This is a genomic window from Citrobacter sp. Cpo040, from assembly GCF_030332915.1.
Taxonomy (GTDB): domain Bacteria; phylum Pseudomonadota; class Gammaproteobacteria; order Enterobacterales; family Enterobacteriaceae; genus Citrobacter; species Citrobacter portucalensis.
Map to the genome: position 1 here is coordinate 4504 of NZ_JAOWGX010000037.1, position 57671 is coordinate 62174.

The 57671-nt window shown below is 52.2% G+C and carries 40 protein-coding genes, 1 rRNA gene, 1 other RNA gene, 1 pseudogene and 1 other annotated feature (2 of these 44 only partly in view); of the genes and pseudogenes, 21 read left to right on the forward strand and 22 right to left on the reverse strand.

Annotated elements, in window-relative coordinates; translation table 11 throughout:
* From OGX86_RS18680 to rluD, 4 genes are all read right to left on the reverse strand, one after another.
* Positions 1–79 (reverse strand): 16S ribosomal RNA (locus OGX86_RS18680) (it extends 1500 nt beyond the left edge of the window).
* Positions 80–522: 443 nt separating this feature from the next.
* A complete protein-coding gene (gene clpB, locus OGX86_RS18685; RefSeq protein ID WP_020996274.1) occupies positions 523–3096 on the reverse strand; it encodes an ATP-dependent chaperone ClpB in 2574 nt (857 codons plus the stop codon).
* 129 nt (positions 3097–3225) lie between these two features.
* Entirely contained in the window at positions 3226–3957 is a 732-nt protein-coding gene (yfiH, locus tag OGX86_RS18690; RefSeq protein ID WP_048225113.1) for a purine nucleoside phosphorylase YfiH, read from the reverse strand.
* Positions 3954–4934 (reverse strand): 23S rRNA pseudouridine(1911/1915/1917) synthase RluD, encoded by a 981-nt coding sequence (gene rluD / locus OGX86_RS18695; protein WP_003826464.1) that lies wholly within the window; start codon positions 4932–4934, stop codon positions 3954–3956. Before rluD ends, yfiH begins: the two co-directional genes overlap by 4 nt.
* Positions 4935–5065: 131 nt before the next feature.
* Between rluD and bamD the strand changes: the two genes are divergently transcribed.
* From bamD to pheA, 4 genes are all read left to right on the forward strand, one after another.
* A complete protein-coding gene (gene bamD / locus OGX86_RS18700) occupies positions 5066–5803 on the forward strand; it encodes an outer membrane protein assembly factor BamD (RefSeq protein ID WP_003826460.1) in 738 nt (245 codons plus the stop codon).
* Positions 5804–6072: 269 nt separating this feature from the next.
* Positions 6073–6411, forward strand: a complete 339-nt coding sequence (gene raiA / locus OGX86_RS18705; protein WP_003031244.1) for a ribosome-associated translation inhibitor RaiA — start codon at positions 6073–6075, stop codon at positions 6409–6411.
* 102 nt (positions 6412–6513) lie between these two features.
* Positions 6514–6639, forward strand: a sequence feature (Phe leader region).
* On the forward strand, positions 6515–6562 hold the full coding sequence (gene pheL / locus OGX86_RS18710; protein ID WP_100250063.1) for a pheA operon leader peptide PheL: 48 nt from the start codon (positions 6515–6517) through the stop codon (positions 6560–6562). It overlaps the preceding feature by 48 nt.
* A 22-nt stretch (positions 6640–6661) precedes the next feature.
* The gene (gene pheA, locus OGX86_RS18715) at positions 6662–7822 is read left to right on the forward strand and encodes a bifunctional chorismate mutase/prephenate dehydratase (protein ID WP_003826458.1); all 1161 of its coding nucleotides are present in this window, start codon (positions 6662–6664) and stop codon (positions 7820–7822) included.
* Positions 7823–7918: 96 nt separating this feature from the next.
* Here pheA and tyrA read toward each other — a convergent pair whose 3' ends face one another.
* Both tyrA and aroF read right to left on the reverse strand, forming a co-directional pair.
* A complete protein-coding gene (tyrA, locus tag OGX86_RS18720) occupies positions 7919–9040 on the reverse strand; it encodes a bifunctional chorismate mutase/prephenate dehydrogenase (protein ID WP_286640370.1) in 1122 nt (373 codons plus the stop codon).
* Between the two features lie 10 nt (positions 9041–9050).
* Positions 9051–10121: a 3-deoxy-7-phosphoheptulonate synthase AroF gene (gene aroF / locus OGX86_RS18725; protein WP_008785515.1), complete on the reverse strand. Its 1071-nt coding sequence runs from the start codon at positions 10119–10121 to the stop codon at positions 9051–9053.
* A gap of 215 nt (positions 10122–10336) precedes the next feature.
* Here aroF and OGX86_RS18730 point away from each other — a divergent pair, with 215 nt between their 5' ends.
* The 4 genes from OGX86_RS18730 to OGX86_RS18745 all read left to right on the forward strand — a co-directional run bounded on the left by OGX86_RS18730 (position 10337) and on the right by OGX86_RS18745 (position 13102).
* On the forward strand, positions 10337–10711 hold the full coding sequence (locus OGX86_RS18730; RefSeq protein WP_008785516.1) for a DUF2799 domain-containing protein: 375 nt from the start codon (positions 10337–10339) through the stop codon (positions 10709–10711).
* A gap of 158 nt (positions 10712–10869) precedes the next feature.
* Complete coding sequence (yfiR, locus tag OGX86_RS18735) at positions 10870–11388, forward strand: regulatory sequestration protein YfiR (RefSeq protein ID WP_003826451.1); 519 nt, start codon at positions 10870–10872, stop codon at positions 11386–11388.
* Positions 11381–12607 (forward strand): diguanylate cyclase DgcN/YfiN, encoded by a 1227-nt coding sequence (gene dgcN, locus OGX86_RS18740; RefSeq protein WP_003826449.1) that lies wholly within the window; start codon positions 11381–11383, stop codon positions 12605–12607. Before yfiR ends, dgcN begins: the two co-directional genes overlap by 8 nt.
* 12 nt (positions 12608–12619) lie before the next feature.
* On the forward strand, positions 12620–13102 hold the full coding sequence (locus OGX86_RS18745) for an OmpA family protein (protein ID WP_003826447.1): 483 nt from the start codon (positions 12620–12622) through the stop codon (positions 13100–13102).
* Positions 13103–13360: 258 nt separating this feature from the next.
* Here the strand turns inward: OGX86_RS18745 and OGX86_RS18750 are convergent, their stop codons facing one another.
* The 8 genes and pseudogenes from OGX86_RS18750 to ffh form a co-directional block, all read right to left on the reverse strand.
* The gene (locus tag OGX86_RS18750; protein ID WP_256134028.1) at positions 13361–14284 is read right to left on the reverse strand and encodes a hypothetical protein; all 924 of its coding nucleotides are present in this window, start codon (positions 14282–14284) and stop codon (positions 13361–13363) included.
* A pseudogene (locus tag OGX86_RS18755) lies at positions 14277–14678 on the reverse strand (tyrosine-type recombinase/integrase); the annotation flags it as partial. The gene OGX86_RS18750 and the pseudogene OGX86_RS18755, both read right to left, overlap by 8 nt.
* A gap of 29 nt (positions 14679–14707) precedes the next feature.
* The gene (locus tag OGX86_RS22870; RefSeq protein ID WP_458573879.1) at positions 14708–14884 is read right to left on the reverse strand and encodes a YdcA family protein; all 177 of its coding nucleotides are present in this window, start codon (positions 14882–14884) and stop codon (positions 14708–14710) included.
* Positions 14885–15400: 516 nt separating this feature from the next.
* Positions 15401–15748: a 50S ribosomal protein L19 gene (gene rplS, locus OGX86_RS18760; RefSeq protein ID WP_002914145.1), complete on the reverse strand. Its 348-nt coding sequence runs from the start codon at positions 15746–15748 to the stop codon at positions 15401–15403.
* Between the two features lie 39 nt (positions 15749–15787).
* Positions 15788–16555 carry a tRNA (guanosine(37)-N1)-methyltransferase TrmD gene (gene trmD / locus OGX86_RS18765; RefSeq protein WP_003031232.1) on the reverse strand — a complete coding sequence of 256 codons (768 nt, stop codon included), beginning with the start codon at positions 16553–16555 and terminating at the stop codon, positions 15788–15790.
* A gap of 44 nt (positions 16556–16599) precedes the next feature.
* Positions 16600–17148 carry a ribosome maturation factor RimM gene (rimM, locus tag OGX86_RS18770; protein ID WP_003031230.1) on the reverse strand — a complete coding sequence of 183 codons (549 nt, stop codon included), beginning with the start codon at positions 17146–17148 and terminating at the stop codon, positions 16600–16602.
* An 18-nt stretch (positions 17149–17166) separates the two neighbouring features.
* Complete coding sequence (rpsP, locus tag OGX86_RS18775) at positions 17167–17415, reverse strand: 30S ribosomal protein S16 (protein ID WP_003031228.1); 249 nt, start codon at positions 17413–17415, stop codon at positions 17167–17169.
* A gap of 249 nt (positions 17416–17664) precedes the next feature.
* Positions 17665–19026, reverse strand: a complete 1362-nt coding sequence (gene ffh / locus OGX86_RS18780; RefSeq protein WP_003031226.1) for a signal recognition particle protein — start codon at positions 19024–19026, stop codon at positions 17665–17667.
* A gap of 166 nt (positions 19027–19192) precedes the next feature.
* Here ffh and OGX86_RS18785 point away from each other — a divergent pair, with 166 nt between their 5' ends.
* On the forward strand, positions 19193–19984 hold the full coding sequence (locus OGX86_RS18785; RefSeq protein WP_003031224.1) for a cytochrome C assembly family protein: 792 nt from the start codon (positions 19193–19195) through the stop codon (positions 19982–19984).
* 18 nt (positions 19985–20002) lie between these two features.
* On the forward strand, positions 20003–21292 hold the full coding sequence (locus tag OGX86_RS18790; protein WP_008785520.1) for an HlyC/CorC family transporter: 1290 nt from the start codon (positions 20003–20005) through the stop codon (positions 21290–21292).
* A 49-nt stretch (positions 21293–21341) separates the two neighbouring features.
* Here the strand turns inward: OGX86_RS18790 and grpE are convergent, their stop codons facing one another.
* Positions 21342–21935, reverse strand: a complete 594-nt coding sequence (gene grpE, locus OGX86_RS18795; RefSeq protein ID WP_008785521.1) for a nucleotide exchange factor GrpE — start codon at positions 21933–21935, stop codon at positions 21342–21344.
* Positions 21936–22057: 122 nt separating this feature from the next.
* On the opposite strand from grpE, the gene nadK reads away from it, so the two are divergent.
* From nadK to bamE, 3 genes are all read left to right on the forward strand, one after another.
* Positions 22058–22936 (forward strand): NAD(+) kinase, encoded by an 879-nt coding sequence (gene nadK / locus OGX86_RS18800; RefSeq protein WP_032944608.1) that lies wholly within the window; start codon positions 22058–22060, stop codon positions 22934–22936.
* 85 nt (positions 22937–23021) lie between these two features.
* Positions 23022–24683, forward strand: coding sequence for a DNA repair protein RecN (gene recN / locus OGX86_RS18805; protein ID WP_286640371.1), 1662 nt, complete (start codon positions 23022–23024; stop codon positions 24681–24683).
* 149 nt (positions 24684–24832) lie between these two features.
* Positions 24833–25177 (forward strand): outer membrane protein assembly factor BamE, encoded by a 345-nt coding sequence (gene bamE / locus OGX86_RS18810; RefSeq protein ID WP_008785524.1) that lies wholly within the window; start codon positions 24833–24835, stop codon positions 25175–25177.
* A gap of 50 nt (positions 25178–25227) precedes the next feature.
* Here the strand turns inward: bamE and OGX86_RS18815 are convergent, their stop codons facing one another.
* On the reverse strand, positions 25228–25524 hold the full coding sequence (locus OGX86_RS18815; RefSeq protein ID WP_008785525.1) for an RnfH family protein: 297 nt from the start codon (positions 25522–25524) through the stop codon (positions 25228–25230).
* On the reverse strand, positions 25508–25951 hold the full coding sequence (gene ratA / locus OGX86_RS18820) for a type II toxin-antitoxin system toxin RatA (RefSeq protein ID WP_003826396.1): 444 nt from the start codon (positions 25949–25951) through the stop codon (positions 25508–25510). The genes OGX86_RS18815 and ratA overlap by 17 nt, the downstream gene beginning before the upstream one ends.
* A gap of 154 nt (positions 25952–26105) precedes the next feature.
* Here ratA and smpB point away from each other — a divergent pair, with 154 nt between their 5' ends.
* The 8 genes from smpB to OGX86_RS18860 all read left to right on the forward strand — a co-directional run bounded on the left by smpB (position 26106) and on the right by OGX86_RS18860 (position 52421).
* The gene (gene smpB, locus OGX86_RS18825; protein WP_003031211.1) at positions 26106–26588 is read left to right on the forward strand and encodes an SsrA-binding protein SmpB; all 483 of its coding nucleotides are present in this window, start codon (positions 26106–26108) and stop codon (positions 26586–26588) included.
* Between the two features lie 583 nt (positions 26589–27171).
* Positions 27172–38376: a BapA/Bap/LapF family large adhesin gene (locus tag OGX86_RS18830; RefSeq protein ID WP_286640372.1), complete on the forward strand. Its 11205-nt coding sequence runs from the start codon at positions 27172–27174 to the stop codon at positions 38374–38376.
* A gap of 100 nt (positions 38377–38476) precedes the next feature.
* Positions 38477–39886, forward strand: coding sequence for a TolC family outer membrane protein (locus OGX86_RS18835; RefSeq protein WP_048225125.1), 1410 nt, complete (start codon positions 38477–38479; stop codon positions 39884–39886).
* Positions 39883–42069, forward strand: a complete 2187-nt coding sequence (locus OGX86_RS18840) for a type I secretion system permease/ATPase (protein WP_286640373.1) — start codon at positions 39883–39885, stop codon at positions 42067–42069. The genes OGX86_RS18835 and OGX86_RS18840 overlap by 4 nt, the downstream gene beginning before the upstream one ends.
* Positions 42070–42076: 7 nt before the next feature.
* Positions 42077–43240 (forward strand): beta-barrel domain-containing protein, encoded by a 1164-nt coding sequence (locus OGX86_RS18845; protein ID WP_286640719.1) that lies wholly within the window; start codon positions 42077–42079, stop codon positions 43238–43240.
* A 72-nt stretch (positions 43241–43312) separates the two neighbouring features.
* Positions 43313–43676, forward strand: a transfer-messenger RNA (tmRNA) gene (gene ssrA / locus OGX86_RS18850).
* Positions 43677–44089: 413 nt separating this feature from the next.
* The gene (locus OGX86_RS18855) at positions 44090–47632 is read left to right on the forward strand and encodes an inverse autotransporter beta domain-containing protein (RefSeq protein ID WP_286640374.1); all 3543 of its coding nucleotides are present in this window, start codon (positions 44090–44092) and stop codon (positions 47630–47632) included.
* Positions 47633–48065: 433 nt separating this feature from the next.
* On the forward strand, positions 48066–52421 hold the full coding sequence (locus OGX86_RS18860; RefSeq protein ID WP_286640376.1) for an autotransporter outer membrane beta-barrel domain-containing protein: 4356 nt from the start codon (positions 48066–48068) through the stop codon (positions 52419–52421).
* Between the two features lie 216 nt (positions 52422–52637).
* Here OGX86_RS18860 and iolB read toward each other — a convergent pair whose 3' ends face one another.
* The 5 genes in view from iolB to OGX86_RS18885 are tightly spaced (at most 14 nt apart) and all read right to left on the reverse strand, a layout consistent with a single transcriptional unit that may run on beyond the window.
* On the reverse strand, positions 52638–53456 hold the full coding sequence (iolB, locus tag OGX86_RS18865; protein ID WP_008785555.1) for a 5-deoxy-glucuronate isomerase: 819 nt from the start codon (positions 53454–53456) through the stop codon (positions 52638–52640).
* A gap of 9 nt (positions 53457–53465) precedes the next feature.
* Entirely contained in the window at positions 53466–54356 is an 891-nt protein-coding gene (gene iolE, locus OGX86_RS18870) for a myo-inosose-2 dehydratase (RefSeq protein ID WP_286640721.1), read from the reverse strand.
* A gap of 14 nt (positions 54357–54370) precedes the next feature.
* Positions 54371–56275, reverse strand: a complete 1905-nt coding sequence (locus tag OGX86_RS18875) for a bifunctional 5-dehydro-2-deoxygluconokinase/5-dehydro-2-deoxyphosphogluconate aldolase (RefSeq protein ID WP_286640378.1) — start codon at positions 56273–56275, stop codon at positions 54371–54373.
* A 12-nt stretch (positions 56276–56287) separates the two neighbouring features.
* Positions 56288–57421, reverse strand: a complete 1134-nt coding sequence (locus tag OGX86_RS18880; protein ID WP_286640724.1) for a Gfo/Idh/MocA family protein — start codon at positions 57419–57421, stop codon at positions 56288–56290.
* 8 nt (positions 57422–57429) lie between these two features.
* A protein-coding gene (locus OGX86_RS18885) for an ABC transporter permease (protein WP_003826102.1) crosses the window boundary here: on the reverse strand, positions 57430–57671 show its end. It continues 787 nt past the right edge of the window; the window shows 242 of its 1029 coding nt (coding positions 788–1029); its start codon lies beyond the right edge, outside the window; the stop codon is at positions 57430–57432.

Genomic DNA, 57671 nt, shown 5'->3' on the forward strand with positions numbered 1-57671 from the left:
CTCTGTGCTACCGTTCGACTTGCATGTGTTAGGCCTGCCGCCAGCGTTCAATCTGAGCCATGATCAAACTCTTCAATTTAAAAGTTTGATGCTCAATGAATTAAACTTCGTAATGAATTACGTGTTCACTCGTTGAGACTTGGTATTCATTTTTCGTCTTGCGACGTTAAGAATCCGTATCTTCGAGTGCCCACACAGATTGTCTGATAAATTGTTAAAGAGCAGTGCCGCTTCGCTTTTTCTCAGCGGCGCGGGGTGTGCATATTACGCCATCCCGCTACGAAGTCAAGCATTTAATTTCGCTTTCTTCGCCGGAGTTCTCAGTGGAACCCCGCTGACCCGGCGGCTTGTAATCCGTTGTTCCGTGTCAGTGGAGGCGCATTATAGGGAGTTATTTCAGGCTGACAAGTTAAAAATATAAAAAACTTATCAAGCGATTACTTTTCAATCAACACATCCATTTCTGCCTGGATTTTAAACAAAAACGAGCCCCGCAGGGCCCGTTTATTGTTGTTTTGTGACTTACTGCACTGCCACTATGCGATCGTCATTCACTTCCAGACGAATCGTTTTGCCTGGAATCAGTTCACCAGACAGAATTTGCTGCGCCAGCGGGTTTTCGATCTGCTGCTGGATAGCACGTTTCAATGGACGCGCGCCATACACCGGATCGTAACCATTCGCGCTCAGCAGTTTAAGCGCCTCGTCAGAAATATGGATTTCATAGCCACGCTCTTCCAGACGTTTGTACAGACGCTGCAACTGGATCTGAGCAATAGAAGCAATGTGCTGCTCACCCAGCGGATGGAATACGACAACCTCATCTATACGGTTGATGAATTCCGGGCGGAAGTTATGGCTCACGACGCCCAGCACCATATCTTTCATGTGACCGTAATCCAACTCACCGAAGCGTTCCTGGATCAGATCGGACCCCAGGTTCGAGGTCATGATGACAACCGTATTACGGAAGTCGACCGTTCTCCCCTGTCCGTCAGTCAGACGACCATCATCAAGCACCTGCAGCAGAATGTTGAACACATCCGGATGCGCTTTCTCCACTTCATCCAACAAGATGACGGAGTAAGGACGACGACGTACTGCTTCCGTCAGATACCCACCCTCTTCATAACCGACATATCCCGGAGGCGCCCCGACCAAACGAGACACGGAGTGTTTCTCCATAAACTCGGACATATCGATACGCACCATTGCATCGTCACTGTCGAACATAAAGTTTGCCAGCGCTTTGCACAGTTCGGTTTTACCGACACCGGTTGGACCAAGGAACAGGAATGAACCAATCGGACGATTCGGATCGGACAAGCCCGCGCGGCTACGACGAATGGCATTAGAAACGGCTTCCACCGCTTCGTTCTGACCAATCACGCGGCTGTGCAGCTCCTGCTCCATACGCAACAGTTTTTCACGTTCGCCTTCCAGCATGCGAGCAACAGGGATCCCCGTCCAGCGCGCCAGTACCTCAGCAATTTCCGCATCCGTAACTTTATTACGCAGCAGACGCATGGTTTTGCCTTCAGACTGGGTGGCTGCTTCCAGCTGTTTTTCCAGTTCAGGAATTTTGCCGTACTGCAGTTCAGACATCCGCGCCAGGTCGCCAACGCGGCGCGCCTGTTCGATGGCGATTTTTGCCTGCTCCAGCTCAGCCTTGATAGTTTGCGTTCCCGAGAGGGAAGCTTTTTCAGCTTTCCACTCTTCCTCTAACTCAGAATACTGGCGTTCTTTGTCGTCCAGCTCTTCGTTGAGCATATCGAGACGTTTTTTACTTGCCTCATCAGACTCTTTCATTAATGCCTGCTGTTCCAGTTTGAGCTGGATAATACGGCGGTCGAGTCTGTCGAGTTCCTCCGGCTTGGAGTCAATCTGCATACGAATGCTGGATGCCGCTTCGTCAATAAGGTCGATAGCTTTATCCGGCAACTGACGATCGGCAATATAGCGATGAGACAGCGTAGCAGCCGCAACAATCGCCGGGTCAGTAATCTGCACATGATGGTGCAGTTCATAACGTTCTTTCAGGCCACGCAAGATTGCGATGGTGTCTTCCACTGAAGGTTCAGCCACAAACACTTTCTGGAAACGACGTTCCAGCGCCGCATCTTTTTCGATGTACTGGCGATATTCATCAAGCGTTGTTGCGCCTACGCAGTGCAGTTCCCCGCGAGCCAGTGCTGGTTTCAGCATGTTCCCGGCGTCCATTGCGCCATCGGCTTTACCCGCCCCAACCATGGTATGCAATTCGTCGATAAACAGAATGACGTTGCCTTCCTGTTTCGAGAGATCGTTCAGCACACCTTTTAAACGTTCTTCGAACTCACCACGATATTTGGCCCCAGCCACCAGCGCGCCCATATCCAGCGCCAGTACACGACGGCCTTTTAAGCCTTCCGGCACTTCACCATTGATGATGCGTTGGGCCAGCCCTTCAACGATGGCGGTTTTACCGACACCGGGTTCACCGATTAACACCGGGTTATTTTTAGTACGACGTTGCAGCACCTGAATGGTACGGCGAATTTCTTCATCACGGCCGATGACCGGATCGAGTTTGCCCTGTTCGGCACGTTCGGTCAGATCGACGGTATATTTTTTCAAGGCCTGACGTTGGTCTTCAGCCCCCTGGTCATTCACGCTTTCACCTCCACGCATTTGTTCAATTGCCTGAGTGATATTGGCGGTCGTCGCGCCTGCTGATTTTAATAAGTCGGTCAGCGTACCGCGTGACTCAAGCGCCGCCAGAACGAACAGTTCTGACGAAATAAAGTTGTCCCCACGTTTTTGCGCCAGCTTGTCGCAAAGATTCAGTACACGCACCAGTTCCTGAGAAGGCTGCACATCGCCACCGGTACCTTCTACCTGTGGCAAACGGCTCAACGCCTGGTCAATGGCTGTACGTAACTGGCCAGCATTAATGCCAGCAGACGTTAATAAAGGACGTACCGATCCCCCTTCCTGATTCAGCAAGGCGCTCATTAGATGAAGTGGTTCGATGAATTGATTGTCGTGCCCCAATGCGAGTGACTGGGCATCGGCAAGAGCAAGCTGGAATTTATTAGTAAGACGATCCAGACGCATAACTCCTCCCATAACAGGTCAAAATTGCTACTGGAGATTAAATGAGGTCATCCCTCAATTATTCAAGGTGAATGACCTGAATTATGTGAAAAGAAAATTACACGTACCGGATCGTCTTGATTCTTTAGGTTATATCAGCCAAATAAAACTTGCCATACGACCCGTGGTATTGTCGCGACGATAAGAGAAGAACGTCTCACTTTCGCTGAAGGTGCAACGGTCGCCGCCGTGGATGTTCTCTAACCCGACACTGGACAGACGCTGGCGCGCAAGCTGGTAGATATCCGCCAGATACTTATCGCCGCGCGGTACAAATGCAAGGTCCGCTTGCGGATCTTTCGTCATGAACGCCTCGCGGACTTCTGGTCCAACTTCAAACGCGTTTGGACCTATCGCCGGGCCTAGCCAGGCAATAATGTTTTCAGGTTTGTCGGCAAAACACGCCACCGTCTCTTCCAGCACGCCGGCGCATAATCCGCGCCAACCCGCATGGGCCGCAGCAACTTCCGTTCCGGCACGATTGCAAAACAACACCGGCAAACAATCAGCGGTCATCACCGCACACACGGTGCCCGGCGTGTTGCTGTACGACGCATCTGCGCGTTTGCAGGCGTAAGGCTCGCCGGTAAGTTTCAGGACATCCTTACCGTGGACCTGCTCCAACCAGACTGGCTTTGACGGCAGATTGCCCGCAGCAAACAGTCGTTTGCGGTTCTCTTCAACATGCTCCGGGTTATCGCCGCAATGGGCGCCCAGATTCAGCGAATCGTAAGGCGGCATACTGACTCCGCCAATACGGGTAGAACTACACGCCGCGACACCTTGCGGTATCGGCCACTGCGGGACAATTAGCTTACTCATAGCCAGGCAATATCATCCTTATGTTCTTCGAAATCAGCGCGCATCACTTCAATCAACTGCACCATATCTTGTGGGATCGGCGCATGCCATTCCATTTCGATACCGGAAATCGGGTGATACAAACGCAGCATGGTCGCGTGCAGCGCTTGACGGTCGAACTTACGCAGTACGGAGATAAATTCGTCAGAAGCGCCTTTCGGTGGACGTGGACGACCGCCGTAAACCTGATCGCCCACCAGCGGATGAGTGATATGTGCCATGTGCACGCGGATCTGGTGCGTACGTCCGGTTTCCAGACGCAACCGCAGACGCGTGTGCACACGGAAGTGTTCCATAATGCGATAGTGCGTTACCGCCGGTTTCCCCATTGGGTGTACCGCCATGTGCGTACGCTTGGTCGGGTGACGGCTAATCGGTTCCTCAACGGTTCCGCCAGCAGTCATGTGACCAATTGCCACGGCTTCGTACTCACGGGTAATTTCGCGCAGCTGCAACGACTCCACCAAACGTGTTTGCGCCGGAACCGTTTTTGCCACCACCATTAATCCGGTCGTGTCTTTATCCAGACGGTGCACGATACCTGCACGAGGAACATCCGCGATTGGCGGGTAGTAATGCAGTAACGCATTCAATACCGTACCATCGGGATTCCCGGCGCCCGGATGCACTACAAGGTCACGGGGTTTGTTGATGACAAGAATGTCGTCATCTTCATAAACGATATCCAGTGGGATATCCTGAGGTTCAAAACGAACCTCTTCATCAATTTCTGCATTGATGGAGACACGCTCTCCACCCAACACTTTTTCTTTCGGTTTATCGCAAAGTTGGTCATTTACCAGTACGCGCTGGTCGAGGATCCATTCTTTTATGCGCGATCGCGAATAATCAGGGAACAATTCGGCCAAAGCCTGATCTAAGCGTTGACCGAGCTGATTTTCGGAGACTGTTGCGGTGAGTTCTACTCGTTGTGCCATAAACTGCTTCTTCGTTTAACGTTGGGTTTTACGGCTTTGCCGTTTAATATAGTGTGCTATTGTAGCTGGTCTTAACCGGGAGCAGGAACAGAGAATCTCCCGTATTACATTTTGAGGAAAGTCAAAACGTCATGACGCGCATGAAATATCTGGTGGCAGCAGCCACGTTGAGCCTGTTTTTGGCGGGTTGCTCTGGTTCAAAGGAAGAGGTGCCCGATAATCCGCCAAATGAAATCTACGCGACTGCTCAGCAAAAGCTGCAGGACGGTAACTGGAAACAGGCAATAACGCAATTGGAAGCGTTGGATAACCGTTATCCATTTGGACCGTATTCTCAGCAGGTGCAATTAGATCTCATCTACGCCTACTACAAAAACGCCGATCTGCCACTTGCTCAGGCTGCCATCGATCGTTTTATCCGTCTTAACCCGACACACCCTAACATTGATTATGTCATGTATATGCGTGGCCTGACCAATATGGCGTTGGATGATAGCGCACTGCAAGGATTCTTTGGTGTTGATCGTAGCGATCGCGATCCGCAACATGCCCGAGCTGCGTTTAATGACTTTTCCAAACTGGTGCGTGGGTATCCGAATAGCCAGTACACCACTGACGCCACCAAACGTCTGGTGTTCCTGAAAGACCGCCTGGCGAAGTATGAATACTCCGTTGCGGAATACTACACTGCCCGCGGCGCATGGGTTGCCGTGGTAAACCGTGTGGAAGGCATGCTGCGCGACTACCCGGATACCCAGGCAACACGTAATGCCCTGCCGTTGATGGAAAACGCTTATCGCCAGATGCAGATGAATGCGCAGGCTGAAAAAGTCGCGAAAATCATTGCCGCCAACAGCAGCAATACCTGATTTGCCTCAGAATGCAAAACGGCAGCCCAAGGGCTGCCGTTTTTTTATCCGTTAACGCCACAACTGAAGCGGTTTAGCTCCGACTCATCCCATCAAATATGGCCTGCTTTCAGGTATTCCTCAAGTAAAAAATCGCCTGTTCCTGCGGTGCCTCACAAAAAGGTTTTCTTGACAAAAAGCGACAAAATAATGTGATTTAGATCACACATTTTGACATTAGGAACGGTATGCTGGAATCACCAAGACGGGAAAGACAAGAGGTAAAATTTATGACAATGAACATTACCAGTAAACAAATGGAAATTACTCCGGCAATTCGCCAGCATGTCGCAGACCGTCTCGCCAAACTAGAAAAATGGCAAACTCATCTGATTAATCCACATATCATTCTGTCTAAGGAGCCACAGGGTTTCATTGCTGATGCCACCATCAATACACCGAACGGACATCTGGTCGCCAGCGCAAAACACGAGGATATGTACACAGCAATTAACGATTTGATCAACAAGCTGGAACGGCAGCTCAATAAAGTGCAGCACAAAGGCGAAGCCCGTCGTGCAACAACTTCAGTCAAAGACGCCAACTTCGTCGAAGCAGAAGAAGAGTAGTCCCTTACATTGAGTGTATCGCCAACGCGCCTTCGGGCGCGTTTTTTGTTGACAGGGTGAAAACAGTACGGGTACTTTACTGACGTAGCCAAAGGAAAATTACATGAAACTTGTCCCGTTCTTCTTCGCATTCTTTTTTACCTTCCCCTGAATGGGAGGCGTTTCGTCGTGTGATAAAGAATGCGAAGACGAACAATAAGGCCTCCCACAACGGGAGGCCTTTTTTATTGATAACAAGAAAGGCAACACTATGACATCGGAAAACCCATTGCTGGCGCTGCGCGATAAGATCAGCACGCTGGATGAAAAATTACTGGCCCTGCTGGCTGAGCGACGTGGACTGGCCGTAGAAGTTGGTAAAGCCAAACTGCTTTCGCATCGTCCGGTTCGTGATATCGACCGTGAACGTGACCTTTTGGACCGACTCATTCAGCTTGGCAAAGCACATCATCTTGATGCTCACTACATTACTCGCCTGTTCCAGCTCATAATCGAAGACTCCGTCCTGACTCAACAGGCACTGCTCCAGCAGCACCTGAACAAAATTAACCCACACTCCGCGCGCGTGGCCTTCCTTGGGCCAAAAGGGTCATATTCTCACCTCGCAGCACGTCAGTACGCCGCTCGCCATTTTGAACAATTTATTGAAAGCGGCTGCGCAAAATTTGCCGATATCTTTAATCAGGTCGAAACCGGACAGGCTGACTATGCTGTGGTACCGATTGAAAACACCAGCTCCGGTGGGATTAACGATGTTTACGACCTGCTGCAGCACACCAGCCTGTCTATCGTTGGCGAGATGACCATTACGATAGACCACTGTGTACTGGTGTCTGGCACGACGGATCTTGAGACCATTGAAACGGTATATAGCCATCCGCAGCCGTTCCAGCAGTGCAGCAAGTTCCTGAATCGCTACCCGCACTGGAAGATTGAGTACACTGAAAGTACCTCTGCGGCGATGGAAAAAGTTGCGCAGGCTAACTCACCGCGCGTGGCGGCTCTGGGGAGCGAAGCCGGAGGCGTACTGTATGGATTGCAGGTTCTCGAGCATATTGAGGCTAACCAGTCGCAAAACATCACCCGCTTCGTGGTGCTGGCACGCAAAGCCATCAATGTTTCCGATCAGGTTCCGGCAAAAACAACCCTGTTGATGGCAACAGGACAACAGGCCGGTGCGCTGGTTGAGGCGCTGCTGGTACTGCGTAACCATAATCTGATTATGACTAAACTGGAGTCACGCCCGATTCACGGCAATCCGTGGGAAGAGATGTTTTATCTTGATATCCAGGCCAACCTGGAATCGCCCCAGATGCAAAAAGCATTGAAAGAGCTGGGTGAGATTACGCGTTCGATGAAAGTACTGGGATGCTATCCAAGTGAGAACGTGGTGCCAGTCGATCCGAGCTAACGTTTGACAATGCCGGATGGCGCTACGCTTATCCGGCCTACGATTCATACGATTTTTGAAGGCCGGATAAGGCGAAGCCGCCATCCGGCATCTTAATTAAGGACGGCTATCATTCGCCTGGCGTAACAAAGTACGGCTTTCACTCTGGAAGCGTTTCGCATAATCGCCAAACCAATGCTCCACCTTACGGAAACTGTCGATAAACGCTTGCTTATCGCCCTGCTCCAGTAAACCGATCGCCTCGCCAAAACGTTGGTAGTAGCGTTTAATCAGCGCAAGGTTGCTCTCAGACGACATAATAATATCGGCATAGAGCTGCGGATCCTGGGCAAACAGACGGCCAACCATCGCCAGCTCAAGCCGGTAAATCGGCGAAGAGAGCGCCAGCAGCTGCTCCAGTTGAACGTTCTCTTCCGCTAAATGCAGACCGTAAGCAAAGGTCGCAAAGTGACGCAGTGCCTGAATAAACGCCATGTTCTGGTCATGTTCAACGGCGCTGATCCGATGCAGTCGCGCACCCCATACCTGAATCTGTTCCAGAAACCACTGATAAGCTTCCGGCTGACGTCCGTCACACCAAACGACGACCTGCTTGGCCAGACTGCCGCTGTCCGGACCAAACATTGGGTGTAACCCCACCACCGGGCCATCATGTGCAGCCAGCATCGCCTGCAAAGGACCATTTTTCACCGAAGCCAGATCCACCAGAATGCAGTCAGACGGCAGACGCGGTAGTTTGGCGATCACCTGCTCGGTGACGTGGATCGGCACGCTGACGATCACCATGCCAGCATCAGAGACGATCTCCGGCGCGCGATCCCAGTCCTGCTGTTCCAGGATCCGCACCAGGTAACCTGACAGGGTGAGCATTTTTTCGAACAGACGCCCCATCTGACCGCCGCCGCCGACAATCACCACCGGCCGCAGAGAAGGACAAAGCGTTTTAAACCCTTTGTCGTTCTCACTGGAGTAGGACTCACGCATAACGCGGCGTAGCACATCTTCAATCAGGTCCGGCGGCACGCCAAGGGCTTCCGCTTCCGCCCGGCGAGAGGCCAGCATAGAGGCTTCCCGTTCCGGCACGTAGATCGGCAGCCCAAAGCGGCTTTTTACTTCACCTACTTCGGCAACCAGCTCCAGGCGGCGTGCCAGTAAATCCAGCAACGCCTTGTCGACTTCATCAATTTGATCGCGTAATGCGGTCAATTCAGCAACCATAACCAACCTCTTATGCTACACGCGCCGACAGCTGGCCGTTTAAATCCTGGCTAATTTCACGCAGTAGCGCATCCGTCATTTCCCAGCTAATGCAGGCGTCAGTTACGGATACGCCGTATTTCATTTCGCTGCGCGGCTGTTCGGAAGACTGGTTGCCTTCGTGAATATTACTTTCAATCATCAAGCCAATGATCGAGCGATTGCCATCTTTGATTTGTGCAATCACGGATTCAGCCACGGCAGGCTGACGGCGGTAATCTTTATTGGAATTACCATGACTGCAATCTACCATCAGAGAAGGTCGTAGTCCCGCCTGCTCCATCTCTTTTTCGCACTGGGCGACATCTGCCGGGCTGTAGTTCGGCGCTTTACCCCCGCGCAAGATCACGTGACCGTCCGGATTCCCCTGTGTTTGCAGCAGTGCAACCTGCCCGGCCTGGTTAATACCGACAAAGCGGTGCGACTGCGCAGCCGCACGCATGGCGTTAATGGCGGTAGCCAGGCTACCGTCGGTACCATTCTTAAAGCCAACCGGCATCGAAAGACCGGAAGCCATTTCACGGTGGGTCTGCGATTCCGTAGTACGGGCACCGATTGCGGACCAGCTAAACAGATCGCCCAGGTATTGCGGGCTATTTGGATCCAGCGCTTCAGTTGCCAGCGGCAGTCCCATATTTACCAGTTCAAGCAGCAGCTGACGCGCAATTTTCAGACCTGCTTCAACATCAAAAGAGCCATCCATATGAGGATCGTTAATTAACCCTTTCCAGCCGACAGTGGTACGGGGTTTTTCAAAATAGACGCGCATCACCAGGTAGAGGCTATCGCTGACCTCTGCGGCAAGGGCTTTAAATCGACGAGCATACTCAATCGCCATTTCAGGATCGTGAATGGAGCATGGGCCACATACGACCAGCAGGCGCGGATCGCGACCGGAGATAATATCTGAGATGGTTTTACGCGACTGGGCGATTTGCGCCTCTTGCTCATGGCTCAGCGGAAATTCAGCTTTCAGCTGCTCCGGAGTCATCAGAACCTGTTCGTCGGTAATATGTACGTTGTTCAGCGCGTCTTTTTGCATGATGGTGATCCTGTTTAGCTCGTTTGCGATAGTTGATCCTCAGCGAGGAGGAAATAACGATATCACAATAGGTAAAGATTTCAATCCACAATCCGTAAATTTTAATTTACATGATGTTATTTCAAGGCAAAAACAGCCCTTGCAAATGTACATTTAAATTTACACTACCGAATTTTCAGATCCACTATGCTTAAAAAAACGAAGGAGCACAGGCAATGAAGCAACTCATCAGCATCTTGTTTCTATTACTTCTTAGCGGATGTCAGATAGACCCCTACACCCATGCCCCTACCTGGACTGGTACCGACTGGTACGACGCCGGGATACAAGATGCCATTTCGGGTTATGCCGTTAAAGATAATGAAACGCTTGCCGACAACTACAATGACCCCGACGTCGATCGTACGGAATACCTTAAGGGTTACGCCGAGGGACAACGTAAAACCTGCCAGCAGGATTTTGTTTATGCCAGAGGCCTGACCGGGAAAACTTTTCCGCCCAGTTGCGATACTGTCGAAAATGTTGACCAGTTACACAGCGCCTGGCAGCAAGGGGCAAACGAGGGTGCTGCCTCGATAAGGTTAAATTAAACAATGGTTTATATTTTATAAACCATTAGGATTTAACTTAAATCACCAATAGCATTATTCCAGGAATAATGACGGCTTAGGAAAATAATGTTATTTTGTTGCAAACAATCTTGAATGTATTTCGACGTTTTACAGCAAACGCTGGTAGGTAACTATTCATGAGCTATTCTTACCGACTCATACTTCTACTGGCACTGCTCCTGACCGGATTACCGCTGTATGCCCAAAGCGTTACGGAAGAAGCAAAATCGGTACGCGCTATGGTTTCCGGCATCGTCAGTTATACACGCTGGCCTGCACTTTCCGGGCCCCCAAAACTGTGTATTTTCTCTTCATCGCGTTTTTCCAGTGTCCTGAAAGATACCAGTGCAGGCGCATTACCCTATCTTCCCGTCATCATCCGTACGGAACAAGAAATATTAGTTTCGCAGTGTGACGGTTTTTATTTTGGAAAAGAATCCCCTACTTATCAGGTGGAATTAAAGAATAAATATCCGACTAAGGCATTGTTATTAATTGCTGAACAGAACCCTGAATGCGTTATTGGCAGCGCCTTTTGCCTCATAATTAAAGACGAAGATGTGAGATTTTCCGTAAATATGGATTCCCTTTCACGCAGCGGCGTAAGGGTCAGTCCAGACGTATTGATGCTTGCACGGAATAATAAGCATGGATAAGGGCCATTCTCCCATAGCACGCCCGACGTTTAAGCGAACATTACGGCGTATCAGCATAATCAGCGTTCTGGTAACCATGATGCTGATCTGGCTGCTGCTCAGCATTTCTTCCGTGCTGGCATTAAGACAGTATGCGCAAAAGAATCTGGATCTGACTGCCGCTACCATGACCCGTACGCTCGAAGCTGCATTAGTCTTTTCTGATAGTGTTGCAGCAACTGAAACGCTGGCGGCACTGGGTCAGCAGGGGCAATTTTCCGTTGCAGAAGTTCGTAATAAAAACCAGAAGGTGATCGCCACCTGGCGCTATAACGCGCAGGATACCACTGAAAAGATCAGCGGGATGATCAGCCACTGGCTGTTCCCACAACCGGTCACTCAGCCGATTTTGCATAATGGCAATGTCATCGGCGAAGTACGATTGACTGCGCGCGATAGCGTTATCAGTCATTTCATCTATTTGTCGCTGGCCGTCCTTACCGGGTGCATTCTGTTGGCATCCGGTATTGCATTAATGCTCACTCGCTATTTACACAATGGCGTTGTGGATGCACTGCAAAACATTACCGAGGTGGTACATGATGTTCGTACCAACCGTAACTTTTCACGGCGCGTATCAGAGGAACGCATTGAAGAGTTTCATCTCTTTGCCCTGGACTTTAATAGTCTGCTGGACGAGATGGAGGAGTGGCAACTTAAACTGCAGGCAAAAAACGCTCAGCTGTTGCGTACTGCACTACATGATCCTCTGACGGGTCTGGCAAATCGCGCCGCATTTCGCAGCAGCATAAATGCCCTAATGAATGATGATGCCGCCCACAGCAGCTCGGCATTGTTATTCCTTGATGGCGACAATTTTAAATTTATTAATGATACCTGGGGCCACGCAGCGGGGGATCGGGTCCTGATTGAAGTCGCAAAAAGGTTATCCGAGTTTGGGGGGAGTCGCCATTACCCATACAGACTTGGCGGCGATGAGTTCGCTATGGTGCTGTACAGCGTTCATTCTGAATATGAGGTTCAGCGGATCTGCGCGGCACTGTCACAAGAGTTTAACCGACCTTTTGACCTGCATAATGGTCATCTGGCAAGCATGACGCTCAGTATTGGGTTTGCGCTGACGTGGGAACATGCCTCTGCCGAAAAATTACAAGAACTTGCCGATCAAAATATGTATCAGGCTAAACATTTGCGTTCTGAACGCATTATTAAAAAATAAGGAATTACACACATGCTAAAACGTTTATTATCCCCGTTTCTTCTGCTTTTACTGATTCTGGCTGGCTGTCAGGCACCTCAGGGAAAATTTACCCCAGAGCAAATTGCAGCCATGAAATCATACGGATTTACTGAAGCATCAGGAGACTGGTCTCTCGGCCTGTCTGACACTATCCTGTTTGACAAAAATGACTATAAACTCCGTCCTGAAAGTGAAAAACAGATCAAGGAAATGGCATCCAAACTGGCAGCTACCGGGCTAAATCATGCTCGCCTGGATGGTCATACTGATAACTACGGTGAAGACAGCTATAACGAAGCTCTGTCACTCAAACGCGCTAATGTCGTTGCCGATGCCTGGGCGCAGGGCGCTAATATTCCCCGCACCAACCTGACTACTCAGGGACTCGGGAAGAAATATCCCATTGCCAGCAACCAGACATCAAAAGGTCGCGCTGAAAACCGCCGCGTGGCGGTCGTGATCACGACACCATAATCGTCCCCCAACTGGCTGCGCGCCGCGCAGTCCTTCTATTGCCATAAAGAACAAAAGAGTAAACGTCGGGATAAAAAAAGGGCCAGCCTTTCGGCCAGCCCTTTTCTAACAGGATGTCGCTTGCGCGAATCTTAGTTAAGACGCTTTTACCTTACGCCATTGATAAACATGCATTTTTCATTATAAACAGTTAGTTATATGTATCGCTAGTGCAACGAAATGCGGTCAAAAACATGCTGCATGGGCAGAATGTGGACACTACTTATTTCCCTGCGCAATCTTACCCGCAACTGCCTCGGTCAGTTTTACTAAGGTATCAAGTTCATTTTTGTCTAACTTTCGAGCTTCAATAATTTCAGTGGTTTGCCCTGCCTCTAGTCTTCCAACTCTCGAGCTAAAATTGATCTTATCTAGAAGATCTATTATATCAATATCTTTTTGGCTACTCATTGCAAGTTTTATAATAGCAAGGCTTTCCTCGCGGGAACGTTTTATCGCCTCGTAATAACGAAACTCATCCATTGTTACCCTATATTGCTTTAAAAAGAAAAATGCTATTAACTCCAAGAAAAATAACACACCAAAATTAGGAATAAGATACATTACCTTGGTGACTGCATCACCTTTAGTATCGATTACATGTGATTGAGAATAGAAAAAACCCAACCCTATTATTGCAAAGCAAACGCCAACCAATAAATAAAGACTACCACGGGAATAAATATTCTTCGCAAGGCCTTCAGAGCTAGTAATCAGACCTTTAAGATAAAAATCCAGCGAATCATCCTTATCCGCCCCCCCCTCTTCTTGAGCCTTTTTGAGCAATTTTATCTCATTGATGATGTCCACAACGTTAAACATTGACGATTTATTTATTGACTCACTACCAGTGATTCTCATAAGTATTCTTTGGATCGGAGATACACCATAAATAATTGTGTAAACGATCACAAATGATACAGTAAATAACGACCTAATAAACCACGGCAACTGGGTAAGGTCTGTTCTCGAATTCGGAAACAAATAATAAAAAGTTGAGTCTAATATCCCTGTGGAAAATATTATATTTGCAATTAAAAATACAGCACCTATCTCAACCAAATTATAATAACCACGAGTATATACTCTCTTAATTTTAGCCTCAGACATCTTTGGCGGTGTATCGATAGTAGGCTCACTCATCATATAATCCTGTTAAATTAGAAATAGGGTTAAGAGTTACAGCTTCTTCTAAATGATCTGGTGCAAAATGAGCATATATCATAGTTTCCCTAATATTGGCATGGCCTAAAATCCGTTGGAGTACCAAGATATTACCTCCATTCATCATAAAATGGCTTGCAAACGTATGACGTAGCACATGCGTCATCTGTCCCTCAGCTAACTCGATATCGGTCAGAGCGAGCATTTTCTTAAACTCCAGATAGCAGGGGTGAAACATTTTACCCTGCAAAGGAGCCAACTCGTCATACAGCCACCGAGGGCTCGGTACTATACGGTTCTTCTTACCTTTAGTTTTCGTTAAGATCAGCTTGTAGGGTAAAAGCTTTGAACGAATCAGACGGTTGGCTTCACCCTATCTAGTACGCCTCACGAGATGATACTTTAAGAACACTTTTTCTTAGAGCGACTAATACTACCATCATTACAGACAAATTTTCCGTCAGCGGTGCAATGCGATACTCCACCTTTAGATTTAGAACATGGGTAGTTTTTTGCAGATACAGTAGAAGATGAAATTGAGAGCAGTATTATTATTAGAAAAGAAAAACATACTTTCATTAGTATTATCCTTTAAATAGAGAACATCAAATATTACTCATGATTTTTATTGTTGCTGCCTGACATTCCTCGCACGCTTTAGCACCAGTTAGGTACTAAAATCCTTATCGAGCACTAGTCAGTTACAGGACCAAACCCAGCATAATCACCCAAACAATAATCTTGGTAAATATAGAAGCATTGGGTTTCGCAATTACAGACCACATACTATCAAAACAATGTTTACCGTTTGTGATCCGTTTCTAATATGTCGTAAAAACAAGGCGATGCAACCATATCAATATAATTATTTTTATTATAATCACCATCAACATGTAATCAACTGCACTGCATCCACCATTACAACCGTAACAACAATAAACAATGCTTTCTGAACTTCAGTTCCCGCCAAAATATCGGATAATTTATTTATTAACCACACTCCACAATATTTCGACATATTATGGGCAGCATCAATAAAAAAAGGGCCAGCCTTTCGGCCAGCCCTTTTCTAACAGGATGTCGCTTGCGCGAATCTTAGTTAAGACGCTCTTTGATACGAGCAGACTTACCAGTGCGCTCACGCAGGTAGTACAGTTTAGCTTTACGAACAGCACCACGACGTTTAACAGCAATGCTGTCAACTACCGGAGAGTGAGTCTGGAAGACACGCTCAACGCCTTCGCCGTTGGAAATTTTACGAACAGTGAATGCAGAGTGCAGACCGCGGTTACGAATAGCGATAACCACGCCCTCGAATGCCTGCAGACGTTTTTTGGAACCTTCAACAACCCATACTTTCACTTCCACGGTATCACCCGGACGGAAGGAAGGTACGTCCTGCTTCATCTGTTCTTGTTCAAGTTGCTTAATAATGTTGCTCATAATTTAATCTCTTATCCTGGGTAAACTGATATTGGGGGCTTACGCCTGCCCATCATGTTTATGTTGCTGTTGTGCGTGTTCCTTTTTGAACTCCGCCAGCAACCTTGCTTGCTCTTCAGTCAGAGCCAGGTTTTCCAGAAGTTCAGGTCTTCTAAGCCAGGTCCGGCCCAGCGACTGCTTCAAACGCCAGCGACGTATCTCAGCGTGGTTCCCCGACAGTAACACCGCCGGTACTTCCATCTGCTCTAACACTTCAGGTCGGGTATAGTGCGGGCAATCCAGCAACCCATCAGCAAACGAATCTTCGATTGCCGAAGCCTCATGACCCAGAACTCCCGGAATAAACCGGGACACGGAGTCGATCAGCGTCATTGCCGGTAACTCACCACCGCTGAGTACGTAATCGCCGATTGACCATTCTTCGTCAATTTCGGTTTGAATCACGCGCTCATCTATTCCTTCATAGCGACCACATACCAGAATCAGCTTTTGATTCGTGGCCAGTTCGCTGACGCCCGCTTGATCAAGCTTGCGTCCCTGAGGTGACAGATAAATCACCTTTGCGCCTTCACCAGCCGCAGCTTTTGCTGCATGAATGGCGTCCCGTAAAGGTTGCACCATCATTAACATCCCCGGTCCGCCGCCGTAAGGACGATCGTCCACGGTACGGTGCCGGTCATGAGTAAAGTCACGAGGACTCCAGCTCTGGATGTTCAGCAGGCCATTTTTTACTGCCCGGCCAGTTACCCCGTAATCGGTAATTGCGCGGAACATTTCTGGAAACAGGCTAACGATACCTATAAACACAAGCCAATCCCCATAACGCCGACTTTTACCGTTTATCCGGTGGTTTAAAAACCAGGATCCCAATCTACTTCGATAGTACGAGTAGCGAGATCGACTTTCTTGATAACCTGCCCATCGAGGAACGGCACAAGACGTTCCTTGATACCAAACGCATCTTTCAGGTTTGCCTTGATGACGATGACGTCATTCGAACCGGTTTCCATCATATCGACGACTTTACCGAGATCGTAGCCTTCAGTAGTCACTACCTGGCAGCCCATAAGGTCTTTCCAGTAGTAGGAACCATCTTCCAGCGCTGGCAACTGCGAGGAATCCACGACAATTTCGCAATTAGTCAGTAGATTCGCCGAATCACGATCGTCAACGCCTTTCAGCTTGATGATCAGATCCTGATTGTGGTGCTTCCAGCTTTCCAGCTGTACTTGCTGCCACTGACCCGCCTTCTGGATAAACCAGGGCTGATAGTCAAAAATGCTTTCGGCGTCTTCAGTGGAAGAAAACACTCTGAGCCAACCACGGATACCGTAAGAAGACCCCATTTTCCCCAAAACGATGGGTTCCACAGGAGCCTGTGCGGCGAGTTGCTTGCTCATCATGACCACCGTGACAGATTAAGCTGCTTTGTTTGCTGCTTTGATCAGCGTAGCTACGCGATCAGAAATAGTCGCGCCCTGGCCAACCCAGTGAGCGATGCGATCCAGATCCAGGCGAGTGCCTTCTTCTTTTTCGCTAGCGATTGGGTTAAAGAAGCCAACGCGCTCGATGAAGCGACCGTTGCGTGCATTACGGCTGTCGGTAACAACAACCTGGTAGAACGGACGCTTTTTAGCGCCGTGACGAGCTAAACGAATAGTAACCATAACATCCTCTTGTGTGAATAAAACACCCAGGCCCCATCGAGGAACGGAGCCCGGGTGTCATATTAAAAGCCCGAAAATTTTACTGATTTCTGGGGAAAATGCAATCAGCAGTTGATAACTCTGCTATAAAAGGCCGTTGGCGGTGCCGTCAGTTCGGTGCCGGCGTGCGCGCAGCCACCGGAGCGTACACGCAGTACGTGAGGATGGCGAGCACACCCCAGTGCCGAAATGGCAAACAAGCCAGGCCGATTAGCGGCCTGGGAATCCTGGGGGCATCATCCCCTTCATACCACGCATCATCTTCGCCATTCCGCCCTTCTTCATTTTCTTCATCATGCGCTGCATGTCGTCGAACTGTTTCAGAAGGCGGTTTACGTCCTGTACCTGCATACCGCAACCGGCAGCGATACGGCGTTTGCGGGAACCTTTGATAATTTCCGGCTTAGCGCGTTCTTTCATCGTCATCGAGTTGATGATGGCTTCCATACGCACCAGCACTTTATCGTCCATCTGCGATTTCACATTGTCAGGGATCTGACCCATGCCCGGCAGCTTGCCCATCAGGCTTGCCATACCGCCCATGTTTTTCATCTGGTTGAGCTGTTCAAGGAAATCGTTGAGATCGAAGCCATCGCCTTTTTTCAGCTTGCTGGCTAATTTTTCTGCCTGCGCACGGTCAACCTTGCTTTCGATATCTTCGATCAGCGACAGCACGTCACCCATGCCGAGAATGCGCGAAGCAATCCTGTCCGGATGGAACGGCTCCAGTGCTTCGGTTTTCTCGCCGACGCCGAGGAATTTAATCGGCTTACCGGTAATATGACGAATAGAGAGCGCCGCACCGCCACGGGCATCACCATCAACTTTTGTCAGCACTACGCCGGTTAACGGCAGCGCTTCGTTAAAGGCTTTTGCGGTATTTGCGGCATCCTGACCGGTCATGGCGTCGACCACAAACAGCGTTTCTACCGGCTTGATAGAAGCGTGGACCTGTTTGATTTCGTCCATCATGGCTTCGTCAACGTGCAGACGACCGGCGGTATCCACCAGCAGCACGTCGTAGAATTTGAGTTTGGCTTCTTTCAGCGCGGCGTTAACGATATCGACCGGCTTCTGGCCGACATCCGACGGGAAGAAGTCAACACCGACCTGCTCGGCCAGCGTTTCCAGCTGTTTGATCGCCGCCGGGCGATAAACGTCCGCAGAGACCACCAGCACTTTCTTCTTGTGCTTCTCGCGCAGGAATTTACCCAACTTACCGACGCTGGTCGTTTTACCCGCACCCTGCAGGCCCGCCATCAGCACCACGGCTGGCGGCTGCGCAGCCAGATTCAGGGTCTGGTTTTCTTCGCCCATTGCCGCAACCAGTTCGTTACGGACAATCTTGACGAACTCCTGACCCGGCGTCAGGCTTTTGTTAACTTCATGACCAACCGCTTTCTCTTTTACGCGATTGATAAACTCACGCACTACCGGCAGCGCTACGTCAGCCTCCAGCAGCGCCATGCGCACTTCGCGCAGCGTCTCTTTAACGTTGTCTTCAGTAAGGCGTCCACGGCCACTGATATTGCGCAGCGTGCGCGACAAACGATCGGTTAAATTATCAAACATTGTCTCTCGCCTGGGGTGGAAACGGTCGGTCGCGACAGCGACACATCATCAGAAATTTGTCGCAGTATAACATGAAGCCGCCTTTGTTGTTATGCAACGGTTGGAGCAGCGGTCACGTAACGCTATACTGCTTTTCTTTATCACTGGCCAACTGTCGACACCTAATATGCCCGTTTTTGCTCTGCTCGCCCTTGTCGCCTACTCAGTCAGCCTCGCGCTGATTATTCCCGCTCTGCTGCAAAAAAACAGCGGCTGGCGGCGTATGGCTATTCTCTCTGCGGTCGTTGCGCTGGTAAGCCATGCTATCGCCCTGGAAGCGCGTATCCTACCCGGCGGTGAAAGCGGACAAAACCTGAGTCTGTTGAACGTCGGCTCGCTGGTAAGCCTGATGATCTGTACGGTAATGACCATCGTCGCGTCCCGCAATCGTGGCTGGCTATTGCTGCCCATTGTCTACGCCTTTGCGCTGATAAACCTGGCCTTCGCCACGTTTATGCCTAACGAGTTCATCACCCATCTCGAAGCTACGCCAGGCATGATGATTCACATCGGGCTATCACTGTTCGCTTACGCCACGCTGATTATCGCCGCGCTCTACGCGCTACAGTTGGCATGGATCGATTACCAACTGAAAAACAAAAAACTGGCCTTCAGCAATGAGATGCCGCCACTGATGAGTATTGAGCGGAAGATGTTTCATATCACCCAAATTGGCGTGGTTCTGCTGACGCTCACCCTGTGCACTGGCCTGTTTTACATGCATAACCTGTTCAGTACCGAGAACATTGATAAAGCCGTTCTCTCTATCGTGGCATGGTTTGTCTATATCGTTCTGTTGTGGGGGCATTACCATGAAGGTTGGCGCGGACGTCGCGTCGTATGGTTTAACGTCGCAGGCGCTGGCATTCTGACGCTGGCCTATTTCGGCAGCCGTATCCTGCAGCAGTTCGTGAGTTAAATCTTTAAGGAACCCTACGTGGAACACATCTCCACCACCACGCTCATTATCACGCTCCTCATCATGGTGGTCATTTCCGCCTATTTTTCCGGTTCTGAAACCGGAATGATGACCCTGAATCGCTACCGCCTACGCCATCGGGCCAAACAGGGAAATCGTCAGGCAAAACGGGTTGAAAAGTTACTTCGCAAGCCGGATCGCCTGATAAGCCTGGTGCTCATCGGTAATAATCTGGTGAATATTCTGGCCTCCGCACTCGGCACCATTGTCGGTATGCGCCTGTATGGCGATGCTGGCGTCGCCATTGCCACCGGGGTACTGACGTTTGTGGTGCTGGTTTTTGCCGAAGTGCTGCCAAAGACGATTGCCGCGCTATATCCGGAAAAAGTTGCCTATCCGAGCAGCGTCCTGCTGGCTCCGCTGCAGATTCTGATGATGCCGTTAGTATGGCTACTCAACACCATCACGCGGCTTCTGATGCGCATGATGGGCATCAAAACAGATATCGTAGTGAGCGGTTCGCTGAGTAAAGATGAACTGCGAACACTGGTGAATGAATCGCGCTCGCAAATCTCACGCCGTAACCAGGATATGCTGCTGTCAGTGCTGGATCTGGAAAAAGTCAGCGTCGATGACATCATGATCCCGCGTAATGAAATCATCGGCATTGATATTAACGATGACTGGAAATCAATCGTGCGTCAGCTTTCGCACTCCCCGCACGGTCGTATTGTGCTGTATCGCGACTCGCTCGACGATGCCATCAGTATGCTGCGCGTACGTGAAGCCTGGCGATTGATGGCCGAGAAAAAAGAGTTCACCAAAGAGACAATGTTACGCGCCGCCGACGAAATTTATTACGTTCCGGAAGGCACACCACTCAGCACCCAGCTCATTAAATTTCAGCGCAATAAGAAGAAAGTGGGCCTGGTCGTTAATGAATATGGCGATATTCAAGGACTGGTTACGGTCGAGGATATTCTGGAAGAGATTGTTGGTGACTTCACGACCTCAATGTCACCGACGCTTGCCGAAGAAGTCACACCGCAGAATGACGGTTCGGTGATCATTGACGGTAGCGCCAACGTTCGTGAAATCAATAAGGCGTTTAACTGGCACCTGCCGGAAGATGACGCACGTACCGTGAACGGTATTATTCTTGAAGCGCTGGAAGAGATCCCGGTTGCCGGCACACGTGTGCGTATTGGGCAGTACGATATCGATATTCTCGACGTGCAGGACAATATGATTAAACAGGTGCAGGTGTTGCCCGTCAAACCGCTGCGGGAAAGCGTATCGGACCAGTGAGAGTAATCCAGACCGGGTAGCGCATCAGCATTACCCGGTCTGAGGCTAATTAGCCTTTGGCTTTCGCCACAGAGACCATCGCCGCACGGATGGTACGTCCGTTCAGGGTATAGCCTTTCTGCATAACCATCAGCACATTACCGGCAGCAACGTCATCAGACTCTACCATTGCAATCGCCTGGTGCACGTTCGGGTCCATCGGCACGTCGATATCTGCAACCACCTGTACGCCAAACTTCGCCACGACATCCAGCATTGACTTACGGGTCAGCTCAATACCTTCGACCATAGCCGCCATAGCGTCATTGCCTTTGTCCGCAACTTCCAGCGCACGGTCCAGGCTATCCAGCACCGGCAGCAGTTCGTTGACGAATTTTTCCAGTGCAAACTTATGCGCTTTTTCTACGTCCAGTTCGGTACGACGACGCAGGTTTTCCATTTCCGCTTTGATACGCAACACGCTGTCGCGCTCGCGCGTTTCGGCTTCAGCAAGCTGAGCTTCCAGATTCGCAATTTTTTCATCGCGCGGATCCACCTGCTCAGCAGAAGCGTCTGGTTCAACCGCCTCAACTTCTTCGTGCTGATCCATGATAATTTCTTCCGGGGCTTGCCCCTCAGGCGTTTTCTGTTCTTTACTACTCATGAATTTCTCCGCGTTTTTTTCGCATTCATCTCGCTAACTTGGCTTATTATGGGGATCAGATTCAGGGATTCAAGGGAAGTACTCACATTGTCACTAATCTTCGTTACAAGGACCTCGAGAAAATGAACAAACATTTCAAGTGTATTGGCATTGTGGGGCATCCACGTCACCCCACTGCACTGACCACACATGAAATGCTCTACCGTTGGCTGTGCGCCAAAGGTTATGAGGTTATCGTTGAGCAACAAATCGCCCACGAACTGCAGCTGAAAAATGTGAAAACCGGTACGCTCGCAGAGATTGGCCAGCAGGCAGACCTCGCCGTGGTTGTCGGCGGCGACGGCAATATGCTGGGCGCCGCACGCACCCTGGCACGTTATGATATCAAAGTTATTGGCATTAACCGCGGTAATCTTGGTTTTCTGACCGACCTTGACCCAGACAATGCTCAACAACAGTTAGCTGACGTGCTGGAAGGCCACTACATCAGCGAAAAGCGCTTTTTACTTGAAGCCCAGGTGTGCCAACAGGATTGCCAAAAGCGTATTAGCACTGCGATCAATGAAGTTGTGCTGCACCCCGGAAAAGTGGCGCACATGATTGAATTTGAAGTCTATATCGATGAAATTTTTGCCTTCTCCCAGCGTTCGGACGGCTTGATTATTTCCACACCGACCGGCTCTACCGCCTATTCGCTCTCTGCCGGAGGTCCGATCCTGACGCCTTCGCTGGATGCTATTACGCTGGTCCCGATGTTCCCGCATACACTTTCCGCACGACCGCTGGTGATCAACAGTAGCAGCACCATTCGCCTGCGCTTCTCTCATCGCCGTAACGATCTGGAAATCAGTTGCGACAGCCAGATCGCCCTGCCTATACAGGAAGGTGAAGACGTATTAATTCGCCGCTGTGATTATCATCTGAACCTGATACACCCAAAAGATTACAGCTATTTCAACACATTAAGCACTAAACTAGGCTGGTCAAAAAAATTATTTTAATTTAACGCCAACCTCTTTACTGTATAAAAAACCAGTTTATACTGTATGCAATTACAGTTATGGTTTTTCATACAGGAAAACAGCTATGTTGGCACAACTGACCATCAGCAATTTTGCTATCGTTCGTGAACTTGAGATCGATTTCCAGAACGGAATGACCGTTATTACCGGTGAAACCGGTGCGGGTAAGTCCATTGCCATTGATGCTCTCGGTTTGTGCCTGGGCGGACGCGCAGATGCCGACATGGTACGTGCAGGCGCCACGCGAGCCGACCTCTGCGCGCGATTCGCCTTAAAAGACACCCCCGCGGCTCTGCGCTGGCTGGAAGAAAACCAGCTTGAGGAAGGCCGTGAATGTTTGCTGCGTCGTGTTATCAGCAGCGACGGACGTTCACGCGGCTTCATTAACGGCACTGCCGTACCGTTGTCACAGCTGCGCGAGCTGGGCCAGTTGCTTATTCAAATCCACGGTCAGCATGCGCATCAGCTCCTGACAAAATCAGAACACCAAAAGTCTCTGCTGGATGGTTACGCCAATGAAGCGTCCCTGACTCAGGAAATGGCTGCGCGCTACCAGCTGTGGCACCAAAGCTGCCGTGACCTGGCGCATCATCAACAACAGAGTCAGGAGCGTGCAGCCCGGGCAGAACTGTTGCAATACCAGTTAAAAGAACTGAACGAATTCAACCCGCAGCCGGGTGAATTTGAGCAAATTGATGAAGAGTACAAGCGTCTGGCTAACAGCGGGCAATTGCTCACCACCAGCCAACAGGCGCTGGCTATCCTGGCGGATGGCGAAGACATCAACCTGCAAAGCCAACTGTACACTGCAAAGCAGCTGGTCACTGAACTGGCAGGCATGGACGGCAGACTTTCCGGTATCCTGGATATGCTGGAAGAGGCCACGATCCAACTCAGCGAAGCCAGCGACGAGCTGCGCCACTATTGCGATCGTCTGGATTTGGACCCTAACCGTTTGTTTGAACTTGAACAGCGTATTTCCAAACAAATCTCATTGGCCCGCAAGCATCATGTTGCCCCTGAAGCGCTGCCACAGTTCTATCAGTCATTGCTGGATGAACAACAGCAGTTAGACGATCAGGCCGACTCGCTCGAAACCTTAACCCTGGCGGTGAACAATCACCACCAGCAGGCTCTGGAAACAGCAAAAATGCTGCACAAACAGCGCCAGCATTATGCTCAGGAGCTGGGACAACTGATTACAGAGAGCATGCATATTCTCTCAATGCCGTACGGTGTCTTTTGCATTGATGTGAAATTTGAGGAACATCATTTGAGCGCAGACGGTGCCGATCGCGTAGAGTTTAAAGTGACCACTAACCCAGGCCAGCCGTTGCAGCCGATTGCGAAAGTCGCTTCCGGTGGGGAACTGTCGCGCATTGCGCTGGCTATTCAGGTTATTACCGCACGCAAAATGGAAACACCTGCGCTGATTTTCGATGAAGTGGATGTCGGTATCAGCGGCCCGACTGCTGCGGTAGTGGGAAAAATGCTGCGTCAGTTGGGCGAGTCAACTCAGGTAATGTGCGTTACTCACTTGCCGCAGGTTGCTGGCTGTGGTCATCAACACTTCTACGTCAGCAAAGAAACGGATGGCGCGATGACCGAAACACACATGCAGCCGCTTGATAAACGCGCTCGCCTGCAGGAATTAGCCCGCCTGCTTGGCGGTAGCGAAGTGACGCGCAATACCCTCGCAAATGCAAAAGAACTGCTGGCGGCATAAACTTTTTTACCTTGTTAAGGTCTGAGTTCAACATAAAATCGCCGACCGACCCGACAGCAAAAGGTTTTAAAGTGGTGAAAGGTCTATTATCATCGGCATATTACATATGAGCCGCGTACTGCTCGGGCCCGAAAAGGAATCAAATCACTATGCGCTGTAAAACGCTGACTGCTGCTGCAGCAGTACTACTGATGTTGACTGCAGGCTGTTCCACTCTGGAGCGAGTGGTTTACCGCCCTGACATCAACCAGGGAAATTATCTGACACCTACCGATGTCGCCAAAGTGCGCACGGGTATGACGCAACAGCAGGTTGCTTATGCTCTGGGTACACCAATGATGTCCGATCCTTTTGGCACTAACACCTGGTTTTATGTGTTCCGTCAGCAACCTGGTCATGAAGGCGTAACCCAGCAAACACTGACGCTGACCTTTAACAGCAGCGGCATTTTGACGAACATTGATAACAAACCTGCTTTGACCGACAACAAGTAGGATTAACAGATCAAAAAAAGGTGCTCAATGAGCACCTTTTTTATTGTCTGCTATTTTTTAGCGGATTTCTCTGCTCGCTGTCTGCGCAGCTCTTTCGGATCAGCAATCAGTGGCCGGTAAATTTCCACCCTATCACCGTCCTGGAGAACATCAGCAAGCTTTACCGGACGGCTGTAAATGCCCACTTTATTTTTGCTGAGATCGATATCGGTACGCAATTCCAGCAGCCCGGAAGCGCGGATAGCCTCTTCCACCGTAGCGCCCTGTTGCAGCGTCACACGCTGTAGATACTGTTTCTCGGGTAGCGCATACGCCACTTCAACGACAATTTTAGCTGACGCTGACACTGTAAACCTCTTTCGCGCGGACCGTGAAGGCCTGCACCATGTTCGAAGCCAGCTCTTTAAAGATACGACCAAATGCCAGCTCGATTAACTTATTGGTAAACTCAAAATCGAGATGAAATTCAATGCGGCACGCTTCATGACTCAGTGGCGTAAACTTCCATCCGCCAATGAGTTTCTTGAACGGTCCGTCGACCAGATGCATCAGGATGCTCTGGTTACTGGTCAATTGATTGCGCGTGGTGAACGTTTTGCTAATCCCTGCTTTCGAGACATCCACCGCCGCGGTCATCTGTCCCGGAGTCGACTCCAGCACACGGCTACCGGTGCATCCCGGTAAAAACTGGGGATAGGATTTAACATCATTCACTAGCTGATACATCTGTTCCGCACTGTAAGGTACTAAAGCGGTCCGGCTAATCTGAGGCATAACAATTTCCATCAATATCAATCACACAAATAATACCATTTATCCCCCGCTAAAAAAAACGCTATAGCCTAACTCGTGCTAAGATAGCGCCTTGCGCCCCGCTGGATGAAATGGGGTGTTTTTCGATTCCAGATTACCTATACTGAGCGGCATTATGACGAAGAAAAAAGCACACAAACCTGGCTCAGCCACAATCGCGCTTAACAAGCGCGCACGACACGAATACTTTATTGAAGAAGAGTTCGAAGCAGGACTCGCTCTGCAAGGTTGGGAAGTCAAATCCCTGCGCGCGGGTAAAGCTAACATCGGCGACAGCTACGTCATCCTTAAAGACGGCGAAGCATTCCTGTTTGGCGCCAACTTCACGCCAATGGCTGTTGCCTCAACGCATGTGGTATGTGATCCCACCCGTACCCGCAAGCTGTTGTTAAACCAACGTGAGCTCGACTCCCTGTATGGTCGAATGAATCGTGACGGTTATACCGTTGTTGCGCTTTCACTGTACTGGAAAAATGCCTGGTGCAAAGTGAAAATTGGCGTCGCGAAAGGTAAGAAACAGCACGACAAGCGCTCCGATGTGAAAGAACGCGAATGGCAGTTAGATAAAGCGCGTATTATGAAAAATGCTGGTCGCTAAACGCTATTCTCCTGTGACCAGTCTCTGATCCTGAGACTGGTTGTTATTTTTTAGTTATTGAAACCCACCCAATACATTCATCAGGTTTATGGTTTCTTTGTGCTGAATCGTTCAGGTATGAAATAAACTCCCCTGGCATTACCGTAGCGCCCCATAGTCTAATAAAATAAAACTTCAAGACCATGCCACCTATATTCAAACTTATTTAATAACACTATTATTACTGTTGTTTATTATATCACCTCTCATTTCGATTAAAATACAAAATCTTTAAATACAACAAGTTAACCAAAAACAAATCATTAAATACACACCGGAAAGTATACTTTTCAATTAGCTAAATATATTTTTAATATGGATAAGTTGCAGAATACATTCTTTCTGACTATATCATCTAATACGAAAGAACTATTCAGCTAACAGGGCCCGAACGTATTTGATAAGTAAACGAACATCTGTATGACCTAATCAATGTAATTACATGTCTAAATTCATCTTTATGATGAACGGGGCCCCTGTCTGCTCATTTTCCCAGCGCGCTGTTGCGGATTAATACTCCCGACATGCCATCAGGAGTGAACATATGCGTCTACTCGCCGTTGTATCAAAATTAACTGGCGTTTCCACAAATGTTGAATCCTCTGAAGTTACGCTCAGTTCGCCTTCTATCGTGAAACTGTCGGTGTCGCGTGAGGAGGTGAGTCAACTGACACGCGTTAATCAGGATCTGGTTGTCACACTCCGCTCAGGTGAAACCATCACCATTAAGAACTTCTACGTGGGAAAAGGTGATGCGCAAAACCAGCTTGTTCTGGAAGACAGTAATGGCGCGCTGTGGTGGGTTCAGGATACTGATGGGGCATTCCATTTCCAGCATCTGGACGATCTCACCCCGCTAATGACTGCCGAGGGAAGCCATGAAGGCGGTGCCGTCTGGCCGTGGGTTCTTGGTGGGATCGCGGTCGCAGGCGGAATTGGCCTCGCGGCGGGTGGTGGCGGTGGTGGCGGGAGTGATAATAACACCGGAAACGGTAACGGCGGAAATGGCAACGGTAATGGCAACGGTGGTAATGGTGACGGCGATGGCGGCTCACCGCCAACAACAACCCCTAACATGTCTGATGTACCCGTTATCACCAGCGTAATCGATAACCAGGAGCTGATTACTGGTCCTGTTAATCAGCAGGAACCCACCAACGATAATACGCCTACTCTCCAGGGCACCGGCCCCGCAAATGCCACATTGCATATTTTTGATAACGGTGTCGAAATCGGCCAGGTCACTATCGATGCCAACGGCAACTGGTCGTTTACGCCATCCTCTCCACTCGCAGACGGTACCCACAAGTTTACCGTCAGTGCATCAGACGGTACGGGCAGCAGCGGCATGTCGGACAGTTGGGAGATTATTGTCGATACGCTTGCCCCCGACCCCCCTGTCGTCACGCAGGAAATTGACAATGTCGGTTCTATTACCGGTCTTATCGCCAATAACGGCGTAACCGACGATGCCACGCCAACGCTCACAGGCACAGGCGAAGCCGGTTCTTACATCAGCATTTCTGATAACGGCATTCTGATTGGCATGGTTCAGGTGGATGACAATGGTAACTGGACGTTTACACCTGACACGCCGCTTAGCGACGGTGTTCACAATCTGACGCTGACGCAAACTGACGTCGCGGGTAACGTGAGCGCGGAAACGAGCGTACCGACATTCACTGTCGATACTACTCCGCCTGAAGGCGCGGTCATTTCCTCCGTTAATCCGGAAGGCACAACGGTAACCGGTAGTGCGGAGGCGGGAAGCCTGGTCACTATAATTGGTAGTAATAATCAGGTTTTAGGTTCAATCAGGGTCGACCAAAGCGGCCATTTCTCCATCACGATTTCACCTTCACAGACGCACGGTGAAGCACTGATCGCGAAGATTCAGGACCAGGCAGGCAACATCGGGCCAGATACCTCCTTCAATGCCACTAACTCTGGCTACCCGGGCGTACCCGTTATCGTCAGCATAATGGATGATTTTGCTCCCTCAACCGGTCTGTTGAGCAATAATCAGGCCACCAACGACCAAACGCCCACGCTCTCGGGTACCGCTGACGCCAACAGCACGGTTAACATTTATAACAACGGGGTGTTAGTTATAAGCGTACAAGCCGATCCCAGCGGCAACTGGACCTGGACCCCCAACACCAACTTGCAGGACGACTCATACTCCTTCACCGCCACAGCAACCAACCACCTGGGCACGGGAGGAACGTCAGCGGCATTCAATATCACTATCGATACTCAGCCACCGTCAGCGCCGGACGATCTGAACGTATCTGCCGACGGCTCTGTCGTCACCGGTACAGCCGAACCAGGAAGTACCGTGACCATCAATAATAATAACGGTCTTCAGATCGGCAGCGGCGTCGCCGGAACGGATGGCTCATTTACCATCACCATTAACCCGCCTCAGACCAATGGTGAAACCATTACCGCTATCGCCACCGATCCCGCCGGGAACCCAAGCCTACCGGAAACCGCGCTCGCGCCAGACATCACGGCCCCGCTGCCGCCAGCTAATCTGGTGATTAATCCTACAGGCGATCAGGTTACCGGCATGGCGGAACCCAACAGTACGGTACATATTCTGGATCCTGGTGGCGCGATAATTGGAACAGCAACCGCTGGTTCGAACGGAGAATTCACCGCCACGCTGGTTCCGCCGCAGACCAACGGAGAACATCTTGTCGCCAACGCGACGGATGCGGCTGGCAATACCAGCGGCAACAGCGCGATTACCGCCCCGGATACCACGGCGCCTGACGCGCCAACCGGCGTCACCGTCGCCGGGGACGGTGGTTCTGTAAGCGGACATGCTGAAGCGGGAAGCACCGTCACTGTAAAAGACAGCAATGGTAATCAGATCGGCACAGGCCAGGCAGACAGCGGCGGCAACTTCTCAGTGTCGATTACGCCGTCAAAAATGAACGGCGAAACGGTAAACGTTACCGCAACGGACAGCAGCAGCAACGAGAGTCAGCCGACTTCCGCATTGGCACCGGATATTACCGCCCCCGGAACGCCCATCATCACTGCTGTAACGGATGACCAGCCCATGTACCAGGGCCCTCTCAATAACGGCGACGTCACCAACGATAGCAAACCTAAACTGGAAGGCACCGCTGAAGCAGGTTCTCAGGTCAAAATTTACGATAACGGTACCCTGCTGACGACCGTTACCGCTGATAACAACGGTAAATGGAACTATACGCCAGCCTCGGCGCTGAGCGAGGGCGCTCATATCTTCACAGTGACCGCCACAGACGCCGCGAATAACACCAGTAGCGCGGCAAGCTGGAAAATCATTGTCGATACCATTGCGCCCACAGTTCCCGCAATCACGCTGGTGAACGATAACGTCGGTACGATAACCGGCGACGTTGCGAACAACGGTGGCATCACCAACGACAACACGCCGACGATTTCAGGCACCGGTGAGCCAGGTTCGTTAGTTAGCCTGTTTGACAATGGCACTTTACTGGACACTATCCTCGTCACCAGCTCCGGGACCTGGAGCTATACAGTGCCCGATGGCGCTCCGCTCACTGACCGGGTGCATAATTTCACGGTATTGGCTTCGGATATGGCAGGTAATGTCACCACCTCACCAACGGTTGTGACTATCACGGTTGATACACAAGCACCTGCCGCGCCAGTCATTCTCAGCATGACGGATAATGTCGGCAGCATCCAAAGCGATCTACCAACCAACCAGCGTACGGACGATACGCTACCAAAACTTAACGGCACGGGTGTTGCCGGTTCAACCGTCACGCTGTATGACGGCACGACGCCTATTGGCAGCGTACTGGTACCGGCGGACGGTAACTGGAGCATTCAGGTGACTCAACCGCTAAGCGAAGGGCCGCACACGCTGACCGCCGTGGCGACAGATGCCGCAGGTAATGCCAGCACACCCGCAAGCTTTGCGTTAACCATCGATACCACGCCACCTGCTGCTCCGATTATTGTCGCCGGAGAGGGACTGATAGGCGGCGCTACCCTCCCCCTGGCAAACGGCGGCAGTACGAAAAGTACCACCCCTGTTCTTTCTGGTACTGGCGAGCCGGGAGCAACCATCACCGTTGCTGATAACGGCACAACGTTGGGTCGCACCACCGTCCAGCCTGACGGTACATGGACATTTACGCCACCGAATGCGCTGCCTGAAGGACCGCATAAATTCACCGCCACAGCGACTGACGCAGCAGGCAATACGGGGATCCCGTCGGCGAGCTTTACCCTGACGGTTGACAATACGCCCCCCGTGCAGCCTGGCGCGCCTGTCATTACCGACGATGTGGCTCCGGTAACGGGCGTGGTCACGAATGGCAATACCAATGACACCACGCCAACCTTTAGCGGCACCGGTACGTCGGGGGATGTTATTTCGGTGTATCTCGACGGCAATACCACACCACTGGGCACCACCAAGGTTGGTGCAGACGGCACATGGAGCTTTACGCCGACCACGGATATTAACCCGGACAGTTATCAGGTCACCATCACCGCAACCGATCCGGCAGGCAACGTCAGCCAGCCGTCGACTGCCGTCACCCTGAACATTGATACTACGCCTCCCGCAACGCCTACGATCGAGGCGGCAGATGACAACGCAGGCACTATTCAGGGAGATATTGCAGAGAACGGCACAACCGATGACAGTACGCCGACCGTGCGCGGAACCGGGGAAAGCGGCTCGATCATTACGCTATATAACGATACTACCGTCATCGGCACCACGACCGTAGTGAATGGTTTGTGGACTATCACTCCGACGACGGCGCTGCCCAATGGCACCTACACGCTGACGGCAGTCGCCACCGATGCTGCAGGCAACCCCAGCGGCACCTCAAACAGCATTTCGTTTACGGTGAATTCGACACCGCTTACCGCCCCGCAGGTGACCGATATTGCAGATGACGTCGGTGTGATTACCGGTACACTCGGCAATGGAAGCGTGACGGACGATCTCTCCCCCACCGTCAGCGGAACGGGAACACCGGGCAGTACGATCCTAATCTATGATAATGGCAATCTCATCCCGCTAAACATCACGGTGGGAGCCGATGGCAAATGGAGCGTGGACGTTCCGCTTTCGCCCAATGTGCAACATACGCTGACCTTTGGCGCGCAGGATGCGGCAGGCAATAGCCTCCCGGCGGGCAACCCGGTAATTATAACAACCGATACGCAAGCGCCGACTGCCCCCATCGTAACCACCATAGATAATAACGGTACGCTGGTGAGCGGGACGGCCGAAAAAGGCAGCACCGTTATTATCAGAAATGGCACCACGGTCCTCGGCCAGGCCGTTGCTGACAGCATTACCGGCGCATACACCGTCACGATTTCACCGGCTCAGACGGCGGGTGAAGCATTGAACGCGATCGCTCAGGATCCGGCGGGCAACCAAAGCGGAGAAACATCGTTTACCGCCTCAATCTCGGGCCTTCCACACCCACCGACTCTGCAAATCATCGACGATGTTCCTTCCGGTTTAACTGAAATTGGTAACGGAAAAACGACCAATGACACGCAGCCAACCTTACAAGGCGTGGCAACAGCCGGCGCTGATGTAAATATCTACCAAAACGGAATCCTGCTGATCACCATCCCGGCTGACGCGAGTACCGGTGCCTGGAGCTACACCATCCCCAGCGCGCTGGCGGACGGCACGACCTGGAACTACGCGGTCTCTCAAACGGTTGGACTCGACACCAGCGGCCAGTCGCCAAACTATGCCATTACCATCGATACCACCGCGCCGCTCGCACCAAGCATCACCGCCGTTACTGATGACGTGGCTCCGGTGACGGGCAACGTCGGCAGTGGACAAAGCACTAACGACACGCGCCCAACACTGAGTGGTACTGGCGAGATTGGGGCGACCATTACGGTTTATGACGGCGGCGTGTCCATCGGCACCACTACCGTTAACAACAGCGGAAACTGGAGCTTTACCCCGCAAAATGCCCTGAATGACGGCCCTCACACGTTTACCGTGCGCGCCACTGACGCGGCTGGCAATCAGGGGGTCCCATCCGCATCGTACCCAATAACGGTGGACACAGGCCTGCCTGGTGCGCCAGTTATTGTGTCAGTAACTGACGATGTAGGTGGAACAACCACACTCATTTCCGGGCAGACAACCAACGATAATACGCCAACCCTGGCAGGTACTACCGAAGCGAATAGCGTAGTCACCATCCGCGATAACGGCACGGTGATTGGCACAACCACCAGCGACGGAAGCGGCAACTGGAGCTTTACGCCTTCTCCGGCGCTCGGCGAGGGCAATCACGCGTTGACCGCCACGGTCACGGACGCTGCTGGTAACGTCAGCCCGGCAACCGCGCCATTCTCGCTGTTGGTCGACACACTCCCACCAGTAGTGCCAACTATTCTGTCAGTCATCGACGATCAGCCAGGAAGCACTCAGTTGACCAACGGCCAACTGACCAATGATGCCCAACCCACACTGAATGGCATTACCGAACCCAATGCCATTGTCACTATTCTCAGTAATGGTACGATCATTGGCACCGCAAATGCCGATGGAGCCGGTAACTGGAGCTTCACCCCGACAAACGCGCTGGCGCAGGGGGAAAATATCTTTACCGTGACGGCGACGGATGCGGCTGGCAACACCAGCGGAGCCTCCTCTTCGTTCACGGTACTGGTGGATTCAATTGCCCCGTCTGCACCGGTAATTCTGACCGTTCAGGACAATACCGCTCCGACAACCGGGCCTATCTCCAACGGGCAAATCAGCAACGAAAGTCGCCCGGCGCTCAGCGGTACCGGTGAAGTTGGCGCGACGATTACCGTCCTGAGCGATGGTCAGGCCATTGGCACCACCATCGTCGGCGCAGGCGGAAGCTGGAGTTTTACACCCTCCGCGGCATTAGGTAACGGCCAGCATACTCTGACCGTCACGGCTACAGATAGCGCAGGCAATACCAGCCTGCCTTCTGGTGGCTTTACCTACACCGTCGATACTCTGGCACCGACAGCACCAGTGATTACTCAGGTTGCGGATGATGTCGGCCCACTGATTGGAAATCTGAACAACGGTCAGGCCACGAACGATCCACTCCCGACGCTTAGCGGTACGGCTGAAGCCAATTCCACGGTGAGAATTTACGATAACGGATCGTTTATCGGCTTTACCACAGCGGATGGTACGGGCACCTGGACCTTCACACCGGGAACCCAACTTGGCAACGGTAACCACGCGCTGACGGTAACAGCCACCGACGCGGCCGGAAACATCAGCCCGACGTCTGCAGGATTTAACATCGTTGTTGATACCGTCGCCCCGCTTGCGCCAACGATTATCCAGGCGTTTGATGACGTGCAGCCGGGAACCGGAACGCTATCAAACGGAGCCTTTACCAACGACACCCGTCCCGTACTCAGCGGTTCAGCGGAAGCCGGTGCCCGGGTAGCCATCTACGATAATGGCGCGCTGCTGGCAACGGTGACTGCGACGATAGACGGCACCTGGGAATATCTGACCACCACACTTGGCAACGGTCAGCATGTGTTTACCGCCATCGCCACCGACGCCTCAGGGAACGTGAGTCCTGTCTCAGGCGGGTTTACGATTAATGTCGACACCATTGCACCATCCGTCCCGTTGCTGGTCTCTGTGGTGGATGATATCGCAGGCGGCGTGTTCAATGCAGCGCTCAGCAACGGACAGCTGACCAACGATGCGCGCCCGACGCTGAACGGCACCGCCGAGGCAGGCAGTACCGTCAGCATCTATGACGGAAGCACCCTGTTGGGTACCGCGCTGGTGCAAAGCAATAACAGTTGGTCGTTTACCCCAACCACACCGCTGGCGAATGGATCGCACACCTTCACTGTCACCGCCACTGATGCGGCGGGCAACACCAGCGGCGCGACGGCAGGCTTTAGCGTGGTAGTTGACACCACGGCGCCGACGCAGCCTTCAATCAGCAGCATTATTGATGATATTGGGCCAAATACCGGGCCGATTGGCAGCAATCAGCCGACCAACGACGCGCGCCCAACGTTAAACGGCAGCACGGAAGCCAACGCGCGAGTTGATATTTATGATAACGGCAGCTTTGTCACCAGCGTAACGGCGGATGGCAGCGGCAACTGGAGCTACACCCCGACTACCGCGCTGGCACAAGGTACCCACTCGTTTACCATCACCGCAACGGACAGCGCGGGTAATACCAGTGGTATATCGTCTGCGGCAGCGATCGTGGTCGATACCGTTGCCCCAGGTATCCCAACCGGGCTGGCGGTAAACGCCAACGGCACCGCGCTCACCGGCGTTGCCGAGCCAAACAGCACGGTCATTATTACCTCCAGCGGCGGAACGGTGCTCGGCACGGCAACCGCCAACGCCTCCGGTAATTTCACCTTCACACTGAACCCACCGCAAATCAGTGGGCAAACTCTGCTGGTCAGCGCACAGGATGCCGCAGGCAACATCGGTACGGCGGGTAACGTGCTGGCACCGTTTACCGGCGTACCACCTGCGCCTGTTATTGCCAGCGTGCTCGATGACGTCGGCACTATCATGGGACCCGTCGCTCCCGGTAAAACCACCAATGACACCCTGCCAACGCTCAGCGGAACGGCGCAAGCTAACGCCGTCATCAATCTGTACAACAACGGCGTGCTAATGGGCTTCACGACCGCAGACGGTAACGGGATCTGGAGCTTTACCCCATCCGGTGCACTCAGCGAAGGTAACCATGCGTTTACCGCCACGGCAACCAACGCCAACGGCGCAAGTGGGTTGTCCGGTTCGTTCAGCGTGATCGTGGACACCACGCCACCGACCGCGCCAACGCTCCTGATCAGCGCCGATGGCGGTACCGTCAGCGGCGTCGCCGAAGCGGGAAGCACGGTCACCATTTCTCTGCCCGGCGGCACCAGCGTGACGGCAATCGCCAACAGCAGCGGTGTCTACAGCGTCAACCTGCCGGTTCGCCAGATTGAAGGGCAGTCGCTGTCCGCCACGGCGACCGATGCGGCGGGAAATACCTCATCGCCGACAAACGCTCTCGCACCAGTATTGCCGCTGCTGGCTGAAGACAATGTCACCAGCCTGCCGCTACAAACCGATGTCACCGTCAGCACCGAGCATCAAAGCGATTATGGTTTCCTGTTGGTCAATGCGCTGGGAAATGTCGCCAACGTGCTGGGGAACGATACGGCAAGCGTGAATTTCAGCATCGCTTCTGGCGGCAGCGGATCCATTACAATCAATGCCGCAGCGACCGGCGTAGTGCTGTCGCTGTTAAACACGCTTGAAGTCGTCATCCAGCGCTTTGACACCGCGCTGAATGCCTGGGTGACGGTGGTGGATACCGGAAAACCAGACTTTGCCAGCCTCCTCACTCTGGGCGCCTCAGGCGTAACGCTCAATTACAGCGGACTGACTGGTGGTGATTACCGCGTGGTCAGCTACAACACCAACCTGCTGGCGACCGGAGCATACACCAGCCTTGATGTCTCTGTGGTAAAAGCCAGCGCAGGAACCATCACCGGCGGTACTACCGAGTCTGGCAATATCATCACCGATATCGATCCCGCCAACGGGCAGGATAATGCCCCTTCCGGCACGCTGGTTACCGCCATCACCGACGGTAGCGGCAACGTCGTGAACATCCCGTCGGGCGGCATTGATGTGCAGGGGAAATACGGCATCCTGCATATCAATCAGAACGGTAGCTACACCTATACCCTGACCGATACGTCAATCTCAGTGTATGGCCGTTCTGAAAGTTTCACCTACACGCTGACGCATGGCAGCGATCACTCCTCGGCAAAACTGGTGGTAACGCTCGGTCAGGCTCCCACCACCAGTACGGTAACCGCGGCAGACGATGTGGCTGCGCTGACTTACGGGACGCAGGTCATCGCGGTTGATCATGGCACATCACAGCAAACCGGCTTCACCCTCGCCAACGTCGGACTGGGTAATGTGCTGGATGTCAGTCTGGTTAACGGTTTAACCAATCCGATCAAATTTAATGTGGATGATGGCGCAACCCGCACGCTGACCGTCAAGGCCAGCGTTCTCGGCGTCACGGTTGGCGGTTTTGATCTCTATGTTTATCGCTTCAACGAGTCCATTCAGCAGTATGAGCAGTTCCGCGTGAAACCTAACTGGGTCACGGCGCTGTTAGGAGGTAGCTCAACGGACTACACCATCACCCTGCCGGGCGGTGACTACCTGTTCCTGCTTAACGCTTCCGGCGGTCTGACGCTGCTGACCGGCTACACCCTGGATATTAAGGCCGATCACACCTACGCCGTCGACAGCCTGAGTGCGACAACCAATGGAAACCTGCTGGTCAACGACTCGGCTCCGGCCAATACCGTTATCACCGAAGTGAACGGTGTCACCGTTAACACAACGGGCACTACCACCATTAACGGACAGTACGGCACGCTGATTATTGATGCGAAAGGGAACTACACCTACACGCTGAAAAGCGGACTAGGCGCAGACGGTATCAATACGCCGGACAGCTTCGTGTATAAGGTCAAAGCGCCAAACGGCGATACCGGCAGCGCATCGCTGAATATCAAACCAACACCGCAGCCGCTGGATGCAGTAAATGACGTCAGCAGCACGATGGCGGTCACCACCCAGGCTGATACTTCCCGGTCGTTTACCGACGACAGCGTCGGGAACGCCAGCTGGAGTGCCCAACTCCTTTCACCCACCTCAAAAAGTGGTACTGGCGTCATTGAAATCGCTACGGGAACGGCAGTGCAAAACGCCATACTGCATTTTAACGTCGCGTCAGGTCTGACGCTGGGCGGGCTGACCGTCACCTGGGCGCTGTATGACAGCAACAACATCAAGATTGCCGGTAACTCTTTCAATGGCGGATTGCTGGTTGGCGGCAATATCGATATAGCCTTGAGCGGGATCGTACTGCACCCCGGCAACTATCGCCTCGACTATACCGGAAGCGTCGGGGGGCTGGGGCTGGGGAATATCACCATCACCCCCAGCGTGAAAGGTACGATAATCGACCTGCAAAACTTCGAGACTTCCACAGCGAACAGCATCACCGGCAATATTTATGACGGAGACCATATTGCCAGCGTGAATACCTTGCTGACGGTGAACGGCACGGGCGGCAGTACCGCCACGCTTGATCCGCTGAGTAGCACGACCAGCGCCATCATTAACGGGTTGTACGGCAAACTGACCATTGGCATTGATGGTCATTACACCTATGCCCTCAACAGCGATGTCTCGCTCTCCACCATTGTCACCAAAGAGACATTTACCTACACCCTTAACGACCAGAATGGCCATACCGATACCGCTACGCTGACCATCAATATGAATCCGCAAGTGGTGAGTACCGTCGATGCCGATCGCCTGACTGGCAGCGCCTACGGCGATACGCTGATTTATCACCTGCTCAACGTCAACGACGCTACTGGCGGCAACATTAGCAATGGCGCTACCGACACCTGGACCAACTTCTCGCTGGCCCAGGGTGACAAAATCGATATCGGCGACCTGCTGGTGGGCTGGAACGGGCAGAACGCTACGCTCGGCAACTACCTCACCATGACCACCAGCGGTAACAACACGGTGATTGCCATCGACCGCGACGGTACGGGCAACACTTATCACTCAACCAATCTCATAACGCTGGAGAACGTACACACCACGCTCGATGAGCTGGTGCAACAAAATCACATCGTGCCCTGACGTTAACGCAATGCGTTAAAGCGCCATAACTACAGCCCCGGATGCCATGACGTCCGGGGCAATAACAGTCGTCGCTGCCGTATTTTGTAAGGGATAAACTATGAGAAATGTCGCGCCTGTTGCATTACTTCTGGCATTAACGCTCTGTACCCTGCGGGTGAATGCCGAAGATGAACCGCAAATTATTACGCCGGAAGGACTGGCCACCAGCCAGATGCTTCCCTCGCTGGACGGCGCGGTTGCCGATCTGCCGCTGAGCGCTGCCGCACCCGGCAACCTGATGCTCAACGACGCGGTAAGTCGTGCCGTGAGCTGGCATCCTTCTATTCGTGAATCGATCGGCAAACTGCTTTCGCAAAACGAACAGATCGACGTGGCGAAATCGAAATATTACCCACAGGTTTCTGCCGGAATGAATAACGGTTACAGCAATACCTATACCGACCACGGCTTTAGCCCGGCGCTGGTTATTTCGGTGTCACAAATGCTGTACGACTTCGGCAAAGTGGCAAGCCAGGTCCGCGCCGAGACCGCCGGAGCCGCACAACAGCAGGCGAATGTGTTACTCAGTATTGATACCATCGCCCACGCAACCGCCAACGCGATAGTCCAGGTGCAGACGTGGCAACAAATGGTGGATGCCGCCGAAGAACAGCTCACCGCCTTAAACGACATTGGTCGACTGACCCGACAACGCAATGATGAAGGGGCAACCTCGCTGTCCGACGTGGTACAAACCGATGCGCGTATCGAGTCTGCGCGTTCTCAGCTGGCGCAGTATCAGGCCAATCTCGACAGCAGTAAGGCCACATTGATGAGTTACCTCGGCTGGAACTCACTTAACGGCATCAGCAACGAATTCCCGGCCAAACTGGACAGCAGCTGCGATGTGGTCAAACCGGAAGATAAACTGGTTCCCGCGGTACTGGCGGCCTGGGCACAAGCGAATGTGGCACAGGCAAATCTCGATTACGCCAACGCGCAGATGACGCCCACCATCTCTTTGGAACCGTCGGTTCAGCATTATCTCAACGACAAATACCCCAGCCATGAGGTGCTCGACAAAACCCAGTACTCCACGTGGGTAAAAGTTGAGATGCCGCTGTATCAGGGGGGCGGACTCACCGCCAGGCGCAACGCCGCCAGCCATGCGGTAGAGTCTGCACAATACTCCATCCAGCGCACCCGACTCGAAGTACGACAAAAATTACTGGAGTCCCGCAGCCAGGCAATTAGCCTCGCCACCGCCCTGCAGATTCTGCGCCGCCAGCAGCGACTGAGTGAACAAACACGCGAGCTTTATCAACAGCAGTATCTGGACCTCGGTTCGCGCCCGCTGCTCGACGTGCTTAACGCCGAGCAGGAGGTGTATCAGGCCCGTTTTGCCGAACTCCAGACTCAAAACCAGCTGCGCCAGCTCCAGCTGAACTGCCTCTATAACACTGGCTCGCTTCGCCAGGCGTTCGCCTTAAATAATCGCAGCATTCAATCGGTGGAGATCAAGCTATGAGCGACCTCGATTCACATGCAGAAGATGCGATTAGCGAACACGCTCTTAGCCAGTGGGCGCAGGCGATGACGCATATTGCCAATCACTATCGCGTGGCCTGTTCTCCCGGCGCAATCCAGGCCAACGCCCCGTGGTTTGCGGGAAAAAGCCGGGCAACGGCCCTATCGCAACTGGCGCGTCAGGCTGGACTGTCATTTCATACGCTGAATACCGCCACGCAGGCGTTCGGTCAGTGGCGTCTGCCGGTGGTGGCGGAACTGCGCGACGGCCAGCTAATGGTGATAGAACATTTCAACGGCGAAGATGCACTGGATGTGTTTATCATCGCCGAAGAAGGCCAGCGTAACCGGTTAACGATTGCAGAACTTCTGCCGGAGATCGTGAGCATTACCGCGCTGCGCCCGCTGTCGGCGCTGAAGGACAGTCGGGTAGACCGCTATATTTCGCGCTTCAAGCCCGACTGGATGCGCGAACTGGTGTTAAAAGACATTAGTCCTTATCTTCCGGTCATGATTGCTGCCTTTCTGATTAACGTTCTGTCGCTCGCCGGGATTATCTTTTCTATGCAGGTTTATGACCGGGTGATCCCCGCCCAGTCTTATCCAACGCTGTATGTTCTCTCCACTGGCGTTCTGGTGGCAGTGCTGTTTGGCTTTTTGCTGCGTGAAGCGCGTACCCACATCATGGATCTGCTCGGCAAACGCGCCGATATGCGCATTTCCGATCGCGTATTCAGCCATGCGTTGAGGCTGCGTAACAGCGCCGTCCCCCGCTCGACGGGGAGTTTCATTTCTCAACTGCGCGAGCTGGAACAAGTTCGCGAGATGATCACCTCCTCGACCATGTCGACCATTGTCGATCTGCCGTTTTTCTTTTTGTTTATCGTGGTGCTGGCTTTTATTGCCCCGCCTCTGGCATGGATAGCGCCCGTAGCGGCCCTGCTGATGATCCTGCCCGGTTTGCTGTTACAGAAGAAACTGGCGGTGCTCGCCAACCAGGCTGCCCATGAATCCACCCTGCGCAACGCGGTGCTGGTCGAGAGCGTTCAGGGGCTGGAAGACATCAAGCTGATGCAGGCGGAAAACCGCTTTTTACAGCAGTGGAACAGCTACATCCGCATTACCGGAGAGTCCGGGCTGCGTACGCGCAGGCTGACTCAGGGGCTGATTGGCTGGGGCATGTCGGTACAAAGTCTGGTCTACGCCGCCATCATTATGTTCGGCGCGCCGATGGTCATTGAAGGCACGATGACCACCGGGGCCGTGGTGGCCGCTTCGATGCTCGGTTCCAGAATGATTGCCCCAATGGCTAATCTGTGCGGCGTGCTGGCCCGCTGGCAACAGGTTAAGGCGGCGAAGATGGGGTTGGATAGCATCATGCAGCTCCCCACTGAAACACAGTACGATGAAGACCGGGTGCATCAGGAGATTTTTCACGGTCATTATCTGTTTGAGAACGCACACTTTCGCTACCACAGCGACGATCAGCGCGTTCCGCTGCGCATCTCGCGCCTGGAGGTCATGCCCGGCGAGCGCGTGGCAATCCTCGGGCGTAACGGTGCCGGGAAATCAACCCTGCTGCAAGCCATGGCGGGCGGTGTGGAGATTATCCAGGGCGATGTCCGGCTCGACAACCTGAGTCTGGCGCAGATCGATATGGCTGATTTACGCCGCAACATCGGTTTTCTTAGCCAGAACGCGCGGCTGTTTTTCGGCACCCTACGCGAGAACCTGACCCTCGGCGCACCGCATGCCAGCGACGCGCAGATCTTCGAAGCGCTGGAGGTCAGCGGCGCGGCAGCTTTCGTTAAACAGCTCGCCAAAGGGCTGGCGCATCCCATTATGGAGGGCGGCAACGGTTTGTCCGGTGGACAACGGCAGTCGATCCTGCTGGCAAGAATGCTGCTGCGATCGCCCAATATCGTGCTGCTCGACGAACCCAGCGCCTCGCTGGATGAACATACCGAGCGGGAGTTTATTCAGCGCCTGAACCAGTGGCTGGGCAACCGCACATTGATTGTCGCCACCCATCGCGTACCGGTTCTGGAGCTGGTCGAGCGCGTGGTGGTATTAAAAGAAGGCCAACTGGTCATGGATGCCCCGAAAGCGCAGGCATTAAATGCGAGCCGGGCACCCGCCCCAACTCACGGTCGGGAGTGGAAAAATGAAAACCAATCCGCATGATGCCGCCATGGACGACCTCGATATCCGCCGCGAGCACCGTTTTTCCGGGGCCAGCCGTATTATTCTGCTCAGCACGCTGCTGTTTGCCGTCCTGGGTATCTGGGCATATTTCGGCAAGCTGGATGAAGTCTCAACCGGCAGCGGAAAAGTGATCCCCAGCTCGCGAGAGCAAGTCTTGCAGTCGCTGGATGGCGGCATTCTCGCCGAGCTTACGGTACGCGAGGGAGATAAAGTGCAGGCCAATCAAATAGTCGCCCGCCTCGACCCCACCCGTTCTGAGTCCAACGTTGGGGAGAGTGCAGCCCGTTATCGCGCCTCACTGGCTTCCAGCGCAAGGCTTAATGCCGAAGTTAACGATCTGCCGCTGGTCTTTCCCGATTCACTGCGCGTCTGGCCGGATCTCATCGCCTCCGAAACTCGTCTGTATAAAAGCCGTCGCGCGCAGCTTGCGGATTCAATGGCAGAACTTCAGGATGCACTGGTCTCAGTAAATAAAGAGCTGGCCATCACCCAACGGCTGGAGAAAAGCGGTGCCGCCAGCCACGTAGAAGTGCTGCGCCTGCAACGACAAAAAAGCGATCTGGGGTTAAAAATCACCGATCTGCGCTCGCAATATTTCGTGCAGGCGCGGGAAGCGCTGTCAAAGGCCAACGCCGAAGTGGATATGCTGGCGGCGATTTTAAAAGGACGTGAGGATTCCGTCACCCGCCTGACCGTACGCGCGCCGATGCGCGGTATTGTGAAAAACATCCAGGTCACCACCATCGGCGGCGTTATCCCGCCCAACGGCGAGATGATGGAGATTGTGCCGCTGGACGATCATCTGCTGATAGAAACCCGCCTGTCGCCGCGTGATATCGCTTTCATCCATCCCGGCCAGCGGGCGCTGGTAAAGATAACCGCCTATGACTACGCCATTTACGGCGGACTGGAAGGCGTAGTCGAAACCATCTCTCCGGACACCATTCAGGACAAAGTGAAACCGGAAATCTTCTATTACCGCGTGTTTATCCGCACGCATCAGGACTTCTTACAGAACAAACTGGGACGCCATTTCTCCATCGTACCAGGCATGATTGCCACAGTGGATATAAAAACAGGTGAAAAAACCATCGTCGACTATTTAATCAAACCGTTTAATCGCGCAAAAGAAGCGCTGCGCGAGCGCTAAATCCTTGAGGATTAGGGGTTGCGGGGGCTGGTCACGCGTGTCACAAGTCTGTTATACTTGCTCTAACACATTGGGGCTGATTCTGGATTCGACGGGATTCGCGAAACCCAAGGTGCATGCCGAGGGGCGGTTGGCCTCGTAAAAAGCCGCAAAAAAATAGTCGCAAACGACGAAAACTACGCTTTAGCAGCTTAATAACCTGCTCTGAGCCCTCTCTCCCTAGCTTCCGCTCTTAAGACGGGGATCAAAGAGAGGTCAAACCCAAAAGAGATCGCGTGGAGGCCCTGCCTGGGGTTGAAGCGTTAAAACTAATCAGGCTAGTCTGGTAGTGGCGTGTCTGTCCGCAGGTGCCAGGCGAATGTAAAGACTGACTAAGCATGTAGTACCGAGGATGTAGGAATTTCGGACGCGGGTTCAACTCCCGCCAGCTCCACCAAACACCGGTGAAAGCCCTCAGCGCAAGCTGAGGGCTTTTTTGTGTCTATTGACCCGTCCTCTGAAAGCGTTGACACGTTCCAGACTTAGATCCGGAGAACGTGATGATAGCTGAATACGAACAGGCAGATTAATTTCCTGATAACTCTTTTTATTTAACAGTGAACGACCATGGTTAAATAATATCCCTACAAGCTTAAAATCGTCACGATAAAAAGAAACGTATTTTTTAAATACATTCGTCATTTAAACGTTCGACATCGTTAGACAGCCCACAACGCCGCATAGTGTAAAAATATCCAGTTAACTTCTCCATGAATAACTCTTGAATTTTCCTACTAAATACATATATTACGCATCCCGTTCAGTACATGAAATAACCTTTGATTTTTTTAATTGATATTGGAGTTACAAATGTCAAATAAGAAAATTTCGCGGAGCAATGGGGCAACAGGCCCCGTTAATAAGGTTGTCGCATGGTCAACAATCGCTTTGCAGGCTCTGTATCCTGCCCTTCTTAGCTTCACGCCAACCATCAGCCATGCGTCAGCCGTTAAGGCATCGCAGGCCGCCGCAGAACAGCAAGAACTGCGAGGCCTGTCTTCTGTCGCCGCGCAGGCTGGCAGAAGTATTGAAAACGGCCATGCGGGCAGTTTTGCTGCTAATACCGTCTCAGCACAGGCAACGAAGGAGGTGGTAGAGTGGCTACAGAAGTACGGTAATGCACGTATTCAACTCAACGTCGATGACGCTTTCTCGTTGAAAGATTCGGCGTTCGATTTCCTTTATCCGTGGATTGATACAAAGCAGCATGTTTTATTTAGCCAGACATCGCTTCACCGTACCGATGACAGAACCCAAACTAATATCGGTATGGGTTATCGCTATTTTACGGCGGATAATTCAATGCTGGGCGCAAACTTATTTTATGACTACGATTTAAGTCGTCATCACGCACGTATGGGTGCAGGCGTTGAGTATTGGCGAGATTATTTACGCGCAGGCACAAATGCTTATTTAAGATTATCGAAATGGAAGGATTCCCACGATCTGGATGATTATCAGGAACGTCCGGCGGATGGATGGGATATCTATACCCAAGGTTGGTTGCCATCGTATCCGCAACTGGGCGCATCGCTTAAATATGAAAAGTATTACGGCAAGAATGTCGGCCTCTTTGGCAGCGATCATCTTCAGGAAAATCCGTACGCCTTTACTGGCGGGATCAGCTATACGCCGGTCCCTCTAGTTACGCTTTCCGCTGAACACAAGCAGGGGCAGAGCAATACTCATGATTCACGCTTCGGCATAGAGATTAACTATCGCCCCGGCATCCCGCTGGCGAAGCAGTTGGACAGCGACAATGTTGCGTTAATGCGCGAAGTTCAGCACGGACGCTACGATTTTGTCGAACGAAATAACAATATTGTTCTGGAATACCGCAAAAAATCGGTTCTGAAAATCCGCCTGCCTGAAAGCGTACAGGGGGAAGGTGGCGCCGTTATTCCGGTGACTATTTCGCTGGATAAATCCCACTGGGGCATTCAGTCGGTAGAGTGGAACGATAGCGCATTTACCGCCGCTGGCGGACGCATTTCCGGTAGCGGCACATCATGGCAACTGACGTTACCCGCTTATACACCAGGCGGCACTAATCACTGGCAAATCGGTGCAACGGCGCGAGATGTTAAAGGAAACGCCTCTAACTATGCGGTGATGGACGTGACGGTGACGAGGAGTTCGGCCTCTGTCGGCACAATGGATTTTACATTGAACGGCGAGCAGCAACCGATCATCGCTGCTGACGGGAAGTCACAGCATCCGGTTACGCTGGTGCTTAAAGATACCAATGGTAATCCGTTAACAGGGCTTGCACATGACATTGAGTTGTCTTTAGCGTTTACACCTGACGCACAGAGAAATCGTGAGCGTTCGGCACAGGCTCCAAAGCTTGGTGAAGTGCAGGAAACCCGCTCCGGGGTGTATACCGCCACGCTGACGCCGGGTTTAACGGCGGGGACGGCACGCATAACCGCTAAAGTTCTGGGTAAAACAGAAACCCTGACGGTGAAACTAAAAGCGGTTTCCGCCGAGGCGGCAAAATCGACATTCACGGTAATGCCCATGGAGCAGGTCGTTGGACACCCGATTAGCCTGGCGTTAGAAGCAAAAGATAAAGACGGGAATGCCATCACCGGCGACGACAGCTTACGTTTTTATGCAGTTTCAGCCAGCGGCGAGGTCCGTTTTACTGCCGTAGAAGAGAAAGACGGCGTGTACAGCGCTAAGGCAACGTCTGAACTGGCTCAGGCGACACGCATTGGTGTGACGTCACAAAAACATGATTTCTCCGGGCTGGAAAAACAAGCCAACTGGATTGCCGACAAAACGCAACCGGTGGTGCAGGCTTTTAACCTGACCAAGGACAATGCACTGGCGGATGGCAAACAGAGTAATATCGCGGTCGTTACCCTGACCGACCGTTATGGGAACCCGCTGTCCGGATACACGGTCACTCTGGCGTTACCGCCACAGGTTAAGATCGCGAATGGGGAGAACGTTGTGAAGACCGATGCCAAAGGTGAAGCAAGATTCTCACTGACCAGTTCAACGCCGGGAACTTATGATATTACGCTAAGCGCGGGGAACATCAGCTCATCGCTAAGCGTAACATTTGCCTCTGCAATGGAGGGGGCAACATTGTCTCTGACAGCCAAAGACAATGGCGCAATCACCAATATTGCAGCAAACGGTCGCGATGGTGCCACGCTTGAGATCATGCTCAACAATACCGCCGCGTCGGTTGAAGGACAGAAAGTGGAGCTTATCGTAACGCCACAAGGGCTCGTGTACCCGGAGAAAATCACCACCAATAAAGACGGTTACGCGACGGTAACGTTAACTACGGTTAAGGCAGGTCATTACACCGTTAATGCCAGGGTTACAGATGGGCAGCACAGCGTTGAGTCCTCAAGCGTTGACCTGGAATTCGTACCTGATATTAACAGCGCAGTGCTGAATTTGACCGCACCGTCTGAGAGCATTGTGGCAAACGCATCAGCGGCACATGAAATTCAGGTACAGGTTGTCGACGGTGAAAACAACCCATTTAGTGGTGACGTGCACCTGACCAGTTCCCCTGCCAGTGGATTAAAACTGGGCCAGTCCGAACTGACATTGGATGAGAAAGGAATGGCATCAACAACCTTTATTGCCGCAGAAGCTGGGCACTATCAATTGCAGGCAACCTTCATCAAAGAGGGTAAACGCGTTACGGCGAGTAAGGCGATTGAGGTAGTATCGGATCTGCAAAATGCCGCGTTGACGATCGAACCGTCAACTACAACCGCCGTAGTCAGTGATGCGGATAACGTGGCGTTTACCCTGCATCTGACCGATACATCAGGGAACAGCGTCAGCAACCGTAAGCTGAAAATTACGGCTACAGGCCCATCGCCACGCGATCCTCTGGTGATTGACAATACGCTTGTCACCACCAATGGTTCCGGTACTGCGACTGTAAATGTCCACGGTAATAAGGCGGGTCGTTACACGCTGACCGCCACATTGGCTGAACACGGTAGCAATGTCTCGGCAAATGCTTCGATAACGCTGAATGCCGATGCCCAGAATCCAGTACTCACTCTGGAGCAGGATCCTGGCTATGCCGTTGCCAACCTTGAGCCGGTAGGCTTTATGGCCCGGTTGCAGGATAAATTCGGTAACCCGTTAAACGGCAGTGTCGAATTTAGCGCAGGCAGCAAAGCCAAACCCGGCAGCGGAACCTTTACGATGACGCCGGATAAAACCAACTTTAAGTTAGGGAATGCTTACTCTGAACTGAGAACGGATACGGCCGGTGTAAGTTGGGTAAGAGCGAAGGCAACGACGGGAGATAAAACGTTGGAAAAAGTACTCACCGTCTGGGTAGTTGAGAACCATCAACCAAATTCCTGATCGGGATATAAACAGGAGATAGCCGCAGCGTGGCGGCTATCTCCCTTTCTATATATTGTCCACGCGTCCTCTACCCACTAAGACTCAGAACTGTAATAGCTTTAGCAAAGCTAAGTTCACTCTCGATGATTCCCCTTCCCCCGTTGATTTGAAAACAAGCAGCAATATAATAAAGGGGCTGGAAATATCGACAAAACCTCAGGTAAAATATTTCCAACCAGATGGCTATATTATCAAAATTAATTTATCACGTGACAAACTACGCAGGGAGACTTGAATCGAGTATCCGGTATCGATGTTTACATCACATTAATGACACGTGACATATATCATCAATTCGGAGATCTACATTTTCACTCTCAAAAATGTATCCCGATAAATATTTCACCCCAAAAGTGTTAAATTTTTATTATGATTATTTTGCGGAGAGTTTATGAACAAAATATATCAAATAAAATGGAGTAAAGTCCGTAATTGCTGGTGTGTGTGCTCCGAACTGGGAAGGAAGAACACGAAAAAAAAGTCCAGGGCGTTATTAGCCGGTGCTGTAGCGCTATGCTCATCAATGGCTTTTGCTGATGATATTGATGTCATCACAGATAACACCATTGATTTTGGCCAAAACAGTCACTCCATTAATTACCATATCAATGTAAAAGATAACGCCAACCTGGTGATTAATGCGCCGGACTCTCGCCCCCGCCTGACCTTCACATCAGGTGGTGGGCTGGATATTACCCAAGGAACAGTGCGTATCAATGGTGAGCTAAACGTTCTGCTGAGAGGTACGGGTTACCTTAACGTGTCCAATGCAGGCAGCGAACTCTATGCTGACGACTTATATGACAGCGCATCAGACAACTGGCGAACTGGCGGTTATTTTAACGTGTCTGATGGCGGTAAGATTCATGTTAAAGGGACCAGTCGTCTTACCTATGAAAGGGGAAACATTAGCGGCGAAGGTAGCCAGGTAAATACTCAAACATTCTTCATGGGTGTTTTCAAGAGCTACGGTGGCGATCAATTCCTGTCGGTTAATAACAAGGGAGAAATTAACGCCAGTGAGAAATTAAGTCTGGGGTATTTTAACCAAGACTCAAATACCACTTTAGTGGTATCAGATATGGGGAAAATCTCTGCTCCAGAAATTAGCTTGAGTACGAACTCAGAATTAGCATTAGGCGCTCAAGAAGGAGAGAAAGCTAAAGCTGCTGGGATTATTGACGCCAAGAAAATAGAATTCGTTTGGGCTAGTACGGACAATAAAAAAATCACACTGAACCACACCAGTGATAACGCCAATATAACAGCTGATATATCAAGCGGCAGTGAGGGGCTGGGTAATATCAATGCGCTTAATGGCACAACGTTTTTGTCCGGAGATAACTCAAAATTTAGCGGCAAAGTAAAAATTGCCAAGAATGCCACCCTTGGGGTTACGCAGAACCTGGGAACCGCTGATATTAGCAATAGCGGCAAACTCTTGCTGAACGCTCAAGATGACATGGAGTTCACCAATAAGATTACAGGGAACGGTATTATCTCCGTCGGCGCCGGAAATGTGGCGTTAATGGGTGATAACAGCGCCTTTAAAGGCAAGATCAATGTTGAATCGGGTGCCGTTGCGACCGTGTCCGATCAGAAAAACCTGGGCTCTGCCGGGTTATCCGTTGCCGGGAAACTGCAGCTCAATAGTACCAGCGACTGGTTGTTTAACCACAAGATTTCTGGGTCCGGCATCCTGAGTGTCGATACGGGAAATCACGCTTTCTCTTTTAAAAATAGCACAGCGACCTCTGGGTTCACTGGTGCACTGGCGTTACAGAATACGACATTCAACCTGCAGGGAACCAACACCGATGCTCTTGCAAAAGCAGGGCTGATTGCAGGAAAAGGAAGTGAAATTTCACTGGGCACTGGCACACAGTCCATTGGAAGCCTGGCCTTTTCTGGCGGTACCATTGAGTTTGGTAACATTACCCCCGGCATACACCAAACCGACAAAATGGTGAATGTTAAAGATCAGTTAGACCTGACTGGGTCTGGTGCTGTGCAGGTGAATCCTGTGGGCGTAGTGGACGCCATATCTCAGGGTATTGATACCGGTCTCTCCTTAATGGAGCAGGAAGACGCCAATGCGGAAATTAAGCTGGTTTCCACCAATTCAGCAACCGTTGTAACAGGAGATGCCGGAAACCTGCAACTGCAGGATCTGAACGGTAACGCGATAACAGATGCTGTTCAGCATGACATCAGCCAGGACGGACAGGTTGTAGCAAAGGGAACGTATGACTATCGCCTGACCAGTGGGCAAAATCATGACGGCCTTTATGTGGGCTACGGTCTGACACAGATTGAATTACAAGGACAGGGTCAGAATGCATTGATCCTGAACGCCAACGGAAAAACTGGAGCGGCTGCGGAATTGAGTTCCCGCCTGACCGGCTCCGGGGATCTGGCGCTCGACAGCCAGAAAGGCCACACAGTTTCACTGTCAGGTTTGAATAATGATTACACCGGTCTGACCGATTTGCGCAGCGGTAATCTACTGATGCTCAATGATAATGTACTGGGCCATACAGCAGGTCTGCAGATGGCAGAAGAGACCGTTTTGGATATGAATGGGCATAGCCAGACGATTGGGCAGCTAACCAGCGCAGTGGGATCAGTTCTGAATATTAATGGCGGTAGCCTGACGATTTCTAACGGCGGAACATCCGCAGGAGCATTGGTCGGCAGCGGTAATCTGAATATAGATAACGGTGTCTTTAGCGTGAAGGGCAATAATGCGTCCTTAAGCGCAACAACGACCATCGCTTCCGGCGCAGAGGTCACTCTGGATAATGTTCAGGGATTGGGGACCGGGGAGATTATTTCCGATGGCCACCTCAATCTCAATGCCGTTGAGGGACACTTGTCCAACAACCTTAGCGGTAAGGGTGAAGTTTCATTCAGCGAATCTAACGTCGCTCTTGAGGGGGATAACAGTGGATTTAGCGGCCAGCTTAACCTGGATAAAAACACACAATTAGTGGCGTCAGCCGCCGAACATCTGGGGGAGGCGACCATTCATAATCAGGGTGACATGATCCTTAACAGCTTGGATGACTGGACCATGCAAAACCAGGTCGATGGCAGCGGTAATGTCATCAAGCAGGGTCAGGGCACTATCACTCTGACTGCAGATTCCACCTATACCGGCACCACTGATATTCAACAAGGGGGTCTGATGCTGGGTCAGGAGGATGCACCTGTTACCTTAGCGAGCCAGCAGGTCAATATATCTTCTGCCGGTATGCTTTCAGGCGCGGGAACGGTACTAGGCAGTATCCATAATGCCGGACTGTTTGTTGCCGGAAATGGAGCATCAGGCCACTTTACTGTTGGCGGAGATCTCACCAACCAGGGTGCGATATCTTTAGGGAATATTGGACAGTCCGCAGGCAATCAGCTGATTGTTGAAGGAAATTACCACGGCGACAATGGCGTTATTAATTTTGATACGGTTCTGGGGGACGACCGTTCGGCCACCGATAAGCTTATTGTAAAAGGTGATACCACTGGTAATACTCAAGTAAGTGTCACCAATGCAGGAGGCCAGGGTTCACAAACTCTGGAGGGGATTGAGCTTATTCATGTTGATGGCCGTTCTGATGGTGATTTTACTCAGAGCGGGCGTATCACTGCGGGCGCGTATGATTATTCATTGGTTCGAGGTCAGGGGGCTAACAATAATCACTGGTATCTGACCAGTCAGTTGAATAAGCCTGAAAAACCCGAAAAACCGGTTTCGCCCACAGAGCATATGCTTCGCCCGGAAGGAGGGACCTATACCGCGAACCATGCTGCCGTAAACACCATGTTTAACATGCAGTTACACGATCGCTCGGGCAAAGCTCAGTACACAGATGTGTCAACCGGAGAGATGAAAACCACCGGTATGTGGATGCGTCAGGCAGGTGGCCACCAAAGTTGGTATGACGGTAGCAGCCAGTTGCGTACTCAAAGTAATCGCTATGTGATGCAGCTCGGCAGCGATATCGCGCAGGGCTCAACCAACGGGCATGATAGCTGGCGTTTCGGGATCATGGCCGGGTATGGTCATGACAATAATCAGACCCGCTCATCAGCAACGGGTTACACCTCGCGAGGTAGCGTCAATGGCTATAGCACTGGCCTTTATGCTACATGGTTTGCCGATAACACCGACCATAAAGGCCTGTACCTCGACGGTTGGGCACAATATGGATGGTTTGACAACCATGTAAAAGGTGAAGGACTGGCTTCTGAGTCCTATAAATCCAAAGGTCTGACAGCTTCTGTTGAAACGGGATATACCTTTAAAGTTGGCGAATTCTCTGGCAGCAAAGGAACCGTTAATGAGTGGTATGTTCAACCGCAGGCGCAAATTACCTGGATGGGGGTCAAATCTGATGACCATCGGGAAGCTAACGGAACGCGTATCGAGATGAATGGTAACGGTAATATTCAAACCCGTCTTGGAGCCAGAGCCTACCTGAAAAGCTTTAATAAAATGGATGAGGGCAAAGGCCGCGAATTCCAGCCATTTATTGAAGCTAACTGGCTCCATAATACACGCAGTTTTAGCACTAAAATGGACGACGTTAGCGTCAGCCAGGAAGGTGCACGCAATCTGGGAGAGATTAAACTGGGTGTCGAAGGCCAGATTACACCAGATTTAAATCTGTGGGGTAATGTGGGCGTCCAGATGGGAGACAACGGTTATAACAACAGCTCGGCAACGTTAGGACTGAAATATCATTTCTAATTAGCCCTCAACAAAAGATAGCCGGGGTGTTTTCGAGAGCACCCCGGCTACTGCCATAACCTCAAATATATCGACGCTTGCATTATTCTCATGGCCAGGCGAGCTATGAGAATAATGAGCACTTAAATAGCGCCAACCGTCATCCCATTCTTCCCCCTTTTACTCATCAAAAGGAGGGAAAAAAACGACTCGCAGTTAAAAAAGCCATTCATGACCTTACTTATCAACCGGATAATCCCTGTTAATCCACGCATGTTCATCTTCCCAGGTAAACATCCATTTGCGAACCGGGCCGGCCATCACGTTAAGGTAGTAACTGTCATATCCCGCCAGAGTTGCCACCGGGTGATACCCTTTCGGCACCATCACCACGTCGCGGTTATAGACTGCCATACACTCGTCAAGTGACCGGTCGTCGGTGTAGACCCGTTGCATACAGAATCCCTGCGGCGGGTTGAGGCGATGGTAGTAAGTCTCCTCCAGATAGGTTTCCTGTGGGGGATTATCGGTGTCATGCTTATGGCTTGGGTAAGAACTGGTACAACCTTCGTTGGTCCACACCTCCACCACCAGCAGGCTATCTGCGGGTTTATCTTCCGGTAAGATGTTGTGCACGTAGCGCTGGTTGTGACCTTTGCCGCGCGCTTCCCCGTCAATATCCTTAGGTGCGATCAACCGCGTTGGGTGCGTGCCTTTCCCCGGCGCAGCGCAGACTGCCAGCTCCAGTCTGGTCACCGCCTGAACCTGTATGGTTTCACCAGCAGTGACATAAACCGCCCACGGTTTGATGCGTTCAAACGGGCTCATCCGCTCACCGATATCCGTAAAAGTTGCGCCCGGCGTGGTGATGGTCGCGCGTCCGGCGACCAGTACCAGGCAGCGTTCTTCGCTGACGGCGGGCAGCATAAGCTGCTGCCCTTCCTCCAGTTCATACGCTCTAAAGCCAACATATCCCCAACCGGCGCTTTCCGGCGTCACTGACTGCGTACACCCTTGCGCGTCCGGCTGCTGCCAACGTGATAATAAACGTGACATATCACCTCCTCAGATAAGCCCGGCATCCCGCGCCAGACGGCTAAGGTTGTTATAGCCCAGACGCGCATACGTCAGCGGATGCGCGATGGCTGGATCCTGCTCCGCCTCCACCACCAGCCACCCCTGATACTGGTTCGCCTTCAGCAAGGCCATGATTGGCGGATAGTCAACGCAGCCATCTCCCGGTACGGTAAAGACGCCGCTCAGCACCGCATCGAGGAAGCTGGTTTTGCGGTTTTTGACATCCGCCAGCACGTCGGCACGTACGTCTTTGCAGTGAACATGGTTGATACGTGATGCCCAGCGCTGCGCCACAGCCAACGGATCGGCACCTGCAAAGGTCAAATGCCCGGTATCGAGCAACAAGCCAACTTCATCACCGGTATTCGTCATCAGATTATCCACATCTTCAGCAGATTCAATCACCGTTCCCATGTGGTGGTGATAGGCAATCTGTACCCCCTGCTGCTGGGCGTAGCGCGCAAACTCGGTGAGCTTTTCACCGTACTCTTGCCAGCGCTCTTGCGGGAAGCGCGGACGCAGATGTACCGGCGTCTGCTGCTCGCCGTGAATGCAGCCACTGACTTCGGCAAAGACCAGCACCTTCGCTCCCAGTTCGCGCAGTAACGTCAGATGTGACTGCACGGCGGCAATCTCCTCCTCCAAGCTGCGTTCCAGCAGACGTCCGGAGTACCAGCCGGAAACCAGTTGCAGGTCGTGGTGCTGCAAAATGGGGCCGAGCAGTCGCGCCTCACGCGGGAATTTGTTGCCCAGTTCGAAACCAGCAAATCCAGTCTCTTTGCCCTCGCTCAGACACGTATCAAGCGACGTCTCAGCGCCCAGTGAAGGAAGATCGTCATTCGTCCATGTCAGTGGATTAATACCTAATTGTACCGTCATCATCTTCTCCTGAATTATGCTTGTCCGCGCTCGCGCCACCAGGCGATAAGCTGCAGGTAGTTATCTTTAATGCGCGCCACCAGCTGCGCATCGTCAATATCGTGTTTCAACCACGCGCGGGAAGCGTCGCCGAACAGCGTGCGTCCCACGGCAAATCCTTTCACCACCCCATGACCCGCAGCCGCTTTAAAATCAGCACACAGTTGCTCTGCCGGTGCGTCCAGACCCAGGATCACCACGCCACGGCAGTGCGGATCGCGCCGTTCGATAATGTCACTCAACGCCGTCCAGCCAGCAGAAGTCAGCGGTGGGAGTTTCCACCAGTCGGGGTAGATCCCTAAGTTGTAGAAGCGGGAAATGGCGCGCAAATACAGTTCATCACTGCGCGGCATACTGGCCGGTAAAATCACCTCCAGCAGCAGCTCATGGCCGGACTGGCAACAGGCGCGGTACACCTCAGCGATTTTCTGTTCTTGTTCCAGACGCAACGCGTGGGCATCTTCCGGATGGAAAAAGACCAGACACTTCACCACATGTTCCTGCGGCCAACTAATGAGCTGAGAGCCTATATTGCCGTGTTCCATCTCCAGCGGGCGCGACCCCGGCAATTCGATAGGGCGACCTATCCACCAGCCCTCTCCAGTTATCGCATTCAGCGCATCCTGACCAAACGTACCATCGCAGAGTAGCCCGGCCTTGCCCTCCAGCCCGGCGATGTTGGCCGCTTCACGGCTGGCCTGCAAAATAAGCTGTTTCAATGCCGGAATACGCTTCAAAGACGCGCCGCACTGCAACGCCATATCTTCCAGTTGGCTACGGTGATCGAAGGCCATCACGCACAGTTCCGGCCATGTGCGGCGGCGAGTCGTCACGCGATGCAAATGGTTGAGATGCGGATCGAGATCCGGACGTGGAACCTCTGCGGCGCGAGAAAGATAATCATCAAGCTCCACTTTGCTCGGCATCGCCGGCGCACAGCCGTGACGCGACACCACCAGCGCACCGCAGGCGTTGGCGTAGCGGCACGCCTGCTCCCATCCCTCATCGTTGAGGTAGCCGCGCAGCAGACCGGACATAAACGCGTCCCCTGCCCCCAGCACGTTCAGCACCTCCACGCGCACGCCGGTCACCGTCAGGCCATCGTCAAGCCGGGCCGGGATCGCGTCGGTATACACCGAGCAGCCGAGCGCACCACGCTTGCAAACCAGCGTCGCGTGACTCACGCCGCGAACCTGAGACAGCGCCTGCAGCGTATCGGTACTGCCGCCCGCGATATGAAATTCCTCTTCGGTGCCGACAATTACATCAAAAAGATGCAGCACCTCCTGCAACTGGCGGGTGACCTGTTCGGCGGCGATAAAGCGCGTTTCGCCGTCGCCTAAGGAAGTAAGCCCCCACAGCACCGGGCGATAGTCGATATCCAGCGCCGTACGCACGCCGTGACGCCGGGCGTAAGCGAGCGCCGTCAACACCGCCTCGCGGGTTTGCGGATGAGAAAGATGCGTCCCGGTGATGGCAAGACAACGAGCAGAAGCGATGTACTGTTCATCAACATCGCTGGCGGTAATCGCCATATCCGCGCAGTTATCACGGTAAAAAATCAGTGGGAAGGTGTCCCGGTCTTTAATGCCGAGTAGCACCAGCGCCGTCAGGCGGTCTTTATCAGTGATCAGATGGCTGGTATCACAGCCTACCTGGTTTAATTCTTCACGCAGGAAACGCCCCATATGTTCGTCGCCAACCCGCGCCAGCATTGAGGAGCGCAGCCCCTGGCGTGCCGTGCCGTAAGCCACGTTGCCGGACGAACCACCAAGATATTTGGCAAAGCTCGACACATCTTCCAGGCGTGCGCCAATCTGCTGACTGTAGAGGTCAACCGCCACGCGGCCCATGCATATCACATCAAACTGCTTTTCCACGTTGATACCTCTTCAGACAATGTCGTTCACGTTCAGCCAGCGGCCTTCCTGGTGCGAGAGTGCGATAGTGTCAAGCACGCGCGACACCTTCCAGCCCTCTTCAAAGTCCGGCCACATCGGCGCATCGGCAGCAATGCCGTCCACCAGGTCGCGTACTTCTACTGTTTTCTGGTCGTTAAAGCCGATACCATGCCCGGCTCCCATGCAAAACGCGCCGTAGTCCGGGTGCGCCGGGCCAACCAGTAAAGTGCGAAACCCCTGGCGGTTGACCGGATCGTCATGCAGATAGAGCTTCAGCTCTGCCATGCGCTCCTGGGTAAAACTGATAGTTCCTTTGGTCCCGGTAATCACATACGACAACCCCATCTTGCGGCCACAGGCAACGCGCGAGGTTTCAATCACCCCTTGCGCACCGCCCGCAAAGCGCACCATCGCGTGGGCCTGATCTTCGTTTTCTACCGTCACCATTTGCGAGGAACCGACGTTCGCCGGACGCTGTGGCACCACGATCTTCAGGTCGCCGCAGACCTGCTGAATATCCCCAACCAGGTACTGCGCCATATTGACGATATGCGCCGCCAGATCGCCAAGCGCCCCAAGCCCAGCGGTCTCTTTAAAACAATGCCAGTGGATCGGTGCAAGCGGATCGGCCATGTAGTCTTCGTTGTGGGTGCCGTAGAAATGGATCACCTCACCAATTTCTCCGCGCTCAATGATCTCTTTCGCCAGCTGCGCCGTTGGGTTCTTCATATAGTTGAACCCCACCAGCGTTTTCACTCCCGCCCGCTGTGCAGCTTCAACCATTTCACGCGCGTCGTGGGCGTTCAGCGCCAACGGCTTTTCTGAGTACACATGCTTGCCATGGCGAATCGCTTCCAGCGCCATCTCTTTGTGCAGATGATTAGGAGAACAGATATCCACGACATCAATGGCCGGGTCAGCCACCAGCGCACGCCAGTCTCCGGTTGAGCGATTGAAGCCAAACGCCTGCGCCCGCTCGGCGGCCAGCTCTGGAGAGATTTCCGCCACCATTTCGCGCACCAGCTTGCCGCGCAGGTTAAACACCGTCGGGGCCTGGGCATAGGCGATGGCATGCGCCTTGCCGATATACCCGGTGCCAATCAATCCAATACGAACTTCTTTCATCATGACCCTCACAATGCGCCGCGACGGCTCTTGGCGTAGGTATCGAACGCCACCGCCAGAACGATAATTAAGCCGGTAATAATTTGTTGGTAGTAAGCCGAGACGTTCATCAGCACCAGACCGTTAATCAGGATGCCCATGATGATCGAGCCGATAATGGTGCCGCCAATACGCCCGTAGCCGCCCATCAGTGAGGTACCGCCAATGACCACCGAGGCAATGACGCGTAGCTCAAACGAGATCCCGGCGA

What these genes read in the sequence shown, in the direction of transcription:
- clpB (WP_020996274.1), bottom strand. Translation starts at nt 3,096, where the DNA reads ATGCGTCTGGATCGTCTTACTAATAAATTCCAGCTTGCTCTTGCCGAT.
- yfiH (WP_048225113.1), bottom strand. Translation starts at nt 3,957, where the DNA reads ATGAGTAAGCTAATTGTCCCGCAGTGGCCGATACCGCAAGGTGTCGCG.
- rluD (WP_003826464.1), bottom strand. Translation starts at nt 4,934, where the DNA reads ATGGCACAACGAGTAGAACTCACCGCAACAGTCTCCGAAAATCAGCTC.
- bamD (WP_003826460.1), top strand. Translation starts at nt 5,066, where the DNA reads ATGACGCGCATGAAATATCTGGTGGCAGCAGCCACGTTGAGCCTGTTT.
- raiA (WP_003031244.1), top strand. Translation starts at nt 6,073, where the DNA reads ATGACAATGAACATTACCAGTAAACAAATGGAAATTACTCCGGCAATT.
- pheA (WP_003826458.1), top strand. Translation starts at nt 6,662, where the DNA reads ATGACATCGGAAAACCCATTGCTGGCGCTGCGCGATAAGATCAGCACG.
- tyrA (WP_286640370.1), bottom strand. Translation starts at nt 9,040, where the DNA reads ATGGTTGCTGAATTGACCGCATTACGCGATCAAATTGATGAAGTCGAC.
- aroF (WP_008785515.1), bottom strand. Translation starts at nt 10,121, where the DNA reads ATGCAAAAAGACGCGCTGAACAACGTACATATTACCGACGAACAGGTT.
- OGX86_RS18730 (WP_008785516.1), top strand. Translation starts at nt 10,337, where the DNA reads ATGAAGCAACTCATCAGCATCTTGTTTCTATTACTTCTTAGCGGATGT.
- yfiR (WP_003826451.1), top strand. Translation starts at nt 10,870, where the DNA reads ATGAGCTATTCTTACCGACTCATACTTCTACTGGCACTGCTCCTGACC.
- dgcN (WP_003826449.1), top strand. Translation starts at nt 11,381, where the DNA reads ATGGATAAGGGCCATTCTCCCATAGCACGCCCGACGTTTAAGCGAACA.
- OGX86_RS18745 (WP_003826447.1), top strand. Translation starts at nt 12,620, where the DNA reads ATGCTAAAACGTTTATTATCCCCGTTTCTTCTGCTTTTACTGATTCTG.
- OGX86_RS18750 (WP_256134028.1), bottom strand. Translation starts at nt 14,284, where the DNA reads ATGAGTGAGCCTACTATCGATACACCGCCAAAGATGTCTGAGGCTAAA.
- OGX86_RS22870 (WP_458573879.1), bottom strand. Translation starts at nt 14,884, where the DNA reads ATGAAAGTATGTTTTTCTTTTCTAATAATAATACTGCTCTCAATTTCA.
- rplS (WP_002914145.1), bottom strand. Translation starts at nt 15,748, where the DNA reads ATGAGCAACATTATTAAGCAACTTGAACAAGAACAGATGAAGCAGGAC.
- rimM (WP_003031230.1), bottom strand. Translation starts at nt 17,148, where the DNA reads ATGAGCAAGCAACTCGCCGCACAGGCTCCTGTGGAACCCATCGTTTTG.
- rpsP (WP_003031228.1), bottom strand. Translation starts at nt 17,415, where the DNA reads ATGGTTACTATTCGTTTAGCTCGTCACGGCGCTAAAAAGCGTCCGTTC.
- ffh (WP_003031226.1), bottom strand. Translation starts at nt 19,026, where the DNA reads ATGTTTGATAATTTAACCGATCGTTTGTCGCGCACGCTGCGCAATATC.
- OGX86_RS18785 (WP_003031224.1), top strand. Translation starts at nt 19,193, where the DNA reads ATGCCCGTTTTTGCTCTGCTCGCCCTTGTCGCCTACTCAGTCAGCCTC.
- grpE (WP_008785521.1), bottom strand. Translation starts at nt 21,935, where the DNA reads ATGAGTAGTAAAGAACAGAAAACGCCTGAGGGGCAAGCCCCGGAAGAA.
- nadK (WP_032944608.1), top strand. Translation starts at nt 22,058, where the DNA reads ATGAACAAACATTTCAAGTGTATTGGCATTGTGGGGCATCCACGTCAC.
- recN (WP_286640371.1), top strand. Translation starts at nt 23,022, where the DNA reads ATGTTGGCACAACTGACCATCAGCAATTTTGCTATCGTTCGTGAACTT.
- bamE (WP_008785524.1), top strand. Translation starts at nt 24,833, where the DNA reads ATGCGCTGTAAAACGCTGACTGCTGCTGCAGCAGTACTACTGATGTTG.
- ratA (WP_003826396.1), bottom strand. Translation starts at nt 25,951, where the DNA reads ATGCCTCAGATTAGCCGGACCGCTTTAGTACCTTACAGTGCGGAACAG.
- smpB (WP_003031211.1), top strand. Translation starts at nt 26,106, where the DNA reads ATGACGAAGAAAAAAGCACACAAACCTGGCTCAGCCACAATCGCGCTT.
- OGX86_RS18830 (WP_286640372.1), top strand. Translation starts at nt 27,172, where the DNA reads ATGCGTCTACTCGCCGTTGTATCAAAATTAACTGGCGTTTCCACAAAT.
- OGX86_RS18835 (WP_048225125.1), top strand. Translation starts at nt 38,477, where the DNA reads ATGAGAAATGTCGCGCCTGTTGCATTACTTCTGGCATTAACGCTCTGT.
- OGX86_RS18840 (WP_286640373.1), top strand. Translation starts at nt 39,883, where the DNA reads ATGAGCGACCTCGATTCACATGCAGAAGATGCGATTAGCGAACACGCT.
- OGX86_RS18845 (WP_286640719.1), top strand. Translation starts at nt 42,077, where the DNA reads ATGGACGACCTCGATATCCGCCGCGAGCACCGTTTTTCCGGGGCCAGC.
- OGX86_RS18855 (WP_286640374.1), top strand. Translation starts at nt 44,090, where the DNA reads ATGTCAAATAAGAAAATTTCGCGGAGCAATGGGGCAACAGGCCCCGTT.
- OGX86_RS18860 (WP_286640376.1), top strand. Translation starts at nt 48,066, where the DNA reads ATGAACAAAATATATCAAATAAAATGGAGTAAAGTCCGTAATTGCTGG.
- iolB (WP_008785555.1), bottom strand. Translation starts at nt 53,456, where the DNA reads ATGTCACGTTTATTATCACGTTGGCAGCAGCCGGACGCGCAAGGGTGT.
- iolE (WP_286640721.1), bottom strand. Translation starts at nt 54,356, where the DNA reads ATGACGGTACAATTAGGTATTAATCCACTGACATGGACGAATGACGAT.
- OGX86_RS18880 (WP_286640724.1), bottom strand. Translation starts at nt 57,421, where the DNA reads ATGAAAGAAGTTCGTATTGGATTGATTGGCACCGGGTATATCGGCAAG.